The organism is Halolactibacillus alkaliphilus (assembly GCF_900115465.1).
In the GTDB taxonomy this organism is placed as follows: domain Bacteria; phylum Bacillota; class Bacilli; order Bacillales; family Amphibacillaceae; genus Halolactibacillus; species Halolactibacillus alkaliphilus.
On record NZ_FOWN01000002.1, the window covers coordinates 57672 to 115342 of the forward strand.

Sequence of the window (57671 nt, forward strand, 5' to 3'; positions counted from 1 at the left end):
GTGATTGTGGTCACGTGGTCGAGTGCCCCTCATGCGATATTTCTTTAACCTATCATCAACGCGAACATCGCTTAAAGTGCCATTATTGCAATTATAGTGAGCCAATGCCAAACGTCTGTCCGCACTGTCAATCAGACACAATCCGCTTCTTTGGTACGGGCACAGAAAAAGTAGAAGAGGCTTTAAATGAAACATTTCCCGAGGCACGCGTGATTCGAATGGATGTTGATACAACTCGAAAGAAAGGGGCACATGAACGACTGTTGAAACAATTCGGTCAAAAACAGGCAGATATATTACTAGGAACCCAAATGATTGCAAAGGGGTTAGATTTTCCAGATGTGACGTTAGTTGGTGTCCTAACTGCGGATGGCTTATTAAATTTGCCAGACTTTCGTGCGGCTGAAAAAACATTTCAACTGCTTACTCAAGTGTCGGGACGTGCTGGTCGTCATGAGTTAACGGGTGAAGTTATTGTACAAACCTATACACCTGAGCATTATAGTGTGTTGTTTGCGAAAGCTTACGATTATCATGGTTTTTTTAAACAAGAGATGGCCTTGCGTAAGGCTTATCAATACCCGCCGTACTATTTCTTGACACTCATTACAGTTACTCATGAACAGCGTCTAAGAGCAGAAGAAGTTACCCGCGTCATTCAAAAGCTATTAGTAAAACATTTATCGGAGGAAGCCATTATCTTAGGACCAAGCCCTTCCCCTATTGAAAGAATTAAAGGTCGTTATCGCTTTCAATGCATGGTAAAATATAAAAATGAACCTGATTTACATCACGTCTTAAAAAAAATATTGGATCATTATCAAAAAGATTACCAAAAAGAGAAATTAATGATTCATATCGATTTAAATCCGCAACAACTTATGTAGAAAGTAGGTAAAATATGAAACGTATAGTATTTATGGGTACGCCCGAATTTAGTGTACCTATTTTAGAACAACTCATCAAAGATCAGTATGAAGTCGTACTTGTTGTCACACAGCCTGATCGACCAAAAGGCAGAAAAAAACTGTTAACGCCACCACCTGTAAAATTAAAAGCGCAAGAACTTGGGCTTTCTGTGTTTCAGCCTGAAAAAATAAGAAATGACTATGATACGGTGTTAAAAACAAAACCTGATTTAATTGTCACGGCTGCTTTTGGTCAAATCTTACCGACACCCTTGTTAGAGGCGCCGCCATTTGGTTGTATTAATGTACACGCCTCACTTCTACCTGATTACCGAGGTGGTGCGCCTATTCACCAGGCGATTATCGATGGAAAAAAAGAAACCGGTGTGACGATTATGTACATGGTTGAAGCATTGGATGCTGGGGATATTTTAACGCAACGTGCACTGCCGATTGAAGAACGTGATGATGTGGGTTCGATGTTTGAAAAACTTAGTCTACTAGGACGGGATTTATTACATGACACCCTACCACAACTATTTAATCAAACGCTAACCCCTGTAAAGCAAGACGATGAACTTGCCACATATGCGCGCAATATTACGCGTGATCAAGAACAAATCGATTGGCATCAATCTAACCAGGTAATCTATAATCACGTCCGTGGCATGCATCCGTTTCCGGTTGCGAGTACATTGATCGATGGGAAGAATATGAAGCTGTGGCGTGTTGAAAAAGATCCGCGACAGACGAACGAGCAGCCTGGGACAATTATTGCGGTTGAAAAAGATGGCGTGATTGTGCAAACGAAAGATCAAGCAATAAAGTTAGTCGATGTTCAATTAGCTGGGAAAAAACGCGTGTTGATCAAGGATAGTTTAAATGGCCAACATCCATTTAACATTGGGAAGGTATTAGGTGAAGTAAATGAGTAAATCAGTGAGAGCATATGCGTTAGATGTCCTCGTAAAAATTGGCGATAATGGTGCGTTTAGCCATTTATTGATTGACCAGACATTAAAAAATACGACATTGGATATACGTGACCAAGCACTTTTTACAGAATTAGTCTATGGAACGCTCAACCGTAAATTAACGTTGGAATACGATCTTTATCAATTAGTGAAAAAACCGGAGAAACTGCAAAGTTGGGTAAAGTGGTTACTCTATTTAGCCTTTTATCAATTGAAGTACTTAGATAAAGTACCAGATCATGCAGTAGTAAATGAAGCGGTTGAAATTGCTAAAAAGAGAGGACATCAAGGCATAGTTAAACTTGTCAATGGTGTGTTACGTCAAGCAGTAAGACAAGGTTTCACGGATTATACTGAAATTAACGAACCACTTAAACAATTAAGCATAAAGACGAGTACACCAGAGTGGCTTATTGAACGCTGGGTAGACAGTTATGGTTTTGAGAAGGCTGAAAAAATCGCTGTCAGTCAATTGGTTAAATCAGATAAAAGCGTCCGTGTCAATCCACTAAAAATGACAAGAACGGAAGTCATGAAGCAGCTTCAAACAGATGGATTTGATGTTAGAATGTCTACATTTTCATCACATGGCTTAGTCATTGAAAAAGGCAATATTCTCAAACACCCTTTCTTTAAAGAGGGGGTCATAACGATTCAAGATCAGACATCGATGCTTGTAGGAGAAATGATGGCGATAGAAGAAGGCCAAATAATATTAGATAGTTGTAGTGCGCCCGGAGGAAAAGCAACAGATATAGCTGAAAGATTATCTAATACAGGATGTGTTTATAGCTTTGATTTACATGAAAAGAAAACAAAGCTTGTTAAAGAAAAAGCAGAACAACTTGGCCTCATAAATATTAAAACACAAGGCATGGATGCACGACATTTAGATGAAGCCTTCGACCAAGAAACATTTGACCGCATTTTAGTTGACGCTCCTTGTTCTGGTTTTGGTGTGATTCGTACCAAACCTGACATTAAGTATTCAAAAACGAGTGAGGACGTCTTTCAGCTATCAATGATTCAATTTGATATTCTGAAGACGGTCATGCCTTTATTAAAAACAAATGGCAAACTTATTTATAGTACGTGTACGATTGACCCAACAGAGAATGAAGCTTTAATTGCCGAGTTCTTATCAGGGCAAACGCGTATTGAAGTAGATCCAACATTTTTTGAAGAGTTACCAGACTTCTTAAAAACGTCCATTGGTGTGACGCCTTTTGGGATACAAATATTCCCTGATGATTTTAACACAGATGGTTTCTTTTTAACGCGTTTACAATATAAACAACATTAAAACGAACAAATTTAGAGGCAATATGTCAGTGAGGTGACAGAATGAAGCATGTATTTTTAAGTGATCAAGGTCAAGTGAGGCCTTATAATGAAGATGCTGGTGGCGTGATTTTACGTGAAGATGGACAAACACTTTATGTTATTGCTGATGGAATGGGCGGACATAATGCGGGCGATGTTGCCAGCAAAATGGTCATTGATTATTTTATGCGGGAGTGGCCAAAGCAATCAAGTTTAACACGAATTAATGAAGCAGAACAGTACCTTATTCAAGCTATTCAATCAGTGAATAAGGAAATATACGATAAAGCAACAGAAAATAAAGCGTTTCGTGGTATGGGCACAACCGTGGTATTAGTTGTTGTAGTAGAAGAAACGGCGGTAATTGCTCATGTAGGTGATAGTCGTTGTTATAAGCTATCACAGCACCAGCTGCGCCAATTGACGAGTGATCACTCGCTTGTTAACGCACTGGTTCATGCAGGAGAAATTACACCAGATGAAGCGGCTGTTCATCCGAAAAAGAATGTTCTGACTCGCGCGGTAGGCACTGATATGCCTGTTGATGTTGAGGTGACAATGGTCACTTGCGACAACAATGATCGCTTGTTACTTTGTACAGACGGATTAACGAATAAACTAACTGATGAGAGGATACAATCTATTCTTAATCAACATGCTGATTTACATGTTGCAGCCGAACAGTTAATCAATGAAGCGAATGAACGCGGAGGAGAGGACAATATTTCGCTTGTTCTTTTATCTTACGATGCTGGAGGTGAGGCATCATGATAGAAGGAAAAGTACTTGGTGAGCGTTATAAAGTAGAATCACTCATCGGTGGCGGTGGAATGGCGAATGTTTATTTAGGTTTTGATACGATTTTAAAACGAGAAGTTGCTATAAAAGTATTAAAGTTTGAATATGCAACAGACGATGATTTTATTCGGCGCTTTCATCGTGAAGCTCAGAATGCGACGAGTCTTTCTCACCCCAACATTGTCACAATATATGATGTGGACGATGAGAATGATATCTATTATATGGTGATGGAATATGTAGACGGGATGACCTTAAAAAAATATATTCAGCTCTATTCACCTATAGACCCGAGTGAAGCAGTGGTCATTGTTGAGCAAATAGCAGAAGCTATTCAACATGCGCATGATCACCATATCATCCACCGGGACATTAAACCGCAAAATATATTAATTACGCAAGATAAACAAGTAAAAGTCACTGATTTTGGAATTGCCTTAGCTTTAAGTTCTACCTCCATGACTCAGACAAATGCTGTACTAGGCAGTGTTCACTATTTGTCACCTGAACAAGCAAGGGGAGGTTTAGCTAATACAAAGTCGGATATTTATTCATTAGGGATCGTATTATTTGAATTACTGACGGGTCGCTTACCGTTCTCAGGTCAATCGGCAGTATCTGTCGCTTTAAAACACTTGCAACAGGTTGTACCACCGGTAAAGAAGTGGGCTGAAGACGTGCCGCAAAGTGTAGAAAATGTGGTGTTAAAATCAACCGCAAAAGATCCACTGAATCGGTACCAATCGATGGATGAGTTTATTGAAGATTTGCGAACGGTACTTGATGAGGATCGTCTCCATGAGGCCCCGTTTATTATCCCAGTTGAGCCTGGGGATGAGACCATTCAGATGCCAATCATGAAAGACGGCGTCTTTCATGGGAAAGTGGAGGAAGATACGGTTGTTCATCAAAAGACCTCCCCAACTCCTGAAGTAAAAGATAAAGTGGTCAGTAATGATCCTAAAAAAGTAGCGTCTAAAAAAAGAAAGCGATGGATAGTCGGTGGTAGCATTGCTGTCGCTGTGTTACTTATTAGTATTTTATTTAGTTTATTTGTCTTACCGATTATCTTACAGCCAGATGATGTAGAGTTAATCGATTTAACGAACCGAGATATCGAAGAAGCTATCCGTTGGCTTGAAAATAATAACCTTTCTTATGAAATTGATGAAGTATTCGATGCATCCATAGCAGAAAATATTGTGATGAGTCATGAACCTTCTGCAGGACGCTTTGTCAAGGAAGATTCCATTGTTGAGTTGGTCGTTTCCTTAGGAGAAGAGCCGGTTGTGTTTAGTGATTACACGGGGCAATCCTACACACAAGTAGAGCGATTATTGTTGAGTAAAGACTATCAAAATGTGCAACGCATCGATGTCTATTCTGACGAGCCCGTAGGTACAATATTGAACCAGGTAGAACCAGCTGCAGGTGAAGCAGTAAGACCGAAAGAAACCATTGTCGTTTTTGAGGTGAGTGTTGGTAAGCGGATGGTGACCCTGGATGATTTAACAGGTTTGAATGAGCTAGAAGCAAGAGAGTATTTAACTGATAAGAAGTTAGTAGCTAATGTAAATGAGACGCACCATGAAACCATTGGAAAAGGTGATGTTGTTTCTCAATCACCAAATGGTGGTACAGAAGTAGAGGAAGGATCGGTTGTTAATTTAACGATCTCGCTTGGAGAAAAGGAAAAACCAATCATCAATCGAGAAGAAGAAGTGATGGTCGAATACACGCTAGATGATTTGCCAAGAAGTGATGAAGAGACAGAGGATAATCCACCGGAAGGTATCCCTCAAGAAATTCGAATTTATATAGAAGATAGAGGGCGTAAATTAACAGATGCTTATCAAGTTCAAATGATTACGGCGGATACAACATTTAGGATTCCGTTAGAAATTGAACCTGGTTCACAAGCCGTATATAGAATTGAACGAGATGACCAAGTTGTCATCCAACAAACAGTGCGCTATCAAGATGTAGAAAGTGGTGAATAAATGGCAGAAGGAAAAATAATGAAAGCGTTAAGCGGCTTCTATTATGTACAAGATAACGAAGGAGAAGTGTATCAATGTCGTGCCCGAGGCGTCTTTCGTAAAAATAAACAAACCCCACTCGTTGGGGATTATGTTGAGTTTGAAGCAGCGAATAAAACAGATGGGACGGTGACGAGGCTGTTGTCTCGAAAAAATGCTTTAATTAGACCGCCCGTTAGTAATGTAGACCAAGCGTTAATTGCTGTCTCAGTTAAGGAACCGGATTTTAGTACCGTACTGCTTGATCGCTTTTTGGTGCTTGTAGAAAAGCATCTTATTGAACCCGTCATCCTATTTACAAAGATGGATTTACTCGAACAAGACGAAAAAAATCAAATTGCTGAGTACCGTAAAATATATGAGGCAATGGGTTATGTCGTCAAAGAATTCTCAACGGCATTAAATTATCATTCGGAGTCATTAGCGCCGCTTCTTGTTGGAAAGACTACTGTGATTGCTGGTCAATCGGGTGTGGGTAAATCAAGTTTTTTAAATCAGCTTAATCCAGAATTGCAAATTAAAACAGCAGAGATATCAAATAGTCTTGGTCGCGGGAAACATACGACGCGTCATGTTGAGTTAGTCCCCATACTAGGTGGGCATGTTGCAGACACTCCTGGATTTAGTTCTTTAGAATTCACGGATATTGATCTCGAAGAGTTGCCTAAGCTATTTGTAGATTTTGAGATGTATAGTGAGGCGTGCAAGTTCCGTGGATGTATGCATATGAATGAACCAAAATGTCGTATCAAAGAAGCTGTTGATGCAGGCGAAATTGCTAAGTTCAGATATGACCACTACCAACAATTCTATGAAGAAATAAAACAACGAAAGCCGAGGTATTAGATATGACGAAAATAGCACCATCTATTTTATCAGCAGATTTTAGTAAGTTAGGCGCCGAAATAAAAGAAGTGGAACAAGCAGGGGCTGATTATATTCATGTGGACGTGATGGACGGACACTTTGTTCCGAATATTACTATTGGACCGCTTATTGTTGAAGCGATACGTCCGGTGACGGATTTACCACTTGATGTCCACTTGATGATTGAAAATCCTGATCAGTACATTGATCAATTTGCAGCAAGTGGCGCAGATATAATTACTGTGCATTACGAAGCTTGTACGCACTTACATCGTACGATTATGCATATTAAGGAAAAAGGAGTGAAAGCGGGTTTGGTCATAAACCCAGCAACGCCAGTGGAACTTATTCGCCCGATTTTACATGAACTTGATTTGTTATTGTTCATGACGGTAAATCCAGGTTTTGGTGGTCAATCCTTTATTCCAAGTGTATTAGACCAAATTCATCAAGCAGATCAATGGCGTAAAGATATGCAGCTAGATCTTGAATTTGAAGTAGACGGTGGTATCAACACTGAAACCGCACGATTATGTAAAGAAGCAGGTATTGATGTTTTTGTTGCTGGGAGTTTTATATTCAATAATGAAGACCGTAAAAAAGCGATCGATGCTTTACGTGTTGCCATTCAGGATTAAGGTTTATTATGACAATTTACGGTATTGTGGCAGGAGGACCAGAGGTACTCTTGCCTGATTTAACGCAAGAAACGATTGATATTTGGATTGGTTGTGATCGCGGTTGTCATTATATCCTAAAGGCACATCTAGCTCTTGACTTGGCGATAGGGGACTTTGACTCCGTGTCTGAAGATATCCTAGAGGAAATTAAACAAGAAGCGAAAAGTGTCATCGTTTACCCAAGTGATAAAGATGATTCAGATTTAGAGTTGGCTATAAAAGCTGTCGATTTAAAGGCCGGGGACCAGATGGTCTTTTATGGTGTGACTGGGGGACGATTAGATCACGCGTGGGTAAATGTTGGGCTATTAAAGCGCCTTGCTATGCAAGGCTTCCAAGTGAAAATGGTAGACGCTCACCATAAGGTGAGCTTTTATTTGCCTGGTCATTACACATTATATCGTCAATCAGAAGACTACCTGTCCCTTTTACCGTTGACAGCTAAAGTGACAGGGGTGAGTTTGACGGGTTTTAAATATCCGCTTAAGCATGCGGTATTGACCGAAGGGTCTAGCCTTTCACTCTCAAATCAACTCATTGAACCTTATGGGTCTATTTCTTTTCAGTCTGGCATACTTATGGTAATAAGCGCAAAAGAACTTTAAGTCTTAATTAAAGAAAGGGTTGAGTTGAGTGCTCTTTTTTACCGTAAAACTGCCTCGTTTTATTGGAAGGTTCTTGCAACACTTCAGAAAAAAATAAAATAAAAATAAAGCGCAGGGCCTAAAAATAGGTCACTGCGCTTTATTTCATCTTAACGTATTATACACGTTCAACTTTACCAGATTTTAATGCACGAGCAGATACGTAAACACGTTTTGGTTTACCGTCTACCATGATGCGTACTTTTTGAACATTAGCTTTCCAGTTACGTTTGTTTGCGTTCATCGCGTGTGAACGATTATTTCCTGCAACTGTTTTACGTCCTGTTAAGACACATTTACGACTCATATTAATCCCTCCCACTTACAACTATCTCATTTCATACTCATATAATTTATCATAGTTGAACAACAAATGCAATTAAATATTAGTAAAAAAATTCTTTTCGAAGCGTATCATTGCAACGTTTTTCAATAGGAATCAAGGATAAACACTTGACAGTGTAAGGTTTTTCATTCAATGTTATAAGCAGAGATAAAAATGAAAAAAGACGATTTATCCGCTTTCTTTTGTTTAATCCTTTTCTAAAGTGAAAAAGTATTGTAAAATGTTTAATGGCTATGCATGTTTTTAAACATTCGTTAATTAAGTCGGTATAATAAAACGTTGAATCCAAAATAGGAGGTTATCACATTGACAATTGAATTAACAACAAAAGACGGTCACGTGACGATTACCAATGATGTCATTGCCACAGTTGCTGGCGGTGCTGCTATTGAGTGCTATGGTATCGTTGGTATGGCGTCAAAAAATCAATTAAAAGATGGTATTGCTGAAATTTTAAGAAAAGAAAACTTTTCTAAAGGTGTTGTGGTGACACAACAAGAGGACGAAATTTCGATTGATATGTACATTATTGTGAGTTATGGAACAAAGATCTCAGAAATTGCGCACAATGTGCAATCACAAGTGAAGTATACATTAGATAAAACTTTAGGTTTACCAATCAAAGCAGTCAATATTTATATTCAAGGCGTACGCGTTCAAGCTGACTAACGTCTATTTATGTAAGGTTTAAGGGAGGAACTCATAGTGGTATTAAAACAACTAGAAGGTGACAAGCTCCAAGAAATGGTGTTAGTTGGTGCGGATCACTTATCGAATAATGCGGATATGATTGATGCATTAAATGTATTTCCAGTACCAGATGGCGATACAGGGACAAACATGAATTTATCAATGACATCGGGTGCTCAAGAAGTCGGGAGATTAACAAACCCAAATGTTAGTGAAGTGGCACAATCCTTTGCTAAAGGATTGTTAATGGGTGCACGAGGTAATTCAGGTGTTATTTTGTCACAATTATTTAGAGGATTTAGCAAAGGTGTTGAAGGGTTAGATGTCTTAACGACGAAAACATTTGCTAAGGGATTAGAAAACGGTGTAAAAACAGCCTATAAAGCCGTTATTAAGCCCGTAGAGGGAACGATTTTAACGGTGGCTAAAGATACAGCGAATAAGGCCCTTGAATTAGCTGAAACCACAGAAGACTTAGAGTATTTCTTAGAGGAAATTGTGAAAGCAAGTAAAGTGTCACTTGATAATACACCAGAATTATTACCTGTCTTAAAAGAAGTAGGCGTTGTTGACAGTGGTGGAAAAGGGCTTGTAGTTATTTATGAAGCCTTCTTAGCTTCACTTAAAGGCGAAGCATTACCAGAAAAAGATGTGAAATCTATCGCGATGGGTGACTTAGTGAATGCAGACCATCACCAATCGCATAACCAAGATTATATGGATACATCTGAGATTGAATTTGGGTACTGTACAGAGTTCATGGTCAAATTTGAAGATGATAAATTAGCGGATCATCCTTATAATGAAGAGACCTTCCGTGAAGAATTATCTGCTTTAGGCGATTCGTTGCTTGTTGTATCGGATGATGATTATGTACGTGTCCACGTCCATGTTGAATATCCAGGCGAGGCGATGAACTTAGCGCAGCGTTTCGGTAGCTTTATGATGATCAAAGTTGAAAATATGCGTGAACAACATAGTGCCATCGTTGGTGATGAGAAAAAGCCAGCTGAAGAGAAACCACTGAGCGAGTATGGCATTGTTGCTGTTTCTGTTGGGGATGGCATCGCTGAATTACTGAAGAGTTTAGGAACAACGGTTGTGATGCAGGGTGGACAAACGATGAACCCGAGCACGAAAGACATTACGGAAGCGATCAAACAAGCGCATGCGAAAAAAGTCATTGTGTTACCTAATAATAAAAATATTATTATGGCCGCAGAACAAGCAGCAGAGCTAGCCGAATGTGAAGTTGTTGTCGTTCCGACGAAAACCATTCCGCAAGGAATGAGCGCGTTGTTAGGATTTAATCCTGATCAGAACTTAAAAGACAATCAACAACAGATGATTGAGAGTGCAAAAGCTGTCAAAACGGGTCAGATTACTTACGCGGTAAGAGATACGCAAATTGACGGATTAACGATCGAAAACGGTCATTTTATGGGACTGCTTGATGGGAAAATCAAAGCGTCAAATAAAGATCAGTTTGAAACAATTAAAGCGTTAATTACAGACCTTGTAGGTGAAGAAGATGAAATCTTTACGCTACTTCAAGGGGAAGATGCAACAGACGAGCTGACAGATCAGATTGTCGATTATTTAGAAACACAATTCGAAGACCTTGAAGTTGAAGTACATCATGGTCAACAACCCATTTATTCATATATTTTCTCAGTAGAATAATGTTATAAAAAATAAGGAAAAGTGTTTCGAAGCTAATTTTCGAGGCGCTTTTCTTTGTATTACTTAATCAGTATAGAAAAGAGATGTAGAAAAATGGCGAAATTTCACTCGGTTTTTGATATTATAGGACCTGTTATGGTCGGTCCATCCAGTTCTCATACGGCAGGAGCTGTAAAAATTGGACGTGCAGCAAAGTTTTTGTTTGACCAAGACATTACTTATGCCCGTTTTCACTTATATGGCTCATTTGCTAAAACGTATAAAGGGCATGGCACGGATGTTGCGCTTGTTGCTGGTATTTTAGGTTATGATACGGATGATGCTCGAATTATCGATGCCTTTACGTATGCAAAAGAAGCGGGTATTCACGTTGAATTTATTGAAGACCATTCAGCGGTACCGCACCCTAATACTGTTCGTATCGAATTAATGAATGGTCATGAAACGTTAGAGCTTGTTGGACAGTCAATTGGTGGCGGGAAAGTAGAGATTGTAGAATTAAATGGTTTCAGATTACATTTATCAGGGAATCATCCAGCCATTCTAGTTATGCATAACGATCGTTTTGGTGCGATTGCCTCAGTAACGGAAATATTAGCTAGATTTGAAATTAATATTGGTCGTATGGAGGTCAATCGAAAAGACGTAGGTAAAGAAGCGTTGATGACAATCGAATTAGATCAAAATATTGAACCTGAAGTAGAGGAAGCTTTAAGAGGGGCCAAACATATTTTAAGGCTTGCTAAGGTAGTTGATTAGTAAAGAGACTAAACGTACGATAATAAAAACAAGAATAGAGAGATGAATAAATATGGGAAGTTATCAATTTAGAACAGTTAAAGAATTAGTTGAAATAGCACAACAAAAATCCATGCCGTTATCTGAGGTAATGATACAAAGAGAAATGGCGCTTTATGAATTGCCACGAGAAGACGTCTTCGGACGAATGGAACAGCAACTTAATGTGATGGAGGAAGCGATTGAGCGCGGATTAAAAGGCGTCAAATCAGTGACAGGATTAACAGGTGGGGATGCAGTGAAAATTAACACGTATTTAAAGGAACATGTTCCTTTATCTGGTCCAGTACTACTTGATGCTGTGAGTAAAGCTGTCGCAACCAATGAAGTGAATGCGGCAATGGGAAAGGTATGTGCCACACCTACAGCTGGAAGTGCTGGTTGTGTGCCAGGCGTTTTATTTGCGGTCAAAGACCAGTTAAAAGCGACGAGGGACGATATGGTGCGTTTTCTTTTTACAACAGGTGCCTTTGGTCTAGTTGTTGCAAATAACGCCTTTATTTCCGGTGCTCAAGGAGGCTGTCAAGCCGAAGTGGGTTCGGCTTCGGCGATGGCTGCTGCAGCTGTTGTTGAGATGGCGGGTGGCAGTCCTGAAGCATCCGCTCATGCCTTTAGTATTACTTTAAAGAATATGCTCGGTCTTGTTTGTGATCCTGTCGCAGGACTGGTTGAAGTACCTTGTGTAAAACGTAATGCACTAGGTGCCTCTCAAGCGATTGTCTCCGCTGATATGGCACTTGCAGGTGTGACGAGTGTTATTCCAACGGATGAAGTTATTTCAGCTATGTACCAAGTAGGTAAACGGATGCCGGTTGCTTTTAAGGAAACGGCAGAAGGCGGCTTAGCTGCCACTCCAACTGGAAAGAGACTTGCTCGAGAAATCTTTTCAAATTAAATAACAAAGTGAGTGTGAGGGTATGTTAGACGATAAAGTCACAGTATTAAAAGGTGTTGGGCAAGCGTTAGAAGAGAAACTAAATACGTTAAATATCTTTACGGTGAATGATTTGTTGTCTACGTTCCCGTCACGCTACGAACATCACCAAGTGTTACCTTTAAGTGATTTAATTCATGAGCAAAAAGCAACAATACAAGGAACAATTGTTGCGGATAGCTTAGTTAGTTTTTTTGGCAAAAAGAAATCGCGTCTAACATTCCCGTTACAAGTTGATCAAGTGATTGTCAAAGTCATTATGTTTAACCGTCACTTTTTAAAGTCACAATTATTAGCTGGCAAAACAGTGACTGTAACGGGGAAATGGGACCAATACCGCCAGCAACTAATAGCAGAACATCACTTTATTGGAGAAAAAGGGGAAGATGAACCGATTGAACCCGTTTATTTGCTGAGACAAGTTATCCCGTCTCATAGATTTAAAAAGCTAATCAGTCAAGCGCTGAATGATTATGAATCACAAATTCCGGAGTTTTTACCAGATACATATTTAGAAAAATATAAGTTGATATCTCGTCAATATGCCTTGCGGCATATTCATTTTCCTGCCAGTTTTAAGCACTTAAAACAAGCAAAACGTCGACTGGTGTATGATGAATTATTACTTTTTCAACTAAAATTACAAGCCATAAAAAAATATAATCGTCAAGTTACCGTCGGCCAAAAGAAGCTAGGGGATAAAGATAAAGTGACGACCTTCATTAATGAATTGCCCTTTCAGTTAACGAAGGCTCAACTGAAGGCGCTGGACCATATAATGACGGATTTAACATCACCATATAGAATGCATCGACTTCTTCAAGGTGATGTTGGATCGGGTAAAACGATTGTTGCTGCGATTGGCATCTATCTGACGCAAACAGCCGGAGCACAGAGCGCTCTAATGGTTCCTACAGAGATATTGGCAGAGCAACATTATCAAGGATTAAGTCAATTGTTTGGTAATCGGTTATCGATTGCGCTATTGACTGGTTCTGTGAAAGGCAAAAAAAGACGAGAGATTCTTCACGAGTTAAAAGAAGGCACGATAGATATCATTGTTGGAACACATGCCTTGATTCAAGATGAAGTGAATTTCCATCAGCTGGGATTCGTTGTGATTGATGAACAGCACAGATTTGGTGTTAATCAAAGAAAAACATTACGTGAAAAAGGAATGGACCCAGATGTGTTGTTTATGACGGCTACGCCAATTCCAAGAACACTAGCAATTACGAGTTTTGGTGATATGGATGTTTCGATGATTGATGAAATGCCTATTGGGAGAAAACCAGTAGAGACGTTTTGGGTAAAGGAAAACATGCTTGAACGCATATTAAATTTCATTAGAAAAGAAGTAGCAACAGGGCATCAAGCCTATATTGTGACACCGTTAATTGAAGAATCTGATCAGATGGACATTCAAAATGCCGTTGACCTCTATCAAAAGTTAGAGGCACATTATCAAGGGGCAGTTTCGCTTGGACTGTTACACGGGCGTTTAATGAATGATGAAAAAGAATCAATCATGAAGCATTTTACAGCGCATGAGATCGATGTGTTAGTATCGACAACAGTTATTGAGGTAGGAGTAAATGTACCAAATGCCACGGTGATGGTTATTTATGATGCGGAACGTTTCGGCTTATCACAATTACACCAGTTACGAGGCCGAGTAGGACGAAGTGATAAACAAAGTTATTGTATTTTAATCGCTGACCCAAAAGGTGACGTAGGTAAAGAGCGGATGCGCATTATGACAGAAACAACGAACGGCTTTGAACTGGCTGAATATGATCTCAAACTTAGAGGGCCGGGTGATTTCTTTGGCCGAAAACAAAGTGGTTTACCTGAATTTAAACTAGCGGATCTCGTAGAAGATTACCGAGCACTTGAGACAGCGAGACAGGATGCTACGGAAATTATTTACGGAGACTTATTAGAGTCTGATCAGCGATATAAAGGATTAAATGAGCATGTAAAACAGATTTTAAAAGCCTATCAACAAGGTTTTGATTAATTATTGCTTGCAAAAATCTTAAAACTCATATATATTACTATTAGTACCTAGTCATAGGATGAAGAAACGGAACGAATGTGGGTGGTGAAATAATGCGATTGCCGAAGAAAATTCGCCAAGAAAAATTAAAAGGTAAGATTGAAGAAACACCATTTATTACAGATGAAGCGTTAGCTGATTTTTTTAATGTTAGTATACAAACAATCCGCTTAGATCGGATGGAACTCTCAATACCAGAGTTGAGAGAGCGTATTAAGTCAGTGGCAACAGATCAGTGGAATGAAACAGTCAAAGCACTTCCGCTGGATGATGTTATTGGTGAAATTATTGATTTAGAACTTGATCACCGTGCCATTTCAATATTAGATATTACGAAAGATCATGTGTTCAGTCGTAATGATATTGCGCGGGGTCACCATTTATTTGCGCAAGCCAATTCGCTTGCAGTGGCAGTAATTGATGATGAACTAGCATTAACGGAAAAGGCTGAAATAAAATTCACACGACAAGTGAAACAAGGTGAACGTGTCGTAGCAAAAGCACATGTGGAAACACTAGAAAAGCATAACCGGACGCATGTGGTTGTTGAAAGTTTTGTTGAAAGTGAACCTGTTTTTAAAGGGCGGTTTACTATGTATCGTCAGAAAGAAAAGTAGGAGGCAATATTATGCGAATTGTATTAGATGCTATGGGTGGTGACAATGCTCCTGAAGCAATTGTTAAAGGAGCGCTACTTGCTATTGAGGCATTTGAAAATTTAACGATTACACTCGTAGGTGATGAAACAAAAATAAAGCCTTATTTAACATCATCTGAGCGTATTAACATTATTCACACAACGACGGTTATTACAGCTGATGATGAGCCTGTCAAAGCTGTTCGGCGCAAAAAAGACGCATCACTTGTCTTAATGGCCAATGAAGTAAAAGAAAAGCGTGCGGATGCTTGTATTTCCGCTGGTAATACGGGTGCACTCATGAGTGCTGGGCTTTTTCAAGTAGGACGAATCAAGGGGATTGAAAGACCAGCCCTAAGTCCGACGCTTCCAACAATTGACCAACGTGGCTTTGTTTTATTAGATGTTGGGGCCAATGTTGAAGCGAAACCGAAGCACCTTCTACAGTACGGTATAATGGGGTCTATTTATGCCGAGAAAGTTCGAGGCGTTAATAAACCCCGTGTAGGTTTACTTAACGTTGGAACAGAAGAAGGTAAGGGGACCGAATTAACAAAAGAGGCTTTCCTATTATTAAAAGAAGCGCCAATTAATTTTGTTGGTAATATTGAAGCGCGTGATTTGTTATTAGGTGTGTGTGATGTTGTCGTAACAGATGGCTTTAGTGGAAATATTGCCCTAAAAACAGTAGAGGGCACGGCGATGTCTATGTTTAAAATGATTAAAGCGACATTTATGTCATCTTTAAAAACAAAACTAGCAGCTGCTGTATTAAAAAAAGATTTAAAAGGGTTAAAAGATCAATTAGATTATGCTGAGTATGGTGGAGCAGCATTATTCGGCTTGCAAGCACCTGTTGTAAAAGCGCATGGGTCATCTAATGCACGTGCAATTTTTAGTGCGATTAAGCAGACGATGACGATGGTTGAACATAACGTGACGGATACCATCGCTCTGACAGTAAAGTCAATGAATGAACAGGAGGCAGCTGAATGAAACGTGTCGTTTTTATGTTTCCAGGACAAGGATCTCAAGATTTAGGTATGGGACACGCGTTTTATCAACACGATGATGAAGCAAAAACTACTGTTGATAATGCGAATGATTGGCTAGGCTTTGATATAAGAGGTTATATGTTTGATGGACCAATCGAAACATTAACAGAAACAAAGCATGCACAACCAGCGCTTGTCTTATCAAGTGGTCTTGCCTTAGCGCAATTAACTAAAGCAGGTGTTCATCCAGTAGCTGTATTAGGTCATAGTCTAGGGGAATATAGTGCACTTGTAGCGAGCGGAAGTCTTTCGCTTGAACAAGCGGTTAAACTTGTTTATCAACGTGGACTTTTAATGGAGCAAGCTGACCCTATGCAACAAGGTGGGATGAGTGCTGTTTTAGGACTTGATGAAGTGACACTTGAACAGGTTCTTGCTGAAACAGAAGGTAAAGTGGAAGTCGCTAACCTTAATTCACCCGGTCAAATCGTTATTTCTGGTGACAAGGCTGCGATTGAGGCAATCACACCAAAAATAAAAATGGCAGGTGCAAAGCGTGTTATTCCATTACCTGTAAGTGGACCTTTTCATTCATCGTTTATGCGTCCGCAAGCAGAAAAATTTCAAGCGGTTTTATCTGATGTGGCCATTTGTTCGCCCGACATCCCGCTTTTGCACAATGTGACAGCAAAAGAAGCGACACAACCTGAACAAATAAAATCATTGTTAATTGAACAACTCTACTCGAAAGTGCGTTTTCAAGAGAGTATAGAACAATTATTAGGCCAAGAAATCGATGCCTTTGTTGAAGTTGGTAATAAAAAAGTTTTATCCGGACTAGTAAAGAAAATTGATCGAAAGGCTCGTGTCTTTCATGTGGAAGATATAGACTCACTTCAGGCCTTTCTTACGTGGTATAAGGAGGAATCCGAATGACAAAAGTAGCACTTATTACTGGCGCATCTCGTGGTATCGGTCGCGAAATAGCTCTGACATTTGCTGAGAATGGTTACCAAGTCGTGATCAATTATAACGGTAATGAAGACAAAGCGAATGAAGTAAAAGAAGAAGTAGAAAAAAAAGGCGCTAAGGCCCTTGTTGTGAAGGCTAACGTTGCTGATGAGAATGATGTTAAAGCTATGATTAAAACGACCATTGATACATTCGGACGTATTGATGTTGTTGTGAATAACGCAGGTATTACTCGTGATAACTTATTGATGCGCATGAAAGAAGCGGATTTTGATGCGGTCATTGATACGAATTTAAAAGGTGTCTTCTTTATGATGAAAGCTGTGACACGTCCAATGATGAAACAAAAAGGTGGCGCAATTATTAATCTTAGTTCAGTTGTAGGATTGTCTGGTAACCCGGGGCAAATAAATTATGTTGCAGCAAAATCAGGTGTCATTGGTATGACTAAAACAGCAGCTAAAGAATTAGCGGCTAAAAACATTCGAGTAAATGCTGTCGCGCCTGGTTTTATTACAACGGATATGACAGATGATTTACCGGAGGAACAAAAAACGTTGTTAATGTCGCAAATTCCGTTGAAGCGATTAGGTGAACCTAAACAAGTGGCTGAAGCTGTGTATTTTTTAGCTTCAGAAAAAGCGAGCTATATAACAGGCCAGACACTGTCTGTTGATGGCGGTATGTATATGTAGTATGAACAATCTATTTTGAAAGGGGGTGAATGACCAATGGCAGATACTTTCGAACGCGTAAAGAAAATCGTAGTAGACCGTTTAGATGTAGAAGAGGAAAAAGTGACACTTGAAGCTTCATTCAAAGATGACCTGGAAGCCGATTCACTAGATGTTGTAGAATTAGTGATGGAACTTGAAGATGAGTTTGATATGGAAATTGCTGATGAAGAAGCAGAAAACATTCAAACAGTAGCTGATGCTGTGAACTACATAGACAGTCAAGCTTAAAAATATTCAAAAAGGTCTCGTTTTTTTAAACGAGACCTTTGCTTTTTTCTATAAATAAAGATAAGATATAGGGAGAAAAAATGGGAGGTGAAGGAATGAATTTTAAAGATTTACAAAAAGAGTTAAACATCTTTTTTCACGATCAGAAAATCTTGGAGCAGGCGTTCACACATTCATCATATGTCAATGAACATAAAAACCGTATCTATCAAGATAATGAACGATTGGAATTTTTAGGTGATGCTGTCTTAGAATTAGGTATTTCACAATATTTATATCGTGAATTTCCCAATAAGGCAGAAGGAGAACTCACGAAATTAAGAGCATCCATCGTATGTGAGCCTGCACTCGTTAAGTTTGCTAAAGAACTTCATTTTGATCAGTTCGTACTATTAGGTAAAGGCGAGGAACGTACGGGCGGTCGTAAACGACCGGCACTTTTAGCCGATGTATTTGAAGCGTTTATTGGTGCGCTATATTTAGATCAAGGATTTGAAGTAGTCGTTTCGTTTTTAAAACAGCATGTCTATCCCAAAGTTAAGGAAGGCGCATTTTTACATGGGCTGGATTATAAGAGTCAATTACAAGAATTAATCCAACAAAATAAACATGCTGAAATTGAATACGAAATTATTGCAGAACATGGACCGGCTCACGACCGTGAGTTTGTGGCACATGTTAAAATCAATAAAGAAATATCCGGCAAAGGCCAAGGACGTACGAAGAAAGAAGCGGAACAACGCGCAGCGAAACGCGCGCTTGATTTGCATACGACATAGACAAAACCGCCTAAACGGTTATCATCACGATAAGCGCTTAGGCGGTTTGTTTACTTTCTTAATGTTTTTAATTCAGCGATAACCGCTTCGTTCTCTTGTAACGATAAGTGCGAGCGCATCTTTATAAAGTTAACCAGCTCTTCAAGTTCCTTTACTTTATCTGGATTAAAATCTTCTGGGTTAAATAAGCCATCATTTACCACATTAATTTTTGCTTTTAAGGTGTTAAGTAAGACTGTTAAATGTTCATCGTTTGTCATTTTATATATCCCCCTTATATCTCATCTTCTAACTCGTTATAATCTATGATAAAATAAAGTCGGTGAAAAAGAAACAAAAGTCTAAAAAATCTTTTGTTTTAATAGAAAAGGTGACGTCTATATGTATTTAAAAAAATTAGAATCGGTCGGATTTAAATCCTTTGCCGAAAAAATCCATGTCGATTTTGTGCCGGGCGTAACAGCTGTAGTCGGCCCAAATGGTAGTGGTAAAAGCAATGTGACAGATGCAATCAGGTGGGTACTAGGTGAGCAGTCAGCGAAGTCTTTACGCGGTACGAAGATGGAAGACATTATTTTTCAAGGAAGTGATACACGTAAGCCTTTGAATATGGCGGAAGTGACGTTGACTTTAGACAACCGCTCTGGTCTATTACCACTTGATTATAATGAAGTGAGTGTAACCCGTCGTGTTTATCGATCAGGTGAGAGTGAATTTTACATAAATAAAGAATCATGTCGTCTAAAAGATATTGTTGATTTATTTTTAGACTCTGGTTTAGGACGAGAAGCATTTTCAATCATTAGCCAGGGGAAAGTTGAAGAGATTCTGAGCTCTAAAGCAGAAGAACGCCGCATTATATTTGAAGAAGCAGCAGGTGTTCTTAAATACAAGCAGCGCAAGAAAAAAGCAGAGTTCAAATTGGTCGAAACAGAAGAAAACCTCAACCGAGTAGAAGATATCCTTCATGAGATTGACCAACAACGTGAACCGCTCCTTGAACAAGCGACAGTTGCTAAAGATTTCCTCAATAAAAGGGATCAGTTAACCGAGATAGAAAAACGTGTACTCCATACGGAAATCGATACAATGCTAACGGATTGGAAGGCGCTGCTAGGAACGATTGATCGATTTAAAGATGACTTAAGAGCGGATCAACTAAAGTTAGATAAGCAAGAAAGAATAAATGATCAGATGCATGACGAGTTAGCTCAGTTGGATGAGGCTATACAAACATCACAACAACAATTATTAACGGTCACGGAGAAACTCGAACAACAAACGGGCGAGCACAAATTGTTGCTGGAACGCGAACGTTATCAAGAGCAATCATTAGAAAAAGTAATAAAAGATAAACAAGCGATTGAAAACAAACTAGAAAGTCAACGCGCATTAACAGAGACGGCGGATGTGAGTTATCAACAGATGCACACGCATTTACAGCGTCTAGATGAGCAGCTGAAACAAATAAAAGAGAAATTAACCGTATCAGTTGAGGATTTAGACCAAGCTATTGAAGATAAAAAAAGCGAGTACATTGATTCTTTAAATGAAGAGGCTAGATTAAAACACGCATTGGAGTCGTATGAAGATGAACAAAATAATTTAGCAAATAAAGCGTTTGATTTTAAAGCTCAGGTAATGGAAAAGGAACGATTGTGTGAAACGTTACGCCAACGTTTAGTAACAATATCTGAAGATACCGTAAAACTTGGCGACAGACTAAAAGACAAAGAAGAAAAAGTAAATGCATTAAAAACACAGTTAAAACATGAAGAAACACAATTAAAAGACATGTATGATAAACGTCGCCATGCAGAACGTCAAATCGATCAACTCCAGTCAAAAAAGGACATGCTTGACGAGTTGAAAGAAAGTTTCCAAGGGTTTTATCAAGGAGTTAAGACAGTTCTTAAAGCAAGAGATAAAGGTGTATTAAAAGGTATATGTGGGGCGGTTATCGAATTAGTGGAAATTCCGCAATCGTATCAACTGGCTATGGAAACAGCTATTGGTGCTCAATCACAACATGTGATTGTTGAGAGTGAAGCATCTGCTCGTGAAGCCATTAGGTACTTGAAAAACGAAAATGCAGGGCGCGCTACTTTTTATCCGTTAGCGACAATAAAGTCACGGTTTTTACCTACAAGTTACAAGCAACAGTTGACTCATCATGCTGGTTTTGTTGCTGTTGCGAGTGATGTCGTTCAATCGGATACGCGTTATCAAACGGTTGTAGAGTATCTACTCGGTCAAACAATTATTGCTAAGACTTTAAAAGATGCGAATGAACTGGCGCGCTTAGTAGACCGGAAATTTCGAATTGTTACCCTTGAAGGAGATATTGTTAACCCGGGTGGTTCGATGACAGGTGGCGCAATGAAGCGTCAGCAGTCGTCGCTATTTTCTCGAGAGACCGAATTGAAGCATGTGTCAGAGAAACTGATTGCTTTTGAGAAGCGCACATACGCCTTTGTACAATCGATTAAGGAAAAGGAAGCGACATGTTTTGCGCTTGAGACAGATGTAAATGCTAGACTAAAAGAGATAGAGAATGACCGTGTGCGTTTAAACGAACGAGAAGATGAAAGAAAAGCAGCCGCGGTTGAATTAAAACACCAAGAAGAAAGTCATCATTATAATGTGAGATTATTAGAGACGTTTAATGTCGATAAAGACCAACTTAGTTCAAAGCAGAAAGAAACAAAAAACAAACTTTCTGCTTTAAGAGTACACTTAGCGCACTTAAAACAATCGATTAATGAATTAGAAGAAGAGAAAAAGCATCACACTGCTTACCAAAAAGACTATGATCAACAACTACAAAAGTTAACGATTGAAAGAGCGGAGCAAGCAAAAGCGTGTGAATACCAACTAGAAAAATTAACGGAAGCTAATACCAAAGAAGCGGAACTCACTAAATCAATCCACGAACTCACAATGACGATTGAAGGACTCACTAACAAAAAACAACAGCTCGCTTCTAAAACAGAGGTGGCTGCTGCTGTAAAAATGTTAGATGTTGAAAAGCAAGCGTTACTAAAAACTATTCAACAGCAACGAGAACAGCGGTTAAACTTACAAACGGTAGTTGAAACAAAAGAAGATGAACAAAAAACCGCCAGAAATCAGTTAACCGCAAAAAAAGAAGAAAAAAACCGCATCGAAGTAAAAGCGAATCGCTTAGATGTTGAATTAGAAAATCGTTTAACTTATCTTCAAGAAACATATGAAATCAGTTTTGAACGCTTAACTAAAGAAACAGAAAAAGTTGATCAGTTAGCGCAAGAAAAAGAGAAAGTTAAGTTGCTTAAACGTGACATCGAAGAGCTAGGTGCTGTTAATATTGGGGCAATAGATGAGTACGAGCGTATCAATGAGCGTTTTGAATTTTTAACGCATCAAAAACAAGATTTGCTTGAAGCTAAAGAGACGTTGTATGATGTTATTTTTGAAATGGACACAGAGATGGAAAAGCGTTTTGAGGCAACGTTTGTTCAAATAAAAGCTGCTTTTGCGGAAGTGTTCCGACAATTATTTGGTGGTGGACATGCTGAACTTATGTTAACGGACCCTACGGATTTACTAGGCACTGGGGTTGAAATTAAAGCGCAACCGCCAGGTAAAAAAGCGCAACAATTGGCTCTGTTATCGGGTGGTGAACGTGCACTTACAGCGATTGCTTTATTATTTAGTATATTACGTGTAAGACCTGTACCTTTTTGTGTACTAGACGAGGTTGAAGCAGCTTTAGATGAAGCAAACGTTGAGCGGTTTAGCCGGTATTTAAAAGACTATAGTGAGAAGACACAATTTATTGTTATTACGCATAGAAAAGGTACAATGGAAGGTGCTGATGTTCTCTATGGCGTAACGATGCAAGAATCAGGTGTCTCTAGATTTGTCTCAGTTAAATTAGAGGAGACAGCAACTATTTTACAAGAAGGATAAGAAAGAGGGAGAAGTATGAGTTTTTTAAAAAAATTAAAAGACAAGTTTTCACAAACAAAAGAAACAGAGGAAATGTCAGATAAGTACAAAGAAGGGTTATCAAAAACGCGTCAATCTTTCTCATCAAAACTCAATGATCTCGTTGCGCGTTATCGCACGGTAGATGAAGACTTTTTTGAAGACTTAGAAGAAGTTCTTATTTCAGCAGATGTTGGTGTGAATACGGTGATGGCTCTCGTAGAAGAATTGGAGATGGAAGCTAAACGCCAAAACATAAAAGATGCTTATGAATTAAAAGGTCTTATATCTGAAAAACTGGCTGAAATATATGCAGGTGATGACTTTGAAGTAACAGCACCATTAAATTTACAAGAGGATGGATTAAGTGTTATTTTATTTGTTGGGGTAAATGGTGTTGGGAAAACAACGTCCATTGGTAAGTTAGCATATCAATTAGCTCAAGAAGGTAAAAAAGTATTACTGGTTGCTGGGGACACGTTTAGAGCAGGTGCGATTCAACAGTTGTCTGTATGGGGTGAGCGTGTAGGTGTTGATGTTATTAAACAAAGTGAGGGCAGTGACCCTGCTGCTGTCATGTTTGATGGTATTCAAGCAGCTAAATCACGTGGCGCGGACGTGTTGCTTTGCGATACGGCGGGACGTCTTCAAAATAAAGTGAATTTAATGAATGAACTAAGTAAGGTTAAACGCGTTATTGAACGCGAAATTCCAGGTGCTCCGCATGATGTGTTACTCGTATTAGATGCTACAACAGGCCAAAATGCATTAATTCAGGCAAAGACATTCCAACAGGCAACAGATGTGACAGGGATTATTCTAACAAAGCTTGATGGAACTGCTAAAGGTGGGATCGTTTTAGCTATTAGAAAAGAACTTAATATACCAGTGAAATACGTAGGTCTTGGTGAAAAAATGACTGATTTAGAACCGTTTGATCCGCAGGCTTTTGTCTATGGAATTTTTAGCGATATGTTATCGGAAGAGTAAGGCTTGACGAGTGTGTAGTTATCGTCTAGTATTCATAATGTAAAGTTTTTTTACTTAACAAGGAGTGATCACAATGATGTTAGAAAAAACAACGCGAATTAACTTCCTGCTGGATTTTTATCAGGCGTTGCTTACAGCTAAGCAGCGAAGTTACATGGAATTATACTATTTGGAAGATTACTCTTTAGGAGAAATTTCTGATACATTTGAAGTCTCTAGGCAAGCGGTCTATGATAATATTAAACGAACAGAAAAAATGCTTGAATCTTATGAAGAACGATTGAAATTGTATGAAAAATTTCTAAAACGACAAACGTTAATAAAAGAGCTTGAAACAAAAGTAACTGACAAAGCATTATTAGCTGATATTCAAACGTTAAAAGAATTAGATTAGGAGGGGATTTCTCGTATGGCATTTGAAGGTTTAGCAGATCGTCTGCAAAGTACAATTAAAAAAATGACCGGTAAAGGGAAAGTATCCGAACAAGATGTAAAAGAAATGGCCCGTGAGGTCCGTCTAGCACTCTTAGAAGCGGATGTTAACTTTAAAGTTGTAAAAGATTTTGTGAAAAAAATTAAGGAACGCTCCGTCGGAGCAGAAGTTATGGATAGTTTAACGCCCGGACAACAGGTAATTAAGATTGTAAAAGAAGAGCTAGCTCTTTTAATGGGTGGTGAACAGAGTAAAATTAAAGTGGCGGATCGTCCGCCGACCGTTATTATGATGGTTGGTTTGCAAGGGGCGGGTAAAACAACAACCTCAGGTAAACTAGCGAACTTATTAAGAAAAAAACATAATCGAAAGCCGTTATTAGTTGCGTGCGATGTATACCGTCCAGCTGCGATTGACCAGTTAGAAACGGTAGGAAAGCAATTGGGGATTCCAGTTTTTAGTCAAGGGACAGAAAAAAAACCTGTAGATATTGCTAAAGAGGCCATTGCTCACGCGAAAGAAGAGCACCTAGATTATGTAATTGTTGATACGGCAGGTCGTCTTCATATCGATGAAAATTTAATGGGTGAATTAACAGAAATCAAAACGGAAATTAATCCAGATGAAATCTTTTTAGTTGTAGATGCAATGACAGGTCAAGATGCTGTTAATGTGGCTGAAACATTTGATCAAACACTTGATGTAACAGGTGTTGTTTTAACAAAGCTTGATGGCGATACCCGTGGTGGTGCAGCGTTGTCTATTCGTGCGGTGACTGATAAACCAATCAAATTTGCTGGGATGGGCGAAAAATTAGATGAGCTTGAAGCGTTCCATCCAGAGCGTATGGCTTCTCGTATATTAGGCATGGGTGACGTATTAACATTGATTGAAAAAGCCCAAGAAAATATTGATGAGAAGAAAGCGAAAGAACTGGAACAAAAAATGCGCTCAGCTAGTTTTACGTTTGATGATTTTCTTGACCAGATGGAACAAGTCAAAAGCATGGGGCCGCTTGATGAAATATTAGGTATGTTGCCAGGTGCAAATAAGATGAAAGGCTTAAAAAATGTTCAAATTGATGAAAAACAATTGGTTCATGTAGAAGCCATTATTCAATCGATGACAAAAAAAGAACGACAAGATCCAAGTGTAATGAATGCAAGTCGTAAAAAGCGTATTGCTAAAGGGTCTGGGCGGCCAATAGCCGAAGTGAATCGTTTATTAAAACAATTCGACGAAATGAAAAAAATGATGAAACAAATGTCTGGTATGCAAGGCGGGAAAAAGGGGAAAAAGAAAAAAGGACTCAATTTTCCGTTTATGTAATGTAAAAACACTTTACAGACGTCAAACAATCTGATACAATCTAAACTTGTGAAATACATTTTTAATGGAGGTGCAAAAACATGGCAGTAAAAATTCGTTTAAAGCGTATGGGGTCTAAGCGTAACCCGTTTTACCGTGTGGTAGTTGCAGATGCGCGTGCGCCACGTGATGGACGTATCATCGAACAAATCGGCACATACAATCCGGTATCAAACCCGGTTGAAGTGAAATTAGATGAAGAAAAAGCAATGAACTGGATGGCTAATGGTGCAAAACCATCAGACACTGTTCGCAATTTATTCTCTAAAGAAGGCATCATGAAAAAATTCCACGACTCAAAAAACCAAAAATAAGGTAGTGTGATCACATGGAAGCCTTGATAACATCAATCGTAGCGCCGCTTGTTGATTATCCTGAAGATGTTCATGTTGAAGTAAAAGAAGAACAAAACAAACTTGTTTTTCATTTAATTGTTAACGAACAGGATGTTGGTAAGGTGATTGGGAAGAATGGACGTATTGCTAAATCAATTCGTACGATTGTTTATGCAGCTGGAACAGATACTAAAAAACGTATTTATCTAGACATCATGTAAAACAGGGGAAGGGTAACCTTTCCCTGTTTTCTGCATCATGTGCTGTTTTATTTTTTCGTCTGAATAGCGAGTGAGGTCGCTCTTGAGATGAAAAAATAAATTAATGAGGTGAAACGATGACAACATATTTTAACGTAGGGAAAATAGTTAATACACATGGCATTAAAGGTGAAGTAAAGGTTGTAAGAATCACTGATTTCGAGGATCGCTTTAAACCTGGTCAGTCACTCTTCCTCTTTCAAAAAAATGCTTTAAAACCGTTAATCGTGACGGTGAAATCCCATCGTATGCATAAAGGGTTTGACATGTTAATGTTTGAAGAGTATTCAAATATTAATGAAGTAGAACCGTTAAAAGAAAGTATACTTAAGATCACCGCAGATTACCAAACACCACTCGATGAACATGAGTATTATTACCACGAGATTTTAGGGTGTAACGTAGAAACAACAACAGGAAAAAAACTTGGCGAGATTAAAGAGATATTAAGTCCAGGTGCAAATGATGTATGGGTAGTGAAACAAGCGGGTCAAAAAGATTTATTAATTCCATATATTGAAGATGTTGTTAAAGTGGTTGATGTTGAACAAAAACGGGTGACAATTGAACCAATGGAAGGTTTGTTGCCGGATGAAGATTGATATTTTAACGCTTTTTCCAAACATGTTTGATGGTGTGCTGCAATCATCTATCTTGAAAAAAGCACAAGAAAATCATGTGTTTTCTTATCAAACACATGACTTTCGGACTTATGCTGATAATAAACATAATAAAGTGGATGATTATCCTTATGGTGGTGGAGCAGGTATGGTGCTTATGCCACAGCCTATATTTGCCGCAGTAGCGTCTATTCAACAATCAACTGAAAAGTCACCGAGAGTGATCTTAATGTGCCCTCAAGGCGAGCGCTTTACTCAAAAAAAGGCGGAAGAACTAGCTGAAGAGGAACATATAATTTTTATTTGCGGGCATTACGAAGGATACGATGAAAGAATTCGAGAACACTTAGTTACGGATGAAATATCGATTGGCGATTTTGTATTAACCGGTGGCGAACTTGGAGCGATGGTCGTTATTGATAGCGTGGTGAGATTATTGCCAGAAGGTTTAGGTAACGAAATATCAGCAAAAGAAGATTCATTCTCAACAGGTCTGTTAGAACACCCACATTATACGCGGCCAGCGGAGTTTAAGGGGTATGAGGTGCCAGAAGTACTTCGTTCGGGACATCACGGTAAAATCGAAGAGTGGCGTAAAAAAGAATCACTTAGACGGACGTTTCTTAGAAGACCTGATCTACTGGAGAGCTACGTATTGTCAAAAGAAGAGCGGGCATGGTTAGAAGAGATTAAACAAGAAGAAAAAAATCAATAATCCAGCTGATTTCGCTTGTTTTTTTTAGTGCAATATGATATAGTAACTGTTGGACTTGAGCAAAAGACTTAAGTGAAAACAATGTTCCGCTTTAAGAGTTCTTCTTTTATGAACATTAGTGAAGAAGGAGTGTATACACATGCAACAATTAATTGCAGACATTACAAAAGATCAATTACGCGATCGCCCACAATTCAAAGCTGGTGATACGGTAAAGGTACACGTGAAAGTTGTCGAAGGTACACGTGAACGTATTCAGGTTTATGAAGGTGTCGTTATCAAGCGTCAAAATGGCGGAATCAGTGAGACTTTCACTGTACGTAAAATTTCTTATGGTGTTGGTGTTGAACGTACTTTCCCAGTACACTCACCACGTGTCGATAAGATCGAAGTTCTACGTCGCGGTAAAGTACGTCGTGCAAAACTTTATTACCTACGTAACTTACGTGGTAAAGCTGCACGTATTAAAGAACTACGCTAATCAAAAGAAAAAAGATCAAAAAAGGAGCTTGAAGTATCAAGCTCCTTTTTTTAACGAAAAAATAGATGTTTTTCTAGGATGAAGGTTCAATTAATGGCTTAGATGTTATAATTAAGAAGAAAAAGAATGTAACTTATCTAAGCTCAACATAAATATTAATCGGCGTGATACACGTATAATAAATGCCGGCGTCTATACGTCTCTTGCGGAGTGAGTATATGAAGAATATTATTAGTAATTTAATGACGATTTTGTTGATAGTGCTAAGCGTTTACCTCTTACGCACGTTTGTATTAACTCCCATTTCAATTGATGGAAGCTCTATGGAACCAACACTTCACAATCGTGATTTTTTAATGATGGAGCAAGTATCTTATTATTTTAATGAGCCAGAGCGATTTGATATCGTTGTTTTTAATGCAACGAAACAGAAAGATTATATCAAACGTATTATTGGTTTGCCTGGTGAGGCAATCGAGTATCGCGACAATCAATTGTTTGTCAATAATCAGAAGGTTGAAGAGTATTTTTTAAGAGATGTAAATCAGTATACGAATGATTTTACTATTGAAGATATTGAGCAGGGACATCAAACGATTCCGGATGGCTATTACCTTGTTTTAGGGGATAATCGAACAAATTCAACAGATAGTCGAACAATTGGTTTAGTAGCAAAAGAAAAGATAACGGGTCGTGCCTTTTTAAGGTATTGGCCATTAGATAATTTTAATTTAATTCGGTAAGGAGTGAAGTATATGCCGATACAATGGTTCCCTGGCCACATGGCCAAAGCAAGGCGACAAGTACAGGAAAAATTAAAACTCGTAGACTTTGTTATTGAATTAGTGGATGCGCGTGCACCCTTTGCATCTGAGAACCCAATGTTAAAAGAAATTCTTAATCAAAAACCGAAAATGCGTGTCCTAATGAAACAAGATTTAGCTGATCCTAAGGTGACGGAAGCTTTTATTGCGTATTTTAATGCGCGTGGAGAGCGAGCAATCAGTGTTGATGTTAATCGTAAAGAAGACATAAAAAAAGTAGTAGAGACCGCTAAACTTATGGCTCATGATAAAATGGAACGAATGCGCAAGAAAGGCATCAAGCCACGTGCTGCCAGAGCGATGATTATTGGTATTCCAAACGTGGGTAAATCAACGTTGATTAATCGTTTAGCAAACAAGAAAATAGCCAAAACGGGTGATCGTCCGGGTGTAACAACGAGTCAACAGTGGATTAAGGTGAAAAAAGATTTTGAATTGCTGGATACGCCAGGAATCTTATGGCCTAAATTTGAAGATGAGGTTATTGGTTATCGTCTAGCTTGTCTAGGGACGATTAAGGATCAAATCCTTCATATGGACGATTTAGCTGTCTTTTTATTACGCTTTTTACAGGAACATTATCCGAGCGTATTAATGGAACGCTATCAAATCGAGGACTTAGACCAAGATATTGTCACTATTTTTGATCATATTGGCCGTCTGCGAGGTGCTTTAAGTTCGGGTAATCAAGTAGATTACGATAAGACAGCTGAATTAATTATCCGCGATTACCGTTCAGGTAAATTAGGGTTGATATCTTTAGAACTACCAGAAGACGCACTTAATTAAAGTGCGTCTTTTGATTACATATTTTAATCTGATATGGGTGAAGTACGCCTGCTTTCGATCATCAGAAGAATAAGGCACAATCATTGAGTAGACCTGAATCACCTTTAAACAAGTAATGGTTAAAGTCAATCAAAAGTTTTTAAACATTTTGTTTATCGGCACGATATATACAGTAAGAGAGTAGGTAATGTGATGACGCAATCGATAAGAGAAATTAAAACAATGTTAAATAATGCCCCAGAGCCACATCTAGTAAAAATGCTTGAACAAGATCATAGAAAAGGTGTCCAGCAATTGCTTGACCGCTATTATAAAAAACAACGACAATATAAACAAGACAAAGAAACTTACGAAGAAAAGTTTAAATATGAACGACTGATACGTTTAGAAGGTTATCAGCGTATCTGTGGTATTGATGAAGTTGGTCGGGGGCCACTTGCTGGACCTGTTGTTGCTGCTGCGGTTATTTTGCCTGAGTCCTGTGACTTAATGGGATTAACAGATTCAAAAAAGCTTTCGCTTACTAAACGCGAATACTACTTTGAAGCAATTACAGAACAAGCATTAGCAATTGGTGTAGGATTGGTTGAGCCAGCGATTATTGATGAAATTAATATATTGGAAGCATCTAAATCCGCAATGCTACAAGCCATTGACAAACTTTCATTGACTCCAGACTATCTTTTGCTTGATGCGATTGATTTGACCATTGATATACCGCAGCAATCGCTAATTAAAGGTGATTTGAAAAGTATTTCAATTGCGGCTGCCAGTGTTATTGCAAAGGTAACACGTGATAATATGATGAAAGCCTATGACTTCACATACCCGGGGTATGACTTCATTAATAATCAAGGTTATGGAACAAAAAAACACTTACATGGGCTAGAGACATACGGTGTAACACCGATACATCGACGATCTTTTGCGCCGGTTAAAGGCTATCTTTAAAATGGTCAAATGAGGAAGGTGATCAGATGCAGGTCCAGAATCTACAGATAAAGCCATCATTTAAACATGCACAGCCTAATCAAAAAATGTCCTTGACTAAAGGCCAAATTATTAAAGGTGCCATTGATCAACTACATCCGGATCAAATGGCGACAATTAAAATGGGGCAGCAACAAGTGACAGCTAAGTTAGAAGTGCCTGTTGAAAAAGGCCAGAGTTATGTATTTGAAGTCGTCTCCTCTGGGGATACACCAGAACTTAAAATGATTGAACAGCAAACAGTGAAAGGGGAAGCCTCACTCAGTGCTGTCTTAAAAAATATGGGTGTGCCAGTCACAAAAGAGTCGGAGCAATTATTAAGCCGGTTTTTACTTAATAATATACCGGTAAAGCTAAGTCAATTTAAAGAAGCGCTTGTTCTTTATCAGCAACAACCGAATGAAAAAACCGCTCAGGCACTTATGACGTTAATTAAGCATCAGCTGCCATTCTCAAGTGGTATCGTGACAGCTATGTCTCAAATGACGCTAGAGAGTCCACAAGACGGCTTTGAGTTCCTTATGCAACAATTGTCATCTTTAAGTGCTTCGGAGTCAAAAACGCAACTCCTGGAGTTCCTAAATACGATGAAGACAACAATTGCCTCACCAACTGAAACCGTCTCAGTCGAAGCTGCAGACAAATTGCGTGCTTTATCACACGCGTTGATATCAAAGGGACTGACAGTTTCAAGCGAGTCATCGTTGCCGAAACTATTAGCAGAACTACTCAATAATCAACTCGGCCTTGATGACAAAAAAATTATTCAATTAAAACAATGGTTGAGCCAAACTAGACAACCGTTAAACCAGCAAGAACGGGAGCAATTTCTAAATGTCAATCGTGATGCGCTAAAACAATGGTTACCAAAAGAATCCGCTGTACCAAAAACGCACCTAATTACAAAGGAAGCCATACAAGTAGCGCTCGATAAAGTGCCTGATAAAAGTATTAGCTATCCGATAAAAACTGAAGCGGAATTAGTGCTTGGTATGAACCGCCTAAGGGAACAGCTAGAACTGGAGTCATCACTACTAAATAAACTTAATAATCGGTTGACAGATGTACAAGCAGAAACGCTTAGTAAGTTAATGAGCAGGCCGAGTGATTTGTCTCATCAACAAATAAAAGATGCCTTAAAACCTCTAATTGACCAACAGTTAACACAGGCCGAAGTTAAAGTGTTGACGCCATTAATCAAAGGGAGTGGCTTAATAGATACACTCCCAGTGGAGCAACAATTTTTCATTGGGGTGAAAGACTATTTACTTCGGTCAGGATTAAACTATGAGCATCAGTTAATAGAGACATATGATGTGAGTCAAAATCTTAAACAGTTATTACTTGAGGTACAACAATCCACAAAGGGAAATTTACCTGCACTTGATCAATTACTTCAAGGACTAACAGATCAACAGATGAGCATTGTCAGACAAGATGAACATTTTATTCATTACGGCATAACACTGCCAATTGTCACAGATAACGAACAAGCTGTTTACCTTGAAATGTATGGTCAAAAAAGTGAAACGGGTGCGCTAAATCCAGACTATTGTCATATCGCAATTCATTTAGAATTAGGTGCGATTGGTGAAACGATTGTTGATATGGGTGTTCAAAATCGGTTAGTACAATTAACTGTCATTAATAATCAGGACCTTAAACCTCTCATTGAACCATTTAAACCATCACTAATAAAAGGAATGGCGTCGCTTGATTATCATTTAACGTCTATTCATCATCGGCCTTTTAAAGACCATGAGGATACGGTTACACATAAACAGAGCTTTAAGCAACCTCAAGATTATAAAGGGTGGGATGTAAAGGCATGACATCGCAAAAATTACCACACCATCTAAAAAAGGCGATTGCACTTCGCTACGATCAAACGCGTGATATGGCCCCTATTGTCTCAGCGAAAGGACAAGGTTATGTTGCCGATGAGATTATAGAGCGGGCTAGTGAGGCCGGTGTTCCTATTCAGCAGGATCAGAGTCTCGTGGAAATATTATCGCAAATAAATATAAACGAAGCTATTCCAGATGAGCTTTATTTGGCTGTTGCGGAAGTATTTGCTTTTATTTATCAACTTGATGAGGCACAACGAGAAAAATAACTATCTAGGTCAATTGAGAGCAGGTGCTATGATTCCTGCTCTTTTTTCGAATTAAGGGTATAATTAGGTGTTTTTTTAAATATTTCGTTTCTTAGCCATGACGGTTCGCTATCGACAAGTGATCGATCGTCGTTTTACACTGATGAAAAACACTTAAGGAGCAAACTATGCTAAATAATCGAGATTGTTTGATCTATTTGTATGAAGAAACTCGTATCAGTAGAAAGAAGCTACACCAATTGGTCGGAACGGGCCATCGTTCATATTATCATGCTATTCAATCAGACGCTTTGGACCTAGCACGTTTTTTATCAGTTAAACACCGCACCTTGTTAGCAGGTGCTTTAAATAATCCTGCGCGGATAGCCCGCTATACTTCTTTAAAGCGAACGTACAAGACGTGGACGGTACTCGATGCGGATTATCCCGACGTATTTAGAACAATCCCTGATGCCCCAATCGTTTTTTACGGGTTAGGTGATGTGGACTTGTTAAAGACGTTAAAGCGTATCAGTATCATCGGATCAAGGCAACCAACAGTCAATGTAAAACAAAGAATGAGTCAATTACTTTTGCCTCTAGTAAGTGACTATGTAATTGTATCTGGACTAGCTAAAGGTATAGACAGTTTTGCGCATCAATTAGCCTGTACAAATGGGGGGAGAACGATTGGTGTGATTGCTGGTGGTTTTAACCATCCATATCCATATGAAACGCGTGCACAATTTCATGACATGTGCCGAAATCAATTGGTAATTTCAGAGTACCCTATAGATGTGAAGCCAGAAAGGTATCACTTTCCAGAGCGTAATCGTTTAATCAGTGCGCTTGGTTTTGCTACATGTATTATAGAAGCAAAACGAAAAAGTGGGACGATGATTACTGCTGATCAAGCACTAGAACAGGGTCGGATTGTTATGGCTGTTCCGGGGGATATTCTTAACCCGAATACACAAGGTTGCCATGATCTAATTCAACAAGGAGCAAAATTGGTACAAAATACCCAAGATATAGAAGAGGAATGGCGAGAGAATAAGGTTATGTGGAAAAGTATTAACAATAAATAGAGAAAAAACTATGTGAAAAGCATAACTTTTTTGAAACTTTATTTGACAAATGCTAAACTTCTATTTAATAATAGTGGAGATTTCACAGATATTTTAAATCTGGAAAACTAGACCTCTTGGAGGGGAAGATATGGCAGATTATTTAGTTATAGTAGAGTCGCCAGCAAAGGCGAAAACAATTGAACGCTATTTAGGTAAAAAATACAAAGTTAAAGCTTCTATGGGACATGTGATTGACTTACCGAAGTCTCAAATGGGGATCGACTATGAAAATGATTATAAACCAAAGTACATTACCATTCGTGGGAAAGGTCCTGTGTTAAAAGAGTTAAAAACAGCCGCAAAAAAAGCGAAGAAAGTCTATCTCGCAGCCGATCCGGATCGTGAAGGAGAGGCGATTGCTTGGCATTTAGCACATGCACTTAATATTGATGAAGATTCAGATTGTCGAGTGGTCTTTAATGAAATTACTAAAGATGCCATTAAAGAATCATTTAAGCAACCTCGCGCTATCAATATGAATCTTGTAGATGCTCAACAAGGTCGACGCATCTTAGATCGTTTGGTGGGCTATAATATTAGTCCGCTGCTTTGGAAAAAAGTAAAGAAGGGCTTAAGTGCGGGGCGAGTTCAATCCGTTGCGGTTAAGATGATAATCGACCGCGAGAATGAAATCAAAAACTTTCAACCTGAAGAATACTGGTCAATCGAAGGGCTGTTTAATAAAGGGGAAGAGTCTTTTGAAGGGCAATTTTACCGCGTAGACAATGAAAAGGTTAACTTATCGACCAAGGCAGATGTTGATAATGTTTTAAAGCTTATGCCTAGTAAAGAGTTTCAAGTAGAATCAGTGAAGAAGAAAGAACGGAAAAGAAACCCATCCTTGCCGTTTACGACGTCTTCTTTACAACAAGAAGCAGCTCGTAAATTGAATTATAGAGCACGTAAGACGATGATGCTTGCACAACAGTTGTATGAGGGTATTGACTTAGGTAAAAAAGAAGGTGGCATTACTGGTTTAATCACTTATATGCGTACCGATTCAACCCGACTATCTGAAACGGCTCGAAATGAAGGACGTCAATTTATTGAACAACAATACGGTAAGGACTACGTAGGAGCTGATCGCAGTTCTAAATCGAAACAAAAGACACAAGATGCGCATGAGGCCATTCGTCCAACGAGTGCCTTTAGAACACCCGCTTCATTGAAAGCTATTTTATCAAGAGACCAGTACCGTTTGTACAAACTTATTTGGGAACGTTTTACATCTAGTTTGATGTCGCCAGCGATTATGGACACGGTAACGGTTACATTAAATCAAAATGGGGTTCAATTTAGAGCGAATGGTTCACAAATCAAATTTAAAGGATTTATGGAAGTATATATTGAAGGCAATGATGATAACAAAAAAGAAGAGGACAGACTGTTACCTGAATTAGAAGAAGGAATGACAGTAAGCTCCGAAAAAATCATGCCTAATCAACACTTTACTCAGCCGCCTCCGCGTTATACAGAAGCGAGACTTGTCAAGACGATGGAAGAAAAAGGGATAGGTCGACCGTCAACATATGCGCCTACACTTGACACGATTCAAAAACGTGGTTATGTCAGTCTAGATAATAAGCGCTTTGTTCCAACGGAGTTAGGCGAGATTGTCATTGATTTGGTTATTGAATTTTTCCCTGAAATCATTGATATTGATTTCACTGCACAAATGGAACATGACTTAGATCAAATTGAAGACGGGGAAATAAAGTGGATAAAGATTATCGACGACTTTTATCAAGGATTTGAAAAACGACTTCAAAAAGCCGAAAAAGAAATGGAAAAGATTGAAATCAAGGATGAACCAGCAGGTGAGCAATGTGAAAAATGCGGTTCTGAAATGGTTTATAAGATGGGACGCTATGGGAAATTTATGGCGTGCTCAAATTTCCCGGAATGCCGTAATACGAAACCAATCTTAAAAGAGATTGGGGTTGACTGTCCTAAATGTAAAAAAGGTCAGATCGTCGAACGTAAGTCAAAGAAAAAACGCACGTTCTATGGATGCGACCAATACCCTGAATGTGATTTCTTATCATGGGATAAGCCGATTGAGCGGCCATGTCCAAAATGTGAAGAAATGCTTGTAGAGAAGAAAGTGAAAAAAGGTACGCAGATTCAGTGTTCAAGTTGTGATTATAAAGAAGAGCAACAGTCATAAAGAGTGGAGAAAAGGGTGCGTCAGTAGATGCACCTCTTTTTTTATGTTTTTTGTGATAATAATCACAAAAAACATAAAACATATGCTCAACGGATATGAGAAATGAACGCATTGTAAGAATATGCATTGACAATCATTTCAAACAGCTATATAATTTACCGTTGGTAAGTAGATATACTTGACATACGTAGTCATTGCAGCTGTTATTAGCGCATGCATTTTGATCAATAATATTAGAGGATTCAGATTTTTAAAGCAATTCGGTAAATTAGTTGCTAAAATAATTGGAATATGGTACGTTTGATAATATAGGAGTCATGGAAGGGGTTTGACATGCAAGCATTTACAAGCCTTAAAAATCAGTTTAAAATGTATTTGCAAGTTGAGAAAAACGCCTCTACCTATACGATTAAAGAGTACATATTGGATGTTGAACAATTTTTTGTTTTTTTAACAAAGGAAGGCATTCAATCTGTGAAGGAAGTTGATGACGCGTGTGTACGTCTTTTTTTAATGCACTTATACGATCAATCACTTTCGCGCCGTTCTGTCGCAAGAAAGCTGTCAACATTACGGACGTTCTTTAAGTTTCTTGAACGAGAACAATATGTGCTAGATAATCCCTTCAGGGGGACGCGGCTACCTAAACAAAGTAAAAAATTACCGAATTTCTTGTATCGCGAGGAGCTTGAACAGCTCTTTGAGGTAAGTGATTTATCGCAACCATTAGGACAAAGAGACCAAGCGTTACTTGAGTTACTTTATGCCACAGGGATGCGTGTGAGTGAATGTCAAATGTTAACTTTAAGTGATATTGATTTCTCACTTCACACCGTAAAAGTTTTAGGTAAAGGCAGAAAAGAACGCTACATTCCAGTAGGAACATATGCTGAAGCTGCCTTAACACGTTACATTAAAAACGGTAGAGGACAATTAATTAAAGACAATAAAACGGACGCAGTTTTTTTAAATGCGAAGGGAAATCCTCTTACAGTGCGTGGGATGCGGTTAGTTTTAAATAAGTTGGCAGATCAAGCTGCTCTGACGGCTCATGTTCATCCACATGCGCTAAGACATACGTTTGCAACGCATTTGCTCAATGAAGGTGCAGACATAAGAAGCGTTCAAGAGCTTTTGGGTCACGCACATCTTTCGTCGACCCAGCTATATACACATGTAACGAAAGATCGTTTAAAGGATGTATATATGAATAGTCATCCACGAGCTAAGAGGAAATAAATGAGGTGAAGTTATGACGCAACAATTCCATGCAACAACCATCTTTGCTGTAAGGCACAACGGCCAATGCGCAATGTGTGGTGATGGACAAGTCACGATGGGGAACGCTGTCGTAATGAAACATAAAGCGAAAAAAGTACGTCGATTATTTAACGGCAATGTATTAGCTGGATTTGCAGGTTCGGTTGCAGATGCTTTTACATTATTCGAAAAATTTGAAGCTTATTTAGAGAAATTTAATGGTAACTTAACAAGAGCCGCAGTGGAATTGGCAAAGGAATGGCGAAGTGATAAAGCGTTGCGTCAACTAGAGGCGATGTTAATTGTCATGAATAAAGAAACAATGTTACTCGTCTCAGGGACGGGTGAAGTTATTGAACCAGATGATGACATATTAGCGATTGGCTCCGGTGGAAATTATGCACTGGCGAGCGGTCGTAGTCTAAAACGTTATGCACCTCATTTAACAGCGAGAAACATTGCAGAGCATGCTCTAACAATTGCTGGTGAGATATGTGTATATACCAATGACCAACTAGTCATTGAGGAATTAGTGTAATTAGAGGTGAGTCAATGAATAAAGAATATACACCGAAAGAAATCGTTGCTGAACTTGATCAGTACATTATTGGTCAACAACAAGCGAAACGATCGGTCGCCGTCGCATTAAGGAATCGCTATCGTCGGATGCGGCTTAGCCCAGATTTAATAGATGAAGTTGCACCTAAAAATATCCTTATGATTGGACCTACAGGCGTAGGGAAAACAGAGATTGCTCGTCGATTAGCTAAATTAGTAGGCGCGCCATTTATCAAAGTTGAAGCGACTAAATTTACAGAGGTTGGCTACGTCGGGCGCGACGTCGAATCGATGATTCGCGATTTAGTTGAATCGAGTATTCGATTAGAAAAAGACGAGCGGACGGCATTAGTCCAAGATGAAGCTGAAAAACTGGCCAATGATCGTTTGCTTGACTGCTTAGTGCCAACAGGTAAGAAAAGTGGGAACACGATTAAAAATCCATTTGAAATGTTCTTTAATCAAGAATCGACAGCAACAGAAGAATCAGAGCCTACAGAAGACAAGCTAAAAAAACGCCAACAAATGAAACAGCAATTGGCACTTGGAGAATTAGAAGATACTTTGGTTACAATTGAAATCGAAGAACATCAGATGGGCATGTTCGATACCGGAGTAAATCAAGGCATGGAACAAATGCAAGACATGTTGTCGCAGATGATGCCAAAGAAAATGAAGAAAAGAAAATTAACGGTAAAAGAAGCACGAGAACTGTTAAAACAGGAAGAAGCACTTAAATTGATAGACCTTGATGATGTCTATCAGACAGCTTGTGATCGCGTTGAGAACAGCGGCATCGTCTTCATAGATGAAATTGATAAAGTAGCTGGTCAATCATCACGTGAGGCGAATATCTCCCGAGAAGGTGTGCAACGAGATATTTTGCCAATCATCGAAGGCTCTACGGTTGTGACGAAATATGGTCCTGTTAAGACAGATCATATTTTATTTATTGCAGCGGGTGCCTTTCACATGTCTAAACCATCCGACTTAATTCCGGAATTACAAGGAAGATTTCCGGTAAGGGTGGAATTAGAAAAATTAACTGTTGATGACTTTGTTGAAATTCTTACAGAACCATCTAATGCATTGTTGAAACAGTATCAAGCGCTATTGAAAACAGAAGAGGTCACTGTCACCTTTACGGATGAGGCGATAAAACGATTAGCTGAAGTTGCTTTTCATGTTAATCAAGAAACAGACAATATTGGGGCAAGACGCCTACACACCATTTTGGAAAAATTGTTAGAAGATTTATCATTTGAGGCAGATCGAATGGCGATGGTAGAAATTGAAATTACCCCTAAATATGTCGATGAAAAATTAGCAAAGATTGCGCAAAATAAAGACTTAAGTCAATTTATTTTATAATAATGGAGGATAACTATGGAATTATTACAACGTGCACGAAAAATAAATTCAATCTTACAAGGCCAAACAGGGAAGTCTGTTAATTTTAATGATGTGGCATCAACACTTCAAGAAATAATGAGTGCCAACATTTTTGTGGTAAGTCGTAAAGGGAAGTTATTAGGATTTTCTATCAATCAACAAATTGAAAATCCACGCATGAAAGCGATGCTTGAAGAACGTCAATTCCCATTGGAATACACCGAAAGTTTATTTAATATTAAAGAAACAACATCAAACATGGATATTAATAGTCCTTACACGGCGTTTCCGATTGAAAATAAAGATTTATTTGCCGGTGGCTTAACGACGATTGTACCTATTATTGGTGGTGGTGATCGTCTAGGAACGCTCATATTGAGTCGTTTAAACACAGATTTTAACAATGATGATTTATTGTTGGCAGAGTATGGTGCGACTGTTGTAGGTATGGAAATCTTACATGAGAAATCAGAAGAGATCGAGCAAGAAGCTCGTTCAAAAGCGGTTGTTCAAATGGCAATTAGTTCACTTTCTTACAGCGAATTAGAAGCGATTGAGCACATCTTTGCTGAGCTTGATGGTAAAGAAGGGTTGCTCGTTGCAAGTAAAATCGCCGACCGTGTAGGTATTACGCGATCTGTTATAGTTAATGCTTTGCGTAAGTTAGAAAGTGCTGGTGTAATCGAGTCGCGTTCTTTAGGAATGAAAGGGACATACATTAAAGTTTTAAATGATAAATTCTTAGTTGAATTGCATAAATTAAAATCATCGTCAAATTAATTCGAAAAGAATCATATATGAAAAGACATTAATCGTTTAGGTTAGTGTCTTTTTTAATTGTATAATATTTGGTGTTCTAATATAATGCAGGCTCTATAACAGAAAAGAGCAGAATAGTCATTTAAAGTGTTCGTACAAAAGGTGTAGGGCAATGAACTTATGAGGCGTATTAAATCTTACATATATATGAACTAGCGGAAACATCAGTTAAAAATTAGTAGGTATTTTAACTTTTGTTCGGAAAAATTGTCGTTTTAAAGAAAAAAGCTGGTACAAAACAAGTAAAATGATATAATAGACCTATATGTTAAGTTTGGGTAAAATTAGTTTCAAAATTAAGGAATTGGATACAGTTATATGGAATGTCGAAATCCATTTTTTTACTTGTTTCAACCTAATTTATGGAACATTAATGTGTAATGAGAATTCAATTAAAGTAAGATGTGAATAATCTGATAAATCAATGGTCATATTGACTTAAAAAACATATGTGGCCTAGGTAAAAATGCGGTTTACGTCCATATATTGAAAGCCTTATCAAACATAGACTTTTATAAGGAATTCATCTACAATGACTAGTGATTGACTATTGAAAACCTTACATAAGGAGAGGACTAAGATGACTTTTTTTAGTCGGACATTCGACTCGCTACAACACGGGTTAGATTATGCAGCATTAAATAATAAAACGATTGCTAATAATATAGCAAACGTTGACACAGCTAATTATAAAGCGAGAGAAGTAGAGTTTAAGGCAGTTTTAGATGATAAATTAAACAAGGGATTCGAAACGAAACGCTCACACGAAAAACATTATGATTTTAATGATAAGACGACAGCTTTTAAAGTAAGAACAAATCAGACAACAGCTTATAACCATAATGGAAACAATGTTGATGTCGATAAAGAGATGTCTAATTTAGCCACGAATCAAATATATTATAATGCTCTGATTGATCGAATGAATGGGCAGTTTAATAGTTTGCAGTCGGTTATTAGAGGAGGAAGCTAATCATGTCAGTATTTAATGGAATGAATCTAAGCAGCTCAGCGCTAACAGCGCAACGTTTAAGAATGGATACTGTATCAGCCAATATTGCGAACGCTGACTCTACCCGTGCTCGTATCAATGCGGATGGTGAGTTCGAACCTTATCGACGTAAAATTGTCAATTTAGCCTCAGATTCATCCAACTTTAAACATCAGTTTTCTAAAATCAGAAATAAAGGATCAGCTGCATTAGATGGAGTTAAAGTTGCGAGTATTACAGAGGATGATGCACCATTTGTTACAATTTATAATCCAAATCATCCAGATGCGGATGAAGCAGGTTATGTACAAATGCCTAATGTTGACCCTTTGCAAGAAATGGTAGACTTAATGAGTGCTACCCGCTCATATGAGGCGAATGTGACAGCCTTTAATGCGACAAAAGGTATGCTGATGAAAGCACTTGAAATCGGGAAGTAGTAGAGGAGGAATATGATGAGTATTCAAGCAAATTTCATTCAACCTTTAAGCGCTCCAACGATAAACACACATAGTTTAAATGAAACTAAACAAGCATCAACATCGTTTAAAAATGTCTTAACCGATGCGTTAAACGAAGTGAATCAACTTCAAGTAGACTCGCAACTCAAGACAGATCAATTGGTCAATGGCCAGATTGATGATTTACATGATGTGATGATTGCGGCTCAAAAGGCATCTGTTGGCCTAAATTTAGCTGTAGAGATTCAAAGCAAAGCAGTCAACGCATATAACGAAATGATGCGTATGCAATTATAGAAAATATGTGATTTTATTGGTATGGAGGCGCAGAATGAAAGAGAAATTATTACAACAAATACAAGAAATCCAAACCTTCTGGCGTCAACGATCAACGAAGCAAAAAAGCTTGATAAGTATATCAGCACTTTTGTTTTTAATTATAGTAATTGGCGGTACAATCTTTTTTTCTAGGACACCTATGGTACAACTGTACTCAGGATTGTCGGCTGAAGAGGCAGGGCAAGTGAAAGTTGAACTTGATACTCGTGGTATTCAGCATGAAGTGCGAAATGGTGGAACGACCATTTATGTCCCAGAAGGACAAGCTGAGGGATTATTAGTTGAATTAGCAGCTCAAGGAATCCCTGATTCTGGTCAAATTGATTATGGTTTTTTTAGTGCTAATACTTCGTGGGGTGTGACAGATAACGAGTTTGGCATGATTAAGCTTGACGCAATGCAATCGGAATTAGGTAATTTATTATCAGGTTTCTCGGGAATAAACCAGGCAAATGTCATGATTAATTTGCCAGAAGAATCCGTTTTTATCACTGAACAAACTGATTCGACATCCGTTGCAATCAATTTAATCCTCGAACCAGGACATCAATTTAATAACGATCAAGTAAGAGCACTTTATCACCTCGTAGAAAAAGCAGTGCCGAAACTTACTACTGATAATATCGTCATTATGGATCAATACTTTAATTATTACCAACTAGATAATGAAAATATGCATTCAGCATCGGATCTCTTTGCTCAACAGCAAGCGATAAAAAAAGAAATAGAACGTGATTTGCAACAACGTGTGCAACAAATGTTATCGGTCATGCTCGGTCCGGATAAAGTTATTGCGACCGTTACGGCTGATTTAGACTTCACACAAGAAAATCGAGTGGAACAACTTGTAGAACCCGTTAATGAAGAAACGATGGAAGGGATTCCGATCAGTTTAGAGACGATCCGTGAATCATATGCTGGTGAAGGGGCCATGGATGCTGCGGCTGGTACAGGTGAAGAGGATGTAACGAATTATCCTGTCGCAGAAGGTGGTATCGGGGAATATGAATTAGAACAAGACACCATTAATTATGAATTTAATCGTATCCAACGAGAAATTAGTGAAAGTCCTTATCGTTTAAGAGATTTAGGCATTCAAGTAGCCGTTGATAACACAAAGACAACATTTGATGAAGAAGGTAATATTGAAATACTCACACCGGAAGAACAGCTACAAGTAGAGGCTAGCATTCAATCTATCCTCGATTCAATTATTTCCACCTCAATTGATGGTAATGTTGCTGAGTTTAATCCTGCGGATAAATCTTCTATCGTATTCCAAACCTTTAATGGAATCTCAAGAGACACAGACCAAGGAGGCTTTAATTTGCCTATCTGGGCTTATGTGGCGATTGGTGTCGTCTTATTGGCGCTTATCGCAGTTATTGTCGTGTTGTTAGTGAGAAGATCGAAAGAAAACGAACTAACAGAAGAAGAAATGATATTGACTGAAGAAGTAAGAACGGCAGAAATACCAGACATTGAAGAACCGGAAGATACAGAAAGTTCCATTAAACGTAAACAATTAGCAAAAATGGCGACAGAAAAGCCAGATGACTTTGCAAAATTATTACGTAGTTGGATTTCTGAAGAGTAGGAGGACATGATATGGCGAAACAACAAGAATTAACGGGTAGACAAAAAGCAGCAATTCTCTTAATCTCACTCGGGCCAGATGTCTCTGCTCAAATTTATAAACATTTAACCGAGGAAGAGATTGAGAAACTAACACTTGAAATTTCGGGTGTTAAAAAAGTAGATGCGAATCAAAAAGAGAATGTGCTAGAACAATTTCATCAGATTGCTCTAGCGCAAGACTACATAGCCCAAGGTGGTATTGCTTATGCAAAAACAGTCCTTGAAAAAGCTATAGGGGCTGAACAAGCTCAGGCGGTTATTAATCGCTTGACGTCATCTTTACAAGTCAAACCATTTGATTTTGCTAGAAAAACCGATCCGAGTCAAATTTTAAACTTTATTCAAGGGGAACACCCGCAAACGATTGCGCTTGTATTATCTTATTTAGACAACGAACAAGCAGGACAAATTTTGTCTGAATTGCCTCAAGAGATGCAAGCAGATATTGCTAGACGTATTGCTTTAATGGATTCAACATCTCCTGAAATTATCTATGAAGTAGAGCGGATTTTAGAACAAAAACTCTCGTCGACAGTCACTCAAGATTATACACAAACAGGAGGCATCCAGGCCGTCGTGGAAGTATTAAACGGTGTGGATCGCTCTACTGAGCGAACGATTCTCGATGCGCTTGAGATACAAGACCCAGAGCTTGCAGAAGAAATCAAGAAACGGATGTTTGTCTTTGAAGATATTGTGACACTTGATAATCGTGCGATTCAACGAGTCATTCGAGAAGTTGAGAATGATGACTTGCGTCTGGCCTTAAAAGTTGCCAGTGAAGAAGTACAAGATATTGTTTTCAGTAATATGTCATCAAGAATGGCTGAAACATTCAAGGAAGAAATGGAGTTTATGGGACCAGTTAGGCTTAAGGATGTTGAAGAAGCTCAAACACGTATCGTGGCATCAATTCGCCGATTAGAAGAAGTAGGTGAAATTGTTATTGCACGTGGTGGAGGAGATGATATCATTGTCTGATTTTAAACCACTAAAACCACGTGAAATTAAGTTAAAACCGATTCAATTTAAAGTAGCTGAAAAAAAAATAGCAGATGAAAGCCAATTAGAGCAAAACGATGCTTTATCTGAAGTTGATCAGTTATTGGAACGAAAAAAACAATTATTAGATGAACTTGCTTACCTGAAAACCGAATTAAAAACGACAAAAGACACGATTGAATTGAACCGAAAGCGTGCAGATGAAGATATTGAGCAAGCTAAAACAACGTGGATTTCTGAAAGAGAGTTGTTAGAAGAAGCTGCGCAACAAAAAGGTTTTCAAGAAGGGTATATCGCTGGAGAAAATCAAGCGCAAGTTGACTTTAAAGAACGTATTAATCTGGCCAATGACATTATCCATCAAGCAGAAAAAGAGCGAGAACTAATCATTGAACAAGCAAATCAAGAAATAGTTGAATTATCTATGGCTGTTGCGAAAAAAGTCGTATTTGATGCTGTTTTGACAAAGGACGCTATGTTGCCAATTGTAAAAGAAGCGATAAAAACATACCACAACCAAACGATTATACGTATTAGAACGAGTGTTACGGATTTTGAATTGATCCATTCTCAGACAGATGAACTCGCCCGCGTACTAAACGAGGGTGTCATGTTATCTGTATTGCCAGATGATTCATTGTCTACTGGCGGTTGTGTGATTGAAACGCCATCAGGCCAACTTGATATTAGTGTGGACCGTCAGCTTGAAAAAATCCACCAAACCCTATCTGATACGATGGAGGAAATGAACCGTGGACATTAATCAACTGATTCAATCACTAGAGCATACAGAAACATACTCACACTTTGGGAAAATTAAACGCGTGGTCGGATTAATGATTGAATCTACGGGTCCTAATGTAAAAATGGGGGAAGTTTGTTATATTCATACATCACAACGGGATAAAATCATGGCAGAAGTTGTCGGTTTTAATGATGATGTTGTAGTATTGATGCCCTACACTGAAATAAATGATGTCGGGCCAGGAAGTTTAGTAGAAGCGACCCGCCAACCATTGTCAGTAAAAGTCGGACAACGTTTAGTTGGGAAAGTTGTGAATGCCCTTGGTCAACCACTCGATGATACGATGTTACCACATGGTCTTGTCGCAATAAACACGGAACAATCACCGCCTAATCCCCTAAAACGCCCAAGAATCTTAGAACCAATTGAAATTGGCGTAAAAACCATTGATACGCTATTAACAGTTGGAAAAGGTCAGCGTGTCGGTATTTTTGCTGGTAGTGGGGTTGGAAAGAGTACGTTACTCGGAATGATTGCAAGAAATAGTGAAGCGGACCTTAACGTTATTGCTTTAATCGGTGAGCGAGGACGAGAAGTGCGAGAATTTATTGAAAAAGATCTTGGTTCTGAAGGATTAAGTAAATCGATTGTTGTTGTAGCTACATCAGATCAACCAGCATTAATGCGTATAAAAGGTGCTTATACAGCAACAGCAATAGCTGAATATTTTAGAGATCGTGGTTTAAATGTCAACTTAATGATGGATTCTGTGACGCGTGTGGCAATGGCTCAACGAGAAGTAGGCTTGGCTACTGGAGAACCACCAACAACTAAAGGTTATCCACCTTCAGTCTTTGCCGTTTTGCCAAAGTTATTAGAACGTACAGGTACGAGTGACTTGGGAACGATTACCGCTTTTTATACTGTTCTTGTTGATGGTGATGATTTAAATGATCCAATCGCTGATACGACACGGGGCATTTTAGATGGCCACTTTGTCCTTGACCGTAAATTAGCAGAAAGAGGTCAATTTCCGGCACTGAATGTACTTAAATCGATTAGTCGGGTGATGCCGCAAATTACAACAGAAAAAGAACAAAAATTAGCTAATGAACTAAGGGCTTATTTATCAAGCTACGAAGAAAATTATGAGCTCATTCAAATCGGTGCGTATAAACGCGGTTCAAACCCGCAAGTCGACAGAGCCATTGCCTTACACCCGAAAATTATTTCGTTTTTAAAACAAGGTATCGAAGAAGACTGCACTCGAGAGACAGCTATGAGTCAGATAGAATCCTTACTATATGGGGGGTAATATCACATGACAAACGTTCATGCGTTTGAAAAGATTCTTACACACCAAGAGAATTTAAAAAATGAGGCGCAACTTGAATATAAGTCCGCCGTGTCAGCATTTGAAACAGTTGCTGAGGAATTATATCAACTGCTAAAACAAAAAGAAACAATAGAAGAAAAATACCAACAGACACTGCACTCATCTGGTTCTGTCACAACACTTATGACACATCATACGTACTTACAGCAATTAAAACAACGTATATTACATGTAGAAGCAAATGTGAGCGAAAAACGTGTCATTATGGAAAATAAACGATCCGAGCTGACAGATCAGCATGTTGAAGTGAAGAAGTTCGAAAAAATTATTGACCGAAAATGGGAAGTTATTAAAAACAAAGAAAAAGAGAATGAAAACAAAATGCTTGATGAGGCTTCAATACGACAATATTTTAATCATGGGGAACGGTGAAATTATGGCGAAGAAACAAAAAGAACAGTCAAAAAGAAGTTGGTTAAGTTATTTGGTTTTAGCCATGATACCGCTCATCCTATCTGTGACGATTATTTACATAGTGCTCTCTCTTTTAGGTATGGAGCCAGTAAAAAACACGACAGCTTTTTTAAATCGTTTACCGGGTGTTAACAGACTCATCACTACAGATGATGATATTAGATTTGAAAGAATGGAAGCTGATTATTTAGCCCAAGTTGGAGATTATCAATCTGAGTTAAATCGACTCATGTCAGAAGCTACAGAAAAAGACAGTGAAATTGAGGCATTAGAACAAAAAATTGTTGATTTAAATAATCAACTAGCTGAATATCAGTCTCAAATTATTGATCAAACAGAACAGACAAACCAGTTAGAAGATATCGTTAAAACATACACCGAGATGCGTCCTAAAAATGCGGCGGGTATTCTTACCGAAACAACAACGGAAATCGCTGTAGATATTCTAAAAGCTTTACCTTCAGACAATCGAAGCGAGATTCTTGCGAATATGGAACCACTCAAAGCTGCAGAATTAACAGAGCTATTAGTTAATAATTAGCAATGACAGATTATTGAAGGGAGGTGAAAAAGTGAATACGATTGATATGTTTTTTAAACAGATGCCATTGGCAACGACTCCACCAAAAGTACAACATCAGCAAAATCAGACGTCCGTGAAGGATAATCAAACATTTAAGCAGTTATTGAATCAATCTCAACCTAGTGATTCAACAAATGTCTTAAAGGTCACGTCACATCAACAAAACGCGTCGATTCGCCAACTCGTTTCTGGTGATTTAGGGGAAATGAGTGAAGTAATCACACTGTTACCACTAAATGACGAGCGACTAATTCAAGATGTTTTAGGTCTTTTACTCACATTACCAAAATCAACAGATGACTTAATGCAAAATGTTTTACCAGAAGAAGTAAGTTCGGAGCTAGCAGCCCTTCTTGAGGAATTTGATCTTTCTACTGATGATTTAGACTTAATGAATCTAGGGCATTATGGTAGTTGGCAATCATTACAACTTGTGCTTCTTGAAATCTCATCATTACTTGGAGAAACAGATCTTGAGCAGTTGACTAATAAAGACTGGATGCAGTTGTTAGATAAACTTTCATCTTTGCCTCAAGATATGAAAAATGCCTTACTTTCAAAAAAATTAACGAGTGAAGAAGAGCAATTAGTAAAAACATTGCTTACTAAATTCGAATTAAAAACAATTATGTCTGAAAAAGGATATAGCACGCATAGTAAAGTAACGCCTGAGGATTTAAGTAAATGGCTACAACAAGCGTTAAGTCGTCAGACGCCAAAAGCACCTCAAACCTTTGCGGAGTCTTTCGCTGTGTCTAAAGACGCTGCACCGCTTGAGCAGTTAACGCTTCAATTAAGTCAAACTGCATTAACGCATCAACAGACGTTTAATGAGGAGTTATTACAACAATTTGAACAAGTATTAGCAAAAATGCATGTAGGTAAAGGGATGTTAGGTCATCAACAGTTGACGTTACAACTTAATCCCCACAACCTTGGTCAAATTACTGTAGAAATGTCAGAAATTGATGGAGAGATTTATGTTAAATTAATTGCTTCATCTGCAGGGGCTAAAGAAGCTTTAGAATCAAATATCCGTGAATTACGACACATGTTCTCACCTCATCAAGTATTGATTGAACAAGAAGAACACGTCACGACGGTTAGTCCTTCGGACTTACCCAATTATCAAGAACAAGAGCAACATGAACCGTCACATCGCGATTCAAAAAGTAGGAGTGAAGATGAAGAAGATACTGACATAAGGTTTAGTGACTTACTTTATCAGGAAGAGGTGTCAATATGAAAATAGATCCTTCTTATTATTTAAGTAATCAACCAAAAAGAACACCAAGCAGTGAATTAGGTAAAGAAGAGTTTTTAAAGCTACTCATGGCTCAAATAAAAAATCAGGATCCACTAAATCCTATGGATGATAAAGAATTCATCTCCCAGATGACGACTTTCTCATCACTTGAACAAATGATGAATATGAATAGCTCTATCCAACAATTAGTGAACAACCAATTAGTATCACCGGTTATACAGTATAGCCATATGATTGGGAAAGAAGTAAGTTATTATAAAATCGATGAAAAGACTGGAGAGATTGTTGAGCCAAAAGAGGTCGTTACAGCTCAAGTTAAGGCCATATCGGAAAGAGAAGGCTTCGCTGTTATTGAACTTGATAATAATCAAAAAATTTACACCGATGAAATTTTACGCGTCTCAACACCAGGTCTATCAGAATAGGAGGGTGTTATGGGGATTGATATTAATCCACTACCAAAACAGGCTATGTTGCCTTCAACGAGGCAAATTAAAGAACCATTAAAACCGAGTCAAACATTTCAATCTGTTTTGCAACAAAAAAAGTCTGTACTCACGCTAACCAAACATGCGCAAGAACGTATGGTTGAACGAAACATTGTACTAAATCAAGAAAAATGGCAGTCTATTGCAACACAAGTGGAAAAAGCAAAACAAAAAGGTATAACAGATTCGCTTGTTTTAACCAATGAAGCTGCTCTTGTTGTAAGTGCAAAAAATCAAACCGTGATTACAATGATGGATCGACAAGAAGCATCAGAGAAAATTTTCACAAATATAAATGGAACAATCATTATTGATTAATGCTGGACCCAGTATGGGAGGCATCTGTAGCTATTGACTGACTGATATAGCTATAAGAAGGAGGATATCACATGTTAAGATCAATGTACTCAGGTATTGCAGGTATGAAGGGTTTTCAAACACAGCTAGATGTTGTCGGAAATAATATCGCCAACGTTAATACAGTAGGATATAAAAAATCACGAACAACGTTTCAAGATATGATGAGTCAAACAACCTCAGGCGCATCTGAACCAACAAACATAAGGGGTGGGATTAATGCTATTCAAGTTGGTCTCGGTTCACAACTTGGTTCAATAGATAATATACACACACAAGGTAACAGACAAACGACGAACAGGGTTCTTGATATGGCACTTGAGGGTGATGGGATGTTTATTTTTGCTAATGGTGTGAATGCACCTACGGATCCTACTGTTTTGAATCATCCGATTGACTTGGGTGCCGTTAATTTAGAATATTCTAGGGCGGGTAATATGTACTTAGATTCGAACGGTTATATTGTTAATGCCAACGGACAATATTTAGTTGGAGATAATAACGCAGCCGGTAATGCTGGACTTATTCGCATACCTGAAAATGCTGCGAGTTTTAGTATTCAAGGAAACGGAACGGTCAACTACATTGACCCAAATGGTCAAACACAAGTAGCAGGTCAAATTCGCCTAGCTAAATTTTCTAATCCAGGAGGTCTAGAAAAGATTGGTGGTAATATGTTCCGTGCATCCGTTAATGATGGTATGATGAGCAATGATGTTGCTGGCCTTCCTGATTTAATTGTACCTGAATCTGATGGTACGGCTTCCATCGTTTCTGGTGCTCTAGAAATGTCGAATGTGGATTTAGCCGAAGAGTTTACGGATATGATTACGGCACAACGTGGTTTCCAAGCGAATACACGTATTATCACGACATCGGATGAAATCTTACAAGAACTTGTTAATCTTAAACGATAGGAGGATGGAGTAAGTCTTAAAAGACTTACTCCCCACTTAAACTATGATTACTCTTACTAATTTTAAAGGTGATACATTTACACTAAATGCAATGTATATTGAAAAGGTTGAATCATTACCTGATACGACAATTACACTTGTGAATGGTAAAAAATATTTTGTTAAAGAAACAGAAAAAGAAGTAAGTAAGTTGTCGCAAAGGTTTTATGAAAAAATAGGGATGTTACCTTGGCATCAACAGGTAGGTGAAGAAAGTGGCAAATAAACTATTTAAAAATATCATTATCGGTCTTGTCGTTATTTCTATTCTTGGTATGGCTGCTATTATTTACATTCTGTGGAATCAAGATGACCCTAACCGAGCGCTTACTATTGATGAGCAAATTAAGTTTTCTTATACGACGGAGTCAATTAATATTGACTTAAGTGATAAACGTTACGCTCAACTTCAGTTCAATATGATCACAGATAGTGCTGATGCGAAAGAAGAAGTTGAAAAACGGATGTTCCAATTTAGAAATATTTTAATCAAACAAACGGTTGAAATGGATTCAAGTATGCTACAAAATGACTTAACAGGTTTTGAAAACCAATTAAAAGATGAAATGAACACGTTAATGCAAGAAGGGGAAATTACGGACATCTATCTAATTAGTAAGATCGTTCAGTAGTTTAAGACTCCGAATCGGAGGTGAGTTTATGGCAGATGAGGTTTTATCCCAAAATGAGATAGATGCATTACTTTCTGCGCTATCTTCTGGTGAGATGGATGCCAATCAATTAAAAGAAGAAGAAAAAGAAAAGAAAATACGCAGTTACGATTTTAAACGTGCTTTAAGGTTTTCAAAAGATCAAGTGCGTAGCTTGTCGCGTATCCATGAAAATTATGCGCGCATGCTGACAACCTATTTTTCAGCTCAATTACGGAATTATGTTCATATCTCGGTCGCTTCGGTTGACCAGATACCTTATGAAGAGTTTATTCGATCCATCCCAACGATGACAGTATTAAACATCTTTAGTATGGAACCACTTAATGGTCGTATCATTTTTGAGATTAATCCAAATGTTGCCTATGCCATGTTAGATCGTATTTTAGGTGGGCGAGGAACAAGTCTAAATAAAATAGAGAACCTAACAGAAATAGAGTCAACTATTATGTCGAATCTATTTGAAAAATCGTTAGACAATTTGCAAGAAGCTTGGTCTAGCGTGATAGAAATTGATCCAATGCTGGAAGAGTTTGAAGTCAATCCACAATTTTTACAACTTGTCTCTCCAAACGAGACAGTCATCGTCGTCTCGCTAAATACGACAATTGGTGAAACGAGTGGAATGATCAACATTTGTATTCCTCATGTGGTGTTAGAGCCTATCATTCCAAGACTATCAGTGCATTACTGGATGCAAAATGAAGCTCAAAAAGAAAGAAAACCAGGAGAGTATGAAAAATTAACTAAAAATATTTCATCAACGGAACTTGAACTAAGTGTTGTGTTAGGTGAAACACGTATTACGGTTGAAAATTTGCTTGAATTGAGTAAGGGCGATGTATTAAAGTTAAATCAATCAATAGAAGAGCCTTTAATAATGAAATCAAGTGAGGAACCATTGTTTTATGTTCAACCTGGAAGTCAGAAAAATAACGTGGCTGTGCAGGTAATTGATGAAATTAAAGGAGGGTCTTCCGATGATGAGTGATGGAATGTTATCACAAGATGAAATTGATGCGCTACTTAACGGAACGTCAGATGAAGAAGAGATTGAAGAACAAAATAATATAACGGATAACGAAGATACGTCCGGTATTCTCTCGGAGATTGAACGTGATGCACTTGGCGAGATAGGGAACATTTCTTTTGGTAGTTCAGCAACCACACTTGCCACACTTTTAAACCAAAAAGTAGACATCACAACACCCGAGATTTCAATTGTACGCCGTAATCAACTTGAAAAAGAGTTTCCGCACCCACATGTTGGTGTTGAGGTTGAATATACAGAGGGTTTTGAAGGTGAGAACCTCTTTGTCTTAAAATCATCAGATGCTGCAATTATTGCGGATTTGATGCTCGGTGGAGATGGTTCAAATGATCAAGGTGAATTAAGTGAAATCCACATGAGTGCGGTGCAAGAAGCGATGAATCAAATGATGGGCACTGCGGCAACAAGTATGTCTACCATGTTTTCTAAGCGCATTGACATCTCACCACCGCAAACGGTTATGTTGGAAGTTGGGACAGAAGAAACTGATAAGCACATTCCTACAGATGAGTTTCTAGTAAAAGTTTCTTTCCAATTAAAAATCGGGACATTGATTGATTCGAAAATCATGCAACTCTTGCCAACCACTTTTGCGAAAGCAATGGTAGATGAATTGTTAAATGGACCAGCAGAACAGCCTAAACAAGCTGAACCAGCTACTCAGCAACAGACAATGTCACAGCCAGTGATCGAGCAACAAGTTCATCCAGTCAATACCCAACCGTCATATACACAAGCACCTCAGGTGAGTTATCAACAGACCGAGCAACGACAGCCTAAGAGTATGGGTGAGCCGATGTCTCATCAACAAAATATTGAACAGGCGAGCTTCCAATCATTTGAACCTATTCAGTTACCAGAACAAGAAAAACGTAACTTAGATATGCTGTTAGATATCCCATTACAAGTAACCGTTGAGTTGGGACGTACGAAGCGCGCTGTAAAAGATATTTTAGAACTTTCAACAGGTTCCATTTTGGAATTAGATAAATTAGCAGGTGAACCTGTAGATATCCATGTCAATAATAAATTAATTGCCCAAGGTGAAGTTGTTGTAATCGATGAGAACTTTGGTGTCAGAGTGACAGAAATCATTAGTCAAAGTGATCGACTTAAAAAATTAAGATAATAACTGAGACGTTATTTAGGAGGAAATTAATATGGCAAATAGAGTATTAATCGTAGACGATGCAGCTTTTATGAGAATGATGATCAAAGATATCTTATCTAAAAATGGATTTGATGTTGTAGGTGAAGCAGAGAATGGTCAAGTCGCTGTAGAAAAGTATGCCGAATTGACACCGGATTTAGTAACAATGGACATTACAATGCCTGAAAAAGATGGTATTCAAGCGTTAAAAGAAATCAAAGCCCACAATCCTAACGCAACGGTCATTATGTGTTCAGCTATGGGACAACAGGCTATGGTTATTGATGCTATTCAAGCAGGGGCAAAAGACTTTATTGTAAAGCCATTTCAAGCAGACCGTGTGTTAGAGGCTATAAATAAAGCGCTAGGATAAAATTATGAAACGATTGATTTTTCTATGCATGTTCATCGCATTATATTTGGGACCAATACAAATCTTTGCTGAAGATGATAATGGTTCTGTCCTAGATGCTTATGAACAACCCCCCATAAATAATGAAGTGCCTGAGGATACACCAGCACAAAATATACTAGATAGTACCGAAGACGAAGACGAAGCTAATATAGATGCACCAGCACTATTTCAAAACGATTCTAGTAATATCAGTTTATTTAATCTTGTCTTGCGATTTATTTTAGCGTTAGTACTTGTCATTGTGTTAATTTATGTGTTATTAAAATTTATGAATAAATACACCGCCAAACAAGGTCAACTCTCTCAATTAGAAAACCTCGGGGGTATATCTGTCGGTTTAAATAAATCGGTCCAATTAGTTAAAGTTGGTAACACGGTCTACTTACTCGGCGTCGGTGACAATGTTGATTTATTGACAGAAGTAAAAGACGAGGCTCTCATTGAGCAAATTATAAACAATAGGCAAGCACCTTCGTCTGATCTATTATCAAAGGTGACTCAAGTATGGGGACAACAAAAAACTAGTAATACGGATAAAACGACGAACACAGATCAACAAAAATCGTCAGATGCATCATTCGCAAGTTTATTTAAGGGTGAGCTAGATCAAATGAAAAAAAAGCAATCAAAGATAAGACGAAACATTGAGGGGCATGATCAAGATGAATGAGTTTATTGATATATTTAGTTCAACCGATCCTGAGAATGTTACTACCTCAATTCAGTTATTACTACTATTAACGGTCTTTTCTTTGGCGCCAGGGATATTAATTTTAATGACAAGCTTTACTCGAATTGTCATAGTTTTATCTTTTACGAGAACATCTCTAGCAACGCAACAAATGCCGCCGAATCAATTATTAGTTGGACTCGCTTTATTCATGACGTTTTTCATCATGGCGCCAACGTTCTCAGAAATTAATGAACAGGCGCTAACACCGCTATTAGATGAAGAAATCAATATTGAAGAAGCCTATGAATTAGCAAGTACGCCGATTAAATATTTTATGGCTAACCATACACGTGAAAGAGATCTTGCGTTATTTTTATCATATGTAGAGGCCCCTGAAATCGAGACAATCGAAGATATTCCTCTAACTGCACTCGTGCCAGCCTTCGCTATTAGTGAATTGAAAACGGCTTTTACGATGGGTTTTATGATATTTATACCATTTCTTGTCATTGATATGACGGTCGCGAGTGTTTTAATGTCGATGGGTATGATGATGTTACCCCCGGTAATGATTTCGTTACCCTTTAAAGTGTTATTATTTGTTTTAGTAGATGGTTGGTATTTAATTTCTGAAGCGTTACTGTCAAGTTTTAATTAGAAAGAGGCGAAAACATGAGTGGGGAATTAGTTATTTCACTAGCTGAACGAGGGATTACAACGGTACTAATGGTGTCAGGTCCACTTTTATTATTAGCATTGGTCGTTGGTTTACTCGTAAGTATTTTTCAAGCAACAACACAAATTCAAGAACAAACATTGGCTTTTATACCGAAAATTGTTGCGGTAATGTTTGGTTTGGTTATATTTGGTCCTTGGATGCTAACCCAAGTCGTTCAATTCACTACAGAAATATTGCAAAACCTAACAACGGTCATTAGATAAATATGCTGGAAATTATTGAATTAAACTGGGTCACTGTCTTTCTACTTGTATTTGGTCGGTTTATTGGTTTTTTTGTCACCTTACCGATTTTCTCCTATCGTAACATACCCACGCCATTTAAAATCGGTTTAGCTGGGTTTATCAGTGTGATGATAATGTTTACGATAGACATACCTGATATTAACTTAGATTTATTTTTTGTCGTATTGTTAGTTAAAGAAGTCATTATTGGTTTATTGATTGGTTTTGTAGCTAACATTATTATGACCGTTATTCAAATAGCTGGAAATTTCATCGATTTTCAAATGGGCTTTGCGATTGCTAATGTCATAGACCCGCAAACGGGAGCGCAAGGACCGGTTATTGGACAATACTTATATATCTTTGCTTTGATGTTCTTGCTGGCAGTAGATGGACATCATTTATTAATTCAAGGGGCTATTTATAGTTTTGATTTAATATCCGTTGAGCAATTGATCAACCTCGGACAAGATCGACTGTTAATTACAGCAGTAAGTATGTTTAATCACCTTTTCCTTATAGCTTTTCAAATGGCGATACCCATTGTAGGGACATTATTTTTGGTTGATGTAACAATGGGGATTATTGCAAGAACGGTCCCGCAACTCAATGTTTTTGTCGTTGGTATACCATTGAAAATCGGGGTATCATTATTTGTTCTTAGTATGTTTATGATGTTGTATATTGACTTAGTCAAACGTCTATTTGCATACTTACTTGAAATGATGCAAATTATCATGCGACTGCTTGGAGGTTGAGGAAATGACCTATTTACAATTAGATCTCCAATTCTTTTCTGGCGAGAAAACAGAAAAAGCGACACCTAAAAAGCGTGAAGATACAAGAAAAAAAGGTCAAGTCGCCAAAAGTCAGGATATCAATACCGCTATTGCCTTATTTTTTATTTTCTTAAGTCTTATGCTACTTGGGCCGTTTTTACGCATGAGGTTGACTAACTTATTCATAAAAGTCTTTTCAGAATACACGCAGTGGGGATTAACGTTTGATTCAATTCAACTTATAATCGTTGAGGTCCTTGGGTATATTGGCTTAACTATTGCGCCTGTATTAGGTGTTGCCTTTATTAGTGCAATTGCGAGTAACTTGGCTCAAATCGGTTTTTTATTTACCACCGAACCACTCCAATTTAAGCTAGATAAAATTAACCCAATCTCAGGATTTAAAAAGTTAGTTTCTCCACGGGCCATTGTGGAACTTGTCAAATCATTACTTAAAATTAGTTTTGTTGCAGTCGTTACAGTGACCGTCTTGTGGTCACGTAAAGATGAGGTGTTAATGTTAGCGTTTAAAGATTTAGATAGTGCACTCGCATTTTTTGGTGAAACGACCATATTCATTGGTATTGCAGGTGCTATCAGTTTATTTATCATTGGTGTATTGGATTACATATACCAGCGTTATGATCATGAAAAAAACATTCGTATGTCTAAACAAGACATTAAAGATGAATATAAAAATATAGAAGGGGATCCGCTAATTAAATCAAAAATTAAAGAGCGGCAGCGTCAGATGGCTATGAGCCGCATGATGAGTGAAGTCCCTGAAGCCGATGTTATTATAACAAACCCGACACACTATGCTGTCGCCATTAAGTATGATGAAACTAATCCCTTACATCAAGCCCCTTATGTTGTGGCTAAAGGGGTAGATTATGTCGCACTAAAAATAAGAGAAATTGCTGATCACCACCAGGTGATGATTATTGAAAATCGACCGTTAGCACGTGCCTTATACCGTGATGTTGAGATAAATCAAGATATTGATGAGTCTTACTATCAAGCGGTTGCGGAAATACTTGCTTATG

The 57671-nt window shown here is 38.2% G+C and carries 64 protein-coding genes (2 of these 64 cut by a window edge); 62 read left to right on the forward strand and 2 right to left on the reverse strand.

All coding sequences use genetic code 11. The features are described 5' to 3' along the window. The 8 genes in view from priA to BM163_RS01475 are tightly spaced (at most 41 nt apart) and all read left to right on the forward strand, a layout consistent with a single transcriptional unit that may run on beyond the window. Positions 1-887, forward strand: the 3' portion of a protein-coding gene (gene priA / locus BM163_RS01440) for a primosomal protein N' (protein WP_089799469.1). Its footprint begins 1519 nt before the window's first position; 887 of the gene's 2406 nt are visible here — the last part of the coding sequence; its start codon lies beyond the left edge, outside the window; its stop codon occupies positions 885-887. Between the two features lie 14 nt (positions 888-901). Continuing rightward, the gene (gene fmt / locus BM163_RS01445) at positions 902-1843 is read left to right on the forward strand and encodes a methionyl-tRNA formyltransferase (RefSeq protein ID WP_089799471.1); all 942 of its coding nucleotides are present in this window, start codon (positions 902-904) and stop codon (positions 1841-1843) included. After that, complete coding sequence (rsmB, locus tag BM163_RS01450) at positions 1836-3185, forward strand: 16S rRNA (cytosine(967)-C(5))-methyltransferase RsmB (protein WP_089799473.1); 1350 nt, start codon at positions 1836-1838, stop codon at positions 3183-3185. The genes fmt and rsmB overlap by 8 nt, the downstream gene beginning before the upstream one ends. Before the next feature lie 41 nt (positions 3186-3226). Then, positions 3227-3976 (forward strand): Stp1/IreP family PP2C-type Ser/Thr phosphatase, encoded by a 750-nt coding sequence (locus tag BM163_RS01455; protein ID WP_089799475.1) that lies wholly within the window; start codon positions 3227-3229, stop codon positions 3974-3976. Then, complete coding sequence (gene pknB, locus BM163_RS01460) at positions 3973-6003, forward strand: Stk1 family PASTA domain-containing Ser/Thr kinase (protein WP_089799477.1); 2031 nt, start codon at positions 3973-3975, stop codon at positions 6001-6003. The genes BM163_RS01455 and pknB overlap by 4 nt, the downstream gene beginning before the upstream one ends. Beyond that, positions 6004-6888: a ribosome small subunit-dependent GTPase A gene (gene rsgA, locus BM163_RS01465; RefSeq protein WP_089799479.1), complete on the forward strand. Its 885-nt coding sequence runs from the start codon at positions 6004-6006 to the stop codon at positions 6886-6888. It abuts the gene before it with no gap. A 2-nt stretch (positions 6889-6890) separates the two neighbouring features. Continuing rightward, positions 6891-7547 (forward strand): ribulose-phosphate 3-epimerase, encoded by a 657-nt coding sequence (gene rpe, locus BM163_RS01470; RefSeq protein WP_089799482.1) that lies wholly within the window; start codon positions 6891-6893, stop codon positions 7545-7547. 8 nt (positions 7548-7555) lie between these two features. Beyond that, positions 7556-8194, forward strand: a complete 639-nt coding sequence (locus BM163_RS01475) for a thiamine diphosphokinase (protein ID WP_089799484.1) — start codon at positions 7556-7558, stop codon at positions 8192-8194. A gap of 157 nt (positions 8195-8351) precedes the next feature. Here BM163_RS01475 and rpmB read toward each other — a convergent pair whose 3' ends face one another. After that, complete coding sequence (gene rpmB, locus BM163_RS01480; protein ID WP_089799486.1) at positions 8352-8540, reverse strand: 50S ribosomal protein L28; 189 nt, start codon at positions 8538-8540, stop codon at positions 8352-8354. Positions 8541-8885: 345 nt separating this feature from the next. On the opposite strand from rpmB, the gene BM163_RS01485 reads away from it, so the two are divergent. From BM163_RS01485 to rnc, 11 genes are all read left to right on the forward strand, one after another. After that, positions 8886-9248 (forward strand): Asp23/Gls24 family envelope stress response protein, encoded by a 363-nt coding sequence (locus tag BM163_RS01485; RefSeq protein WP_089799488.1) that lies wholly within the window; start codon positions 8886-8888, stop codon positions 9246-9248. A 36-nt stretch (positions 9249-9284) separates the two neighbouring features. After that, a complete protein-coding gene (gene fakA, locus BM163_RS01490; protein ID WP_089799490.1) occupies positions 9285-10952 on the forward strand; it encodes a DAK2 domain-containing protein in 1668 nt (555 codons plus the stop codon). A 93-nt stretch (positions 10953-11045) separates the two neighbouring features. Further along, positions 11046-11711 carry an L-serine ammonia-lyase, iron-sulfur-dependent subunit beta gene (gene sdaAB / locus BM163_RS01495; protein ID WP_089799492.1) on the forward strand — a complete coding sequence of 222 codons (666 nt, stop codon included), beginning with the start codon at positions 11046-11048 and terminating at the stop codon, positions 11709-11711. A 52-nt stretch (positions 11712-11763) separates the two neighbouring features. Then, the gene (sdaAA, locus tag BM163_RS01500; protein ID WP_089799494.1) at positions 11764-12645 is read left to right on the forward strand and encodes an L-serine ammonia-lyase, iron-sulfur-dependent, subunit alpha; all 882 of its coding nucleotides are present in this window, start codon (positions 11764-11766) and stop codon (positions 12643-12645) included. 22 nt (positions 12646-12667) lie between these two features. Then, positions 12668-14704 (forward strand): ATP-dependent DNA helicase RecG, encoded by a 2037-nt coding sequence (gene recG, locus BM163_RS01505; RefSeq protein ID WP_089799496.1) that lies wholly within the window; start codon positions 12668-12670, stop codon positions 14702-14704. A gap of 92 nt (positions 14705-14796) precedes the next feature. Beyond that, positions 14797-15360 carry a transcription factor FapR gene (gene fapR, locus BM163_RS01510; RefSeq protein WP_089799498.1) on the forward strand — a complete coding sequence of 188 codons (564 nt, stop codon included), beginning with the start codon at positions 14797-14799 and terminating at the stop codon, positions 15358-15360. 11 nt (positions 15361-15371) lie between these two features. Then, the gene (gene plsX, locus BM163_RS01515) at positions 15372-16376 is read left to right on the forward strand and encodes a phosphate acyltransferase PlsX (protein ID WP_089799501.1); all 1005 of its coding nucleotides are present in this window, start codon (positions 15372-15374) and stop codon (positions 16374-16376) included. Next, entirely contained in the window at positions 16373-17311 is a 939-nt protein-coding gene (gene fabD, locus BM163_RS01520; protein WP_089799503.1) for an ACP S-malonyltransferase, read from the forward strand. The genes plsX and fabD overlap by 4 nt, the downstream gene beginning before the upstream one ends. Next, the gene (fabG, locus tag BM163_RS01525; RefSeq protein ID WP_089799505.1) at positions 17308-18042 is read left to right on the forward strand and encodes a 3-oxoacyl-[acyl-carrier-protein] reductase; all 735 of its coding nucleotides are present in this window, start codon (positions 17308-17310) and stop codon (positions 18040-18042) included. The genes fabD and fabG overlap by 4 nt, the downstream gene beginning before the upstream one ends. Positions 18043-18078: 36 nt before the next feature. Next, complete coding sequence (locus BM163_RS01530) at positions 18079-18312, forward strand: acyl carrier protein (RefSeq protein WP_089799507.1); 234 nt, start codon at positions 18079-18081, stop codon at positions 18310-18312. Positions 18313-18407: 95 nt separating this feature from the next. Continuing rightward, positions 18408-19091, forward strand: coding sequence for a ribonuclease III (gene rnc, locus BM163_RS01535; RefSeq protein ID WP_089799509.1), 684 nt, complete (start codon positions 18408-18410; stop codon positions 19089-19091). Positions 19092-19141: 50 nt separating this feature from the next. Here rnc and BM163_RS01540 read toward each other — a convergent pair whose 3' ends face one another. Next, positions 19142-19351, reverse strand: coding sequence for a DUF1128 family protein (locus BM163_RS01540; RefSeq protein WP_089799511.1), 210 nt, complete (start codon positions 19349-19351; stop codon positions 19142-19144). Positions 19352-19472: 121 nt separating this feature from the next. Here BM163_RS01540 and smc point away from each other — a divergent pair, with 121 nt between their 5' ends. From smc to flhB, 43 genes are all read left to right on the forward strand, one after another. Further along, the gene (gene smc / locus BM163_RS01545; protein ID WP_089799513.1) at positions 19473-23042 is read left to right on the forward strand and encodes a chromosome segregation protein SMC; all 3570 of its coding nucleotides are present in this window, start codon (positions 19473-19475) and stop codon (positions 23040-23042) included. Between the two features lie 15 nt (positions 23043-23057). Continuing rightward, the gene (ftsY, locus tag BM163_RS01550; RefSeq protein ID WP_089799515.1) at positions 23058-24050 is read left to right on the forward strand and encodes a signal recognition particle-docking protein FtsY; all 993 of its coding nucleotides are present in this window, start codon (positions 23058-23060) and stop codon (positions 24048-24050) included. Positions 24051-24126: 76 nt separating this feature from the next. Beyond that, entirely contained in the window at positions 24127-24444 is a 318-nt protein-coding gene (locus tag BM163_RS01555) for a putative DNA-binding protein (RefSeq protein ID WP_089799691.1), read from the forward strand. Between the two features lie 15 nt (positions 24445-24459). Continuing rightward, a complete protein-coding gene (ffh, locus tag BM163_RS01560; protein WP_089799517.1) occupies positions 24460-25812 on the forward strand; it encodes a signal recognition particle protein in 1353 nt (450 codons plus the stop codon). An 80-nt stretch (positions 25813-25892) separates the two neighbouring features. After that, positions 25893-26165, forward strand: coding sequence for a 30S ribosomal protein S16 (gene rpsP, locus BM163_RS01565; protein ID WP_089799519.1), 273 nt, complete (start codon positions 25893-25895; stop codon positions 26163-26165). A 14-nt stretch (positions 26166-26179) separates the two neighbouring features. Beyond that, on the forward strand, positions 26180-26407 hold the full coding sequence (locus BM163_RS01570; RefSeq protein ID WP_089799521.1) for a KH domain-containing protein: 228 nt from the start codon (positions 26180-26182) through the stop codon (positions 26405-26407). A 116-nt stretch (positions 26408-26523) separates the two neighbouring features. After that, the gene (gene rimM / locus BM163_RS01575; RefSeq protein ID WP_089799523.1) at positions 26524-27048 is read left to right on the forward strand and encodes a ribosome maturation factor RimM; all 525 of its coding nucleotides are present in this window, start codon (positions 26524-26526) and stop codon (positions 27046-27048) included. Further along, positions 27038-27781, forward strand: a complete 744-nt coding sequence (gene trmD, locus BM163_RS01580) for a tRNA (guanosine(37)-N1)-methyltransferase TrmD (RefSeq protein ID WP_089799526.1) — start codon at positions 27038-27040, stop codon at positions 27779-27781. The genes rimM and trmD overlap by 11 nt, the downstream gene beginning before the upstream one ends. Positions 27782-27920: 139 nt before the next feature. Further along, positions 27921-28262: a 50S ribosomal protein L19 gene (rplS, locus tag BM163_RS01585; RefSeq protein ID WP_089799528.1), complete on the forward strand. Its 342-nt coding sequence runs from the start codon at positions 27921-27923 to the stop codon at positions 28260-28262. 218 nt (positions 28263-28480) lie between these two features. Further along, complete coding sequence (lepB, locus tag BM163_RS01590; protein WP_089799531.1) at positions 28481-29005, forward strand: signal peptidase I; 525 nt, start codon at positions 28481-28483, stop codon at positions 29003-29005. Between the two features lie 12 nt (positions 29006-29017). Next, positions 29018-29875, forward strand: a complete 858-nt coding sequence (gene ylqF / locus BM163_RS01595) for a ribosome biogenesis GTPase YlqF (RefSeq protein ID WP_089799532.1) — start codon at positions 29018-29020, stop codon at positions 29873-29875. 189 nt (positions 29876-30064) lie between these two features. Then, positions 30065-30826, forward strand: a complete 762-nt coding sequence (gene rnhB, locus BM163_RS01600; protein ID WP_174787609.1) for a ribonuclease HII — start codon at positions 30065-30067, stop codon at positions 30824-30826. Positions 30827-30852: 26 nt separating this feature from the next. Then, a complete protein-coding gene (locus tag BM163_RS01605; RefSeq protein ID WP_089799535.1) occupies positions 30853-32697 on the forward strand; it encodes a TP0910 N-terminal domain-containing protein in 1845 nt (614 codons plus the stop codon). Next, positions 32694-32981, forward strand: a complete 288-nt coding sequence (locus tag BM163_RS01610; protein WP_089799537.1) for an EscU/YscU/HrcU family type III secretion system export apparatus switch protein — start codon at positions 32694-32696, stop codon at positions 32979-32981. The genes BM163_RS01605 and BM163_RS01610 overlap by 4 nt, the downstream gene beginning before the upstream one ends. A gap of 167 nt (positions 32982-33148) precedes the next feature. Beyond that, positions 33149-34048 (forward strand): DNA-processing protein DprA, encoded by a 900-nt coding sequence (gene dprA / locus BM163_RS01615; protein ID WP_089799539.1) that lies wholly within the window; start codon positions 33149-33151, stop codon positions 34046-34048. 130 nt (positions 34049-34178) lie between these two features. Then, positions 34179-36257 (forward strand): type I DNA topoisomerase, encoded by a 2079-nt coding sequence (gene topA, locus BM163_RS01620; protein ID WP_089799541.1) that lies wholly within the window; start codon positions 34179-34181, stop codon positions 36255-36257. 333 nt (positions 36258-36590) lie between these two features. Then, entirely contained in the window at positions 36591-37496 is a 906-nt protein-coding gene (gene xerC, locus BM163_RS01625; protein WP_089799543.1) for a tyrosine recombinase XerC, read from the forward strand. Between the two features lie 13 nt (positions 37497-37509). Next, positions 37510-38055, forward strand: coding sequence for an ATP-dependent protease subunit HslV (gene hslV, locus BM163_RS01630; RefSeq protein WP_089799546.1), 546 nt, complete (start codon positions 37510-37512; stop codon positions 38053-38055). 14 nt (positions 38056-38069) lie between these two features. Then, entirely contained in the window at positions 38070-39446 is a 1377-nt protein-coding gene (gene hslU, locus BM163_RS01635) for an ATP-dependent protease ATPase subunit HslU (RefSeq protein WP_089799548.1), read from the forward strand. A 15-nt stretch (positions 39447-39461) separates the two neighbouring features. After that, a complete protein-coding gene (codY, locus tag BM163_RS01640; RefSeq protein WP_089799550.1) occupies positions 39462-40247 on the forward strand; it encodes a GTP-sensing pleiotropic transcriptional regulator CodY in 786 nt (261 codons plus the stop codon). Positions 40248-40866: 619 nt separating this feature from the next. Continuing rightward, positions 40867-41259, forward strand: coding sequence for a flagellar basal body rod protein FlgB (gene flgB, locus BM163_RS01645; protein WP_089799552.1), 393 nt, complete (start codon positions 40867-40869; stop codon positions 41257-41259). A gap of 2 nt (positions 41260-41261) precedes the next feature. Then, the gene (flgC, locus tag BM163_RS01650) at positions 41262-41717 is read left to right on the forward strand and encodes a flagellar basal body rod protein FlgC (RefSeq protein WP_089799554.1); all 456 of its coding nucleotides are present in this window, start codon (positions 41262-41264) and stop codon (positions 41715-41717) included. Between the two features lie 15 nt (positions 41718-41732). Further along, complete coding sequence (gene fliE / locus BM163_RS01655; RefSeq protein WP_089799556.1) at positions 41733-42035, forward strand: flagellar hook-basal body complex protein FliE; 303 nt, start codon at positions 41733-41735, stop codon at positions 42033-42035. A gap of 34 nt (positions 42036-42069) precedes the next feature. After that, complete coding sequence (gene fliF / locus BM163_RS01660) at positions 42070-43674, forward strand: flagellar basal-body MS-ring/collar protein FliF (RefSeq protein WP_089799558.1); 1605 nt, start codon at positions 42070-42072, stop codon at positions 43672-43674. Between the two features lie 11 nt (positions 43675-43685). Continuing rightward, complete coding sequence (gene fliG, locus BM163_RS01665; RefSeq protein WP_089799560.1) at positions 43686-44696, forward strand: flagellar motor switch protein FliG; 1011 nt, start codon at positions 43686-43688, stop codon at positions 44694-44696. Continuing rightward, positions 44689-45480, forward strand: coding sequence for a FliH/SctL family protein (locus BM163_RS01670; protein WP_170243611.1), 792 nt, complete (start codon positions 44689-44691; stop codon positions 45478-45480). The genes fliG and BM163_RS01670 overlap by 8 nt, the downstream gene beginning before the upstream one ends. Beyond that, positions 45470-46777 (forward strand): flagellar protein export ATPase FliI, encoded by a 1308-nt coding sequence (gene fliI / locus BM163_RS01675; protein WP_089799565.1) that lies wholly within the window; start codon positions 45470-45472, stop codon positions 46775-46777. The genes BM163_RS01670 and fliI overlap by 11 nt, the downstream gene beginning before the upstream one ends. 6 nt (positions 46778-46783) lie before the next feature. Beyond that, on the forward strand, positions 46784-47230 hold the full coding sequence (gene fliJ / locus BM163_RS01680; protein WP_089799567.1) for a flagellar export protein FliJ: 447 nt from the start codon (positions 46784-46786) through the stop codon (positions 47228-47230). Positions 47231-47234: 4 nt separating this feature from the next. Next, a complete protein-coding gene (locus tag BM163_RS01685; protein ID WP_170243612.1) occupies positions 47235-47813 on the forward strand; it encodes a MotE family protein in 579 nt (192 codons plus the stop codon). A gap of 31 nt (positions 47814-47844) precedes the next feature. Next, entirely contained in the window at positions 47845-49101 is a 1257-nt protein-coding gene (locus BM163_RS01690; protein ID WP_089799571.1) for a flagellar hook-length control protein FliK, read from the forward strand. After that, the gene (gene flgD / locus BM163_RS01695; protein WP_089799573.1) at positions 49098-49547 is read left to right on the forward strand and encodes a flagellar hook assembly protein FlgD; all 450 of its coding nucleotides are present in this window, start codon (positions 49098-49100) and stop codon (positions 49545-49547) included. Before BM163_RS01690 ends, flgD begins: the two co-directional genes overlap by 4 nt. Positions 49548-49556: 9 nt before the next feature. Beyond that, on the forward strand, positions 49557-49928 hold the full coding sequence (locus BM163_RS01700; RefSeq protein WP_089799575.1) for a TIGR02530 family flagellar biosynthesis protein: 372 nt from the start codon (positions 49557-49559) through the stop codon (positions 49926-49928). A 71-nt stretch (positions 49929-49999) separates the two neighbouring features. Then, a complete protein-coding gene (gene flgG / locus BM163_RS01705; RefSeq protein ID WP_089799577.1) occupies positions 50000-50884 on the forward strand; it encodes a flagellar basal body rod protein FlgG in 885 nt (294 codons plus the stop codon). 91 nt (positions 50885-50975) lie between these two features. Beyond that, positions 50976-51149 (forward strand): flagellar FlbD family protein, encoded by a 174-nt coding sequence (locus BM163_RS01710; RefSeq protein WP_371859471.1) that lies wholly within the window; start codon positions 50976-50978, stop codon positions 51147-51149. Continuing rightward, entirely contained in the window at positions 51139-51555 is a 417-nt protein-coding gene (locus tag BM163_RS01715; protein WP_089799581.1) for a flagellar basal body-associated FliL family protein, read from the forward strand. Before BM163_RS01710 ends, BM163_RS01715 begins: the two co-directional genes overlap by 11 nt. Before the next feature lie 28 nt (positions 51556-51583). Next, positions 51584-52585, forward strand: a complete 1002-nt coding sequence (fliM, locus tag BM163_RS01720; RefSeq protein WP_089799583.1) for a flagellar motor switch protein FliM — start codon at positions 51584-51586, stop codon at positions 52583-52585. After that, a complete protein-coding gene (gene fliY / locus BM163_RS01725) occupies positions 52575-53774 on the forward strand; it encodes a flagellar motor switch phosphatase FliY (protein WP_089799586.1) in 1200 nt (399 codons plus the stop codon). The genes fliM and fliY overlap by 11 nt, the downstream gene beginning before the upstream one ends. A 31-nt stretch (positions 53775-53805) precedes the next feature. Beyond that, positions 53806-54168 carry a response regulator gene (locus BM163_RS01730; RefSeq protein WP_089799588.1) on the forward strand — a complete coding sequence of 121 codons (363 nt, stop codon included), beginning with the start codon at positions 53806-53808 and terminating at the stop codon, positions 54166-54168. A 4-nt stretch (positions 54169-54172) separates the two neighbouring features. Beyond that, positions 54173-54880: a flagellar biosynthetic protein FliO gene (locus BM163_RS01735; RefSeq protein WP_089799591.1), complete on the forward strand. Its 708-nt coding sequence runs from the start codon at positions 54173-54175 to the stop codon at positions 54878-54880. Next, positions 54873-55541 carry a flagellar type III secretion system pore protein FliP gene (fliP, locus tag BM163_RS01740; protein ID WP_089799593.1) on the forward strand — a complete coding sequence of 223 codons (669 nt, stop codon included), beginning with the start codon at positions 54873-54875 and terminating at the stop codon, positions 55539-55541. Before BM163_RS01735 ends, fliP begins: the two co-directional genes overlap by 8 nt. Before the next feature lie 14 nt (positions 55542-55555). After that, a complete protein-coding gene (gene fliQ / locus BM163_RS01745) occupies positions 55556-55825 on the forward strand; it encodes a flagellar biosynthesis protein FliQ (protein ID WP_089799595.1) in 270 nt (89 codons plus the stop codon). Positions 55826-55827: 2 nt separating this feature from the next. Next, positions 55828-56604 carry a flagellar biosynthetic protein FliR gene (gene fliR, locus BM163_RS01750; RefSeq protein WP_089799597.1) on the forward strand — a complete coding sequence of 259 codons (777 nt, stop codon included), beginning with the start codon at positions 55828-55830 and terminating at the stop codon, positions 56602-56604. A 4-nt stretch (positions 56605-56608) separates the two neighbouring features. Next, positions 56609-57671, forward strand: partial view of a flagellar biosynthesis protein FlhB gene (flhB, locus tag BM163_RS01755; protein WP_089799599.1) — the 5' portion only. The gene runs 26 nt beyond the window's last position; the window shows 1063 of its 1089 coding nt (coding positions 1-1063); it begins with the start codon at positions 56609-56611; its stop codon lies off the right edge, out of view.

What these genes read in the sequence shown, in the direction of transcription:
- fmt (WP_089799471.1), top strand. Translation starts at nt 902, where the DNA reads ATGAAACGTATAGTATTTATGGGTACGCCCGAATTTAGTGTACCTATT.
- rsmB (WP_089799473.1), top strand. Translation starts at nt 1,836, where the DNA reads ATGAGTAAATCAGTGAGAGCATATGCGTTAGATGTCCTCGTAAAAATT.
- BM163_RS01455 (WP_089799475.1), top strand. Translation starts at nt 3,227, where the DNA reads ATGAAGCATGTATTTTTAAGTGATCAAGGTCAAGTGAGGCCTTATAAT.
- pknB (WP_089799477.1), top strand. Translation starts at nt 3,973, where the DNA reads ATGATAGAAGGAAAAGTACTTGGTGAGCGTTATAAAGTAGAATCACTC.
- rsgA (WP_089799479.1), top strand. Translation starts at nt 6,004, where the DNA reads ATGGCAGAAGGAAAAATAATGAAAGCGTTAAGCGGCTTCTATTATGTA.
- rpe (WP_089799482.1), top strand. Translation starts at nt 6,891, where the DNA reads ATGACGAAAATAGCACCATCTATTTTATCAGCAGATTTTAGTAAGTTA.
- BM163_RS01475 (WP_089799484.1), top strand. Translation starts at nt 7,556, where the DNA reads ATGACAATTTACGGTATTGTGGCAGGAGGACCAGAGGTACTCTTGCCT.
- rpmB (WP_089799486.1), bottom strand. Translation starts at nt 8,540, where the DNA reads ATGAGTCGTAAATGTGTCTTAACAGGACGTAAAACAGTTGCAGGAAAT.
- sdaAB (WP_089799492.1), top strand. Translation starts at nt 11,046, where the DNA reads ATGGCGAAATTTCACTCGGTTTTTGATATTATAGGACCTGTTATGGTC.
- sdaAA (WP_089799494.1), top strand. Translation starts at nt 11,764, where the DNA reads ATGGGAAGTTATCAATTTAGAACAGTTAAAGAATTAGTTGAAATAGCA.
- recG (WP_089799496.1), top strand. Translation starts at nt 12,668, where the DNA reads ATGTTAGACGATAAAGTCACAGTATTAAAAGGTGTTGGGCAAGCGTTA.
- fapR (WP_089799498.1), top strand. Translation starts at nt 14,797, where the DNA reads ATGCGATTGCCGAAGAAAATTCGCCAAGAAAAATTAAAAGGTAAGATT.
- plsX (WP_089799501.1), top strand. Translation starts at nt 15,372, where the DNA reads ATGCGAATTGTATTAGATGCTATGGGTGGTGACAATGCTCCTGAAGCA.
- fabD (WP_089799503.1), top strand. Translation starts at nt 16,373, where the DNA reads ATGAAACGTGTCGTTTTTATGTTTCCAGGACAAGGATCTCAAGATTTA.
- fabG (WP_089799505.1), top strand. Translation starts at nt 17,308, where the DNA reads ATGACAAAAGTAGCACTTATTACTGGCGCATCTCGTGGTATCGGTCGC.
- BM163_RS01530 (WP_089799507.1), top strand. Translation starts at nt 18,079, where the DNA reads ATGGCAGATACTTTCGAACGCGTAAAGAAAATCGTAGTAGACCGTTTA.
- rnc (WP_089799509.1), top strand. Translation starts at nt 18,408, where the DNA reads ATGAATTTTAAAGATTTACAAAAAGAGTTAAACATCTTTTTTCACGAT.
- BM163_RS01540 (WP_089799511.1), bottom strand. Translation starts at nt 19,351, where the DNA reads ATGACAAACGATGAACATTTAACAGTCTTACTTAACACCTTAAAAGCA.
- smc (WP_089799513.1), top strand. Translation starts at nt 19,473, where the DNA reads ATGTATTTAAAAAAATTAGAATCGGTCGGATTTAAATCCTTTGCCGAA.
- ftsY (WP_089799515.1), top strand. Translation starts at nt 23,058, where the DNA reads ATGAGTTTTTTAAAAAAATTAAAAGACAAGTTTTCACAAACAAAAGAA.
- BM163_RS01555 (WP_089799691.1), top strand. Translation starts at nt 24,127, where the DNA reads ATGTTAGAAAAAACAACGCGAATTAACTTCCTGCTGGATTTTTATCAG.
- ffh (WP_089799517.1), top strand. Translation starts at nt 24,460, where the DNA reads ATGGCATTTGAAGGTTTAGCAGATCGTCTGCAAAGTACAATTAAAAAA.
- rpsP (WP_089799519.1), top strand. Translation starts at nt 25,893, where the DNA reads ATGGCAGTAAAAATTCGTTTAAAGCGTATGGGGTCTAAGCGTAACCCG.
- BM163_RS01570 (WP_089799521.1), top strand. Translation starts at nt 26,180, where the DNA reads ATGGAAGCCTTGATAACATCAATCGTAGCGCCGCTTGTTGATTATCCT.
- rimM (WP_089799523.1), top strand. Translation starts at nt 26,524, where the DNA reads ATGACAACATATTTTAACGTAGGGAAAATAGTTAATACACATGGCATT.
- trmD (WP_089799526.1), top strand. Translation starts at nt 27,038, where the DNA reads ATGAAGATTGATATTTTAACGCTTTTTCCAAACATGTTTGATGGTGTG.
- rplS (WP_089799528.1), top strand. Translation starts at nt 27,921, where the DNA reads ATGCAACAATTAATTGCAGACATTACAAAAGATCAATTACGCGATCGC.
- lepB (WP_089799531.1), top strand. Translation starts at nt 28,481, where the DNA reads ATGAAGAATATTATTAGTAATTTAATGACGATTTTGTTGATAGTGCTA.
- ylqF (WP_089799532.1), top strand. Translation starts at nt 29,018, where the DNA reads ATGCCGATACAATGGTTCCCTGGCCACATGGCCAAAGCAAGGCGACAA.
- BM163_RS01605 (WP_089799535.1), top strand. Translation starts at nt 30,853, where the DNA reads ATGCAGGTCCAGAATCTACAGATAAAGCCATCATTTAAACATGCACAG.
- BM163_RS01610 (WP_089799537.1), top strand. Translation starts at nt 32,694, where the DNA reads ATGACATCGCAAAAATTACCACACCATCTAAAAAAGGCGATTGCACTT.
- dprA (WP_089799539.1), top strand. Translation starts at nt 33,149, where the DNA reads ATGCTAAATAATCGAGATTGTTTGATCTATTTGTATGAAGAAACTCGT.
- topA (WP_089799541.1), top strand. Translation starts at nt 34,179, where the DNA reads ATGGCAGATTATTTAGTTATAGTAGAGTCGCCAGCAAAGGCGAAAACA.
- xerC (WP_089799543.1), top strand. Translation starts at nt 36,591, where the DNA reads ATGCAAGCATTTACAAGCCTTAAAAATCAGTTTAAAATGTATTTGCAA.
- hslV (WP_089799546.1), top strand. Translation starts at nt 37,510, where the DNA reads ATGACGCAACAATTCCATGCAACAACCATCTTTGCTGTAAGGCACAAC.
- hslU (WP_089799548.1), top strand. Translation starts at nt 38,070, where the DNA reads ATGAATAAAGAATATACACCGAAAGAAATCGTTGCTGAACTTGATCAG.
- codY (WP_089799550.1), top strand. Translation starts at nt 39,462, where the DNA reads ATGGAATTATTACAACGTGCACGAAAAATAAATTCAATCTTACAAGGC.
- flgB (WP_089799552.1), top strand. Translation starts at nt 40,867, where the DNA reads ATGACTTTTTTTAGTCGGACATTCGACTCGCTACAACACGGGTTAGAT.
- flgC (WP_089799554.1), top strand. Translation starts at nt 41,262, where the DNA reads ATGTCAGTATTTAATGGAATGAATCTAAGCAGCTCAGCGCTAACAGCG.
- fliE (WP_089799556.1), top strand. Translation starts at nt 41,733, where the DNA reads ATGAGTATTCAAGCAAATTTCATTCAACCTTTAAGCGCTCCAACGATA.
- fliF (WP_089799558.1), top strand. Translation starts at nt 42,070, where the DNA reads ATGAAAGAGAAATTATTACAACAAATACAAGAAATCCAAACCTTCTGG.
- fliG (WP_089799560.1), top strand. Translation starts at nt 43,686, where the DNA reads ATGGCGAAACAACAAGAATTAACGGGTAGACAAAAAGCAGCAATTCTC.
- fliJ (WP_089799567.1), top strand. Translation starts at nt 46,784, where the DNA reads ATGACAAACGTTCATGCGTTTGAAAAGATTCTTACACACCAAGAGAAT.
- BM163_RS01685 (WP_170243612.1), top strand. Translation starts at nt 47,235, where the DNA reads ATGGCGAAGAAACAAAAAGAACAGTCAAAAAGAAGTTGGTTAAGTTAT.
- flgD (WP_089799573.1), top strand. Translation starts at nt 49,098, where the DNA reads ATGAAAATAGATCCTTCTTATTATTTAAGTAATCAACCAAAAAGAACA.
- BM163_RS01700 (WP_089799575.1), top strand. Translation starts at nt 49,557, where the DNA reads ATGGGGATTGATATTAATCCACTACCAAAACAGGCTATGTTGCCTTCA.
- flgG (WP_089799577.1), top strand. Translation starts at nt 50,000, where the DNA reads ATGTTAAGATCAATGTACTCAGGTATTGCAGGTATGAAGGGTTTTCAA.
- BM163_RS01710 (WP_371859471.1), top strand. Translation starts at nt 50,976, where the DNA reads ATGTATATTGAAAAGGTTGAATCATTACCTGATACGACAATTACACTT.
- fliM (WP_089799583.1), top strand. Translation starts at nt 51,584, where the DNA reads ATGGCAGATGAGGTTTTATCCCAAAATGAGATAGATGCATTACTTTCT.
- fliY (WP_089799586.1), top strand. Translation starts at nt 52,575, where the DNA reads ATGATGAGTGATGGAATGTTATCACAAGATGAAATTGATGCGCTACTT.
- BM163_RS01730 (WP_089799588.1), top strand. Translation starts at nt 53,806, where the DNA reads ATGGCAAATAGAGTATTAATCGTAGACGATGCAGCTTTTATGAGAATG.
- BM163_RS01735 (WP_089799591.1), top strand. Translation starts at nt 54,173, where the DNA reads ATGAAACGATTGATTTTTCTATGCATGTTCATCGCATTATATTTGGGA.
- fliP (WP_089799593.1), top strand. Translation starts at nt 54,873, where the DNA reads ATGAATGAGTTTATTGATATATTTAGTTCAACCGATCCTGAGAATGTT.
- fliQ (WP_089799595.1), top strand. Translation starts at nt 55,556, where the DNA reads ATGAGTGGGGAATTAGTTATTTCACTAGCTGAACGAGGGATTACAACG.
- fliR (WP_089799597.1), top strand. Translation starts at nt 55,828, where the DNA reads ATGCTGGAAATTATTGAATTAAACTGGGTCACTGTCTTTCTACTTGTA.